We start from the raw sequence: 49,625 nt of genomic DNA on the forward strand, positions 1-49,625 counted from the left end.
CACGGGCCTGCGCATGAACCACGCGTACGTGCGCCCGGGCGGCGTCGCCACGGACGCGCCGGAGGGCTTCACCGACCAGGTGCGGGCCGCGCTGCCGAAGGTCCGCGGGTACCTGGGCCAGCTCGGTGACCTGATGCTCGCCAACCCCATCTTCCGGTCGCGCCTCACGGACGTCGGTGTGCTCAACCTGGCCGGCTGCTTCGCCCTCGGCATCACGGGGCCGGTGCTGCGCTCGGCCGGGCACCCGTACGACGTGCGCAAGACCTTCCCGTACAGCGGCTACGAGACGTACGACTTCGACGTCCCGACCGACACCGCGGCGGACTCGTACTCGCGCGTGGTGCTGCGCCTCGAGGAGTGCTACCAGTCGCTGAAGATCGTCGAGCAGTGCCTGCAGCGCCTGGACGACACGGTGGGAGCGCCGGTGATGGTCGCGGACAAGAAGGTCGCGTGGCCCGCCCAGCTGTCCGTCGGGTCCGACGGCCAGGGCAACTCGCTGGACCACATCCGCCAGATCATGGGCACCTCGATGGAGGCCCTCATCCACCACTTCAAGCTGGTGACCGAGGGGTTCGGGGTCCCGGCCGGGCAGACGTGGCAGACGGTCGAGCACCCCCGCGGCGAGCTCGGCGTGCACCTCGTGTCCGACGGCGGCACGAGACCCTACCGGGCGCACTTCCGCGACCCGTCGTTCAACAATCTCCAGGCCGTGTCGGTGCTGTGCGAGGGCGGCCAGGTGGCCGACGTCGTCGTCGCCGTCGCGTCCCTGGACCCGGTGCTGGGAGGGGTGGACCGATGACGGCCGAACCGGTGGGCGCGCGGTCGCGCACGGGATACGACGCCGAAACCCTGGCCGCGCTGACGGCCGACGCCGAGCAGATCACGGCGCGCTACCCCGACCCCCGCTCCGGGCTGCTGCCGATGCTGCACCTGGTGCAGTCGGTGGACGGCTACGTCAGCCGGGACGGGATCCTGTTCTGCGCCGAGCAGCTGGAGATGACGGCGGCCGAGGTCTCGGCGGTCGCGACGTTCTACACCCAGTACAAGCGGCACCCCAACGGCACGTACACCGTGGGCGTGTGCACCAACACGCTGTGCGCGGTGATGGGCGGCGACGCGATCTTCGACCGCTTGTCGGAGCACCTCGACGTCGGGCACGACGAGACCACGCCGGACGGCTCGATCACGCTGGAGCGCGTCGAGTGCAACGCGGCCTGCGACTACGCCCCCGTGATGATGGTCAACTGGGAGTTCTTCGACAACCAGACCCCGGAGTCGGCCACGGAGATCGCCGACCGGCTGCGCGCGGGCCAGGACGTCACGCCGACCCGCGGGGCGGCGAGCGTGTGCTCGTTCAAGCAGACGAGCCGGGTGCTCGCCGGGTTCCCCGACGGACGTGCCGACGAGGGCACGGGCGCCGGGGGACCCACGCTCGAGGGCCTGCGGATCGCGCGCGAGCGGGGCTGGACGGCCCCGGAGCCGGACGGCGTGGACGCCGCCGGCGAGCCCGCGGCCGAGGTGCCGCCGGAGACGGGCACGGCGCAGTCCAGCGCGGAGCGCAAGCCGACGACGACGCAGGACGAGAAGCCGGGCATGCCGGACGCCTCGGAGCCGGGCGAGCGGACGGAGGGTTCCGATGACTGACATGCTCACGCCGGTCCTCACCGACACCTGGGACGCCCAGCGGTCGTGGACGTTGGAGTCCTACCTGGACCACGGCGGCTACGAGGGCCTGCGGGCCGCGCTCGCCCAGGACCCCGCCGACGTGGTGCAGGCCGTCAAGGACTCCGGCCTGCGCGGCCGGGGCGGCGCCGGGTTCCCCACCGGCATGAAGTGGGGCTTCCTCCCCGCGCCCGACGGCGGACCCCGCTACCTGGTGGTCAACGCCGACGAGTCCGAGCCGGGCACCTGCAAGGACATCCCGCTGATGCTGGCCAGCCCGCAGCACCTGGTCGAGGGCGTCGCGATCACCAGCTACGCCATCGGGTGCCACCACGCGTTCATCTACGTCCGCGGCGAGGTGCTGCACGTCTACCGCCGCCTCCTGGCGGCCGTCCAGGAGGCCTACGACGCGGGGTACCTCGGCACCGACATCCAGGGGTCGGGGTTCGACCTCGAGGTCACCGTGCACGCGGGGGCCGGCGCCTACATCTGCGGCGAGGAGACGGCCCTGCTCGACTCCCTCGAGGGCAAGCGCGGCCAGCCGCGGCTCAAGCCGCCGTTCCCGGCCGTCGCCGGCCTGTACGCGCGGCCCACCGTGGTCAACAACGTCGAGTCGATCGCCTCGGTCCCCGGCATCCTGGCGAAGGGAGCCGAGTGGTTCGCGTCCATGGGCACGGAGAAGTCCCAGGGCCACGGGCTGTTCTCCCTGTCCGGCCACGTGACCCGGCCAGGGCAGTTCGAGGCGCCCCTGGGCATCACCCTGCGCGAGCTCCTGGAGCTCGCCGGCGGTGTCCGTGAGGGCCACGAGCTGAAGTTCTGGACCCCCGGCGGGTCCTCGACGCCGTTGTTCACGGCGGAGCACCTCGACGTGCCCCTCGACTACGAGTCGGTCGGGGCCGCGGGGTCCATGCTCGGCACCAGGGCGCTGCAGATCTTCGACGAGACGACCTGCGTGGTGCGGGCCGTGAGCCGGTGGACCGACTTCTACGCGCACGAGTCCTGCGGCAAGTGCACGCCCTGCCGCGAGGGCACCTACTGGCTCAAGCAGGTGCTGCACCGCATCGAGGCGGGCGAGGGCACCGGACCCGACATCGACCTGCTGCTCGACCTGTGCGACAACATCCTCGGCCGCGCGTTCTGCGCGCTGGGGGACGGGGCGACGTCGCCCATCACCTCGAGCATCCAGTACTTCCGGGACGAGTACGAGGCGCACCTCGACGGGCGGGGCTGCCCGTTCGACCCGGCCCGGTCCACGCTGTTCGACGACACGCCCGAGGCGCCGCCGGCGCTCGCGGGTGCGGGAGGCCACCGATGACCGCCACCACGGACAAGGCGACACCCGGCGGCCCCGCCGGGGAGGCCGTCGAGACGGTGACCTGCACGATCGACGAGGTCGAGGTCACCGTGCCGAAGGGGACGCTGATCATCCGCGCCGCCGAGCAGGTCGGCATCGAGATCCCCCGGTTCTGCGACCACCCGCTGCTGGAGCCGGCCGGTGCGTGCCGGCAGTGCCTCGTCGAGGTCGCCATGCCCGACCGCGAGGGCAACGTGCGGGCGATGCCCAAGCCGCAGGCGTCCTGCACCATGACGGTCACCCCGGGCATGGTCGTCAAGACCCAGCGGACCTCCGCGGTCGCCGACAAGGCGCAGGAGGGTGTCATGGAGCTGCTGCTCATGAACCACCCCCTCGACTGCCCGGTCTGCGACAAGGGCGGCGAGTGCCCGCTGCAGAACCAGGCCATGAAGAACGGCCGGGCGACGTCGCGGTTCGCGGACGTCAAGCGCACCTTCCCCAAGCCCATCCACGTCTCCTCCCAGGTGCTCCTCGACCGGGAACGGTGCGTGCTGTGCCAGCGGTGCACACGCTTCAGCGAGGAGATCGCCGGCGACGAGTTCATCGCGCTGCAGGAGCGCGGGGCGGACCAGCAGATCGGCCGGTTCGACGAGCAGGTGCTCGACTTCGCGCCGCCGTGCGGCGGTCACGGCGAGGGCGCGCCTGGAGCAGGCCCGGCGGGCCGCTCTGCCGGACCGGTCGACGTCCCGCTCGGCATCGCGCAGCCCGACACCTCGGGCCAGCCGTTCGCCTCCTACTTCTCGGGCAACACGGTGCAGATCTGCCCGGTGGGCGCGCTGACCAGCGCCGCGTACCGGTTCCGGTCGCGGCCGTTCGACCTGGTCTCGACCCCGAGCGTCGCCGAGCACGACGCGTGCGGGGCGGCGATCCGCATCGACCACCGCCGCGGCAAGGTGATGCGCCGGCTGGCCGGTGACGACCCGGCCGTCAACGAGGAGTGGCTCACCGACAAGGACCGCTTCGCGTTCACGTGGCAGTCGGCCCCCGACCGGATCGCGACGCCGTTGGTACGCGAGGACGGCGAGCTGCGGCCGGCGTCGTGGGTCGAGGCGCTTGAGATCGCCGCGCAGGGCCTGGCCACGGCGCGCGACGACGGCGGGGTCGGCGTCCTGCCGGGCGGCCGGCTCACGGTCGAGGACGCCTTCGCCTGGTCCCGGTTCGCCCGGACGGTGCTGCGGACGGACGACGTCGACCAGCGCGCCCGCGTGCACTCCGTCGAGGAGACCGCGTTCCTGGCGCACGAGGTGGCAGGCACCGGCGTCGGCGTGACGTTCGCCGACCTGGAGGCTGCTCCCGCGGTCCTGCTCGCCGGTCTGGAGGCCGAGGAGGAGGCGGGCATCACGTTCCTGCGCCTGCGCAAGGCCGTGAAGGCCGGCGCGCGCGTGTTCTCCGTCGCACCGTTCCGCAGCCGCGGACTGGCCCGGCTGGACGGGACGCTGCTCCCGACGGCGCCCGGCACGGAGGCGGACTGGCTCGGCACCCTGGCCACCCAGGCGTCCGGCGGCCTGGTGCCCGCCGGCGCGGACCGCGAGACCCTCGAGGACGTGGCCGGCGCGCTCGGCCAGGAGGGCGCCGTCGTGCTCGTGGGCGAACGCCTCGCCGGCGCACCCGGCGCGTACACCGCGGCGCTGCGGCTCGCGGAGTCGACGGGAGCACGGCTCGCCTGGATCCCGCGGCGCGCCGGTGAGCGCGGCGGGGTCGAGGCCGGTCTGCTGCCGGGCCTGCTGCCCGGTGGTCGCCCGCTCGTCGACGACGACGCCCGGGCCGAGGCGGCCGCGGCCTGGGGGGTCGACGTCGGCACCCTGCCGGACACCCCCGGGCTGGACACCGACGGCATCCTGGACGCCCTGAGCGTCGGGCAGCTCACCGGTGCGCTGGTGGGCGGCCTCGAGCTGGCGGACCTGCCCGACCCGGTGCACGCCCGCCGTGCCCTCGGGGCGGCCCGGTTCGTCGTGGCCCTCGAGGTGCGGCACACCGAGGCCACCGCGCTCGCCGACGTCGTGCTCCCCGTCGCACCGCCCGTCGAGCGGGCGGGCTCCTACTGGAACTGGGAGGGCCGCGTGCGGTCCTTCGGCCAGGCGCTGGAGTCCTCCGCGCTGCCCGACCACCGGGTGCTCGACGCGCTCGCCGCGCAGCTCGACGTGGACCTCGGCGCGGCCGAGCCCCTCGCGGCGCACCGGGCGATCGCGGCGTTCGGCGCCTGGCGGGGACAGCGGGCCGACGCCCCGCAGGCCGGCCCGCCGGAGCCTCCCGCGGTGGCGGCCGGCACCGCCGTCCTCGCGAGCTGGCACCTGCTCCTCGACGACGGCGCCCTGCAGGACGGCGAGGAGCACCTGGCGGGCTCGGCGAAGCGTCCGGTGGCCCGGGTCAGCGCGGTCACGGCGGCCGGGTTCGACGTGTTCGACGGTGACCTGGTGACGGTCTCCACCGACCGCGGCTCGATCACCGTGCCGGTGGCGATCACGGAGATGGTCGACCACGTGGTCTGGCTGCCGACGGCGTCACGCGGGTGCCGGGTCCACGACGACCTGGGTGCCGGGCCGGGCGCGCCGGTGCGGATCGCGCCGGCCGAGAAGGGAGACGACGCATGATCCCCGGGGTCGCCGCCGACTTCAGCGCGGACACGATCGTCACGACGATCGTCAAGGCCGTGCTCATCATCGTGTTCCTGCTCACGAGCGTGCTCTTCGCGATCTGGTTCGAGCGCAAGGTCGTGGCCCGCATGCAGCTGCGCCCCGGCCCGAACTGGCACGGACCGATCGGACTGCTGCAGTCGCTGGCCGACGCGATGAAGCTGCTGCTCAAGGAGGACCTGACGGTGACGCGGGCCGACCGTGTCATGTACCTGCTGGCGCCGATGATCTCGGTGTTCTGCGCGCTGCTCGTCTTCGCCGTCATCCCGTTCGGCCCGAGCGTCACGATCCCCTTCACCGACTACTCCACGCCGGCCCAGCTGACGGACTTCCCCGTGGCGACGCTGTACGTGCTGGCGTGCGCCTCCATCGGCGTCTACGGCATCGTGCTCGGCGGCTGGTCCTCCGGCTCGACCTACCCGCTGCTGGGCGCCGTGCGGTCCACGGCCCAGGTCATCAGCTACGAGCTCGCGATGGGGCTGTCCCTGGTGAGCGTCTTCATCATGGCCGGCTCGATGTCGACCTCGTCGATCGTGGAGTCGCAGACGGCCCTGTGGTGGTTCCTGCCGCTGGCGCCCGCGTTCGTCGTGTACATCATCTCGATGGTGGGCGAGACGAACCGGCTGCCCTTCGACCTGCCCGAGGCGGAGGGCGAGCTGGTCTCCGGCTACATGACCGAGTACTCGTCGATGAAGTTCGCCTGGTTCTTCCTGGCCGAGTACATCGCGATGATCAACGTCTCCGCCGTCGCCACGACGCTGTTCCTCGGCGGGTGGCGCGCCCCGTGGCCGCTGTCGATGATCGGCGACGGGGTCCTCAACACCGGCTGGTGGCCGGTGCTGTGGTTCCTGGCCAAGGTCTGGGTGCTGATGTTCTTCTTCGTGTGGGTGCGCGGCACGCTGCTGCGGCTGCGCTACGACCAGTTCATGGTGTTCGGCTGGAAGGTCCTCATCCCGTTCGCCCTCGTCTGGCTGGTGGCCCTGGCGTCGTTCCGCTGGGCCGGTCTGTCAGGGGTGACCCGCACGCAGATGATCGTGGCGATCCTGGTGGTGTTCGCCCTGGTGATGGTGGTGCTGTGGCTGTGGCCGCAGCGCAAGGCGCCCGACAGAGCGGCGGCCGACGGCGCAGGCCCGGAGGGCGGCGGGTTCGACGCGTTCGCGGGCGGCTATCCCGTCCCGCCGCTGCCCGGACAGGCGCTGCCGGCCTCGCCGCGCGCCCGTCGCACGGTGCCGCCGGCACCGCAGGACCCCCCGGCTTCCCCGGCCGACGTCGACGCGGAGGAGACGCGATGACCGACAAGCCGTACGAGCCGCTGCGCCCGACCAAGGGACCGGTGGGCGAGCTGTTCGCCCCGGTCGCCGGGTTCGGCGTGACGTTCTCGTCGATGTTCCGACCGGCCGTCACCGAGGAGTACCCCCGGAAGAAGACGGCCCCCCAGTCCCGCTACCACGGGCGCCACCAGCTCAACCGGTACGCCGACGGCCTGGAGAAGTGCATCGGCTGCGAGCTGTGCGCCTGGGCGTGCCCGGCCGACGCGATCTACGTCGAAGGTGCGGACAACGCGGACCTGCCGGAGAACGACGGCTCGGCCGAGCCGGTGCACATGTCGCCCGGTGAGCGGTACGGCCGCGTCTACCAGATCAACTACCTGCGCTGCATCTTCTGCGCGCTGTGCATCGAGGCGTGCCCCACGCGGGCGCTCACGATGAGCAACGACTACGAGATCGCCGGCCCCAGCCGGGAGGGAATGATCTACGAGAAGCAGGACATCCTGGCGCCGCTGGCCGAGGGGATGCTCGCCGGTCCGCACCCGATGGTGGAGGGCACCACCGACACGGAGTACTACCGGGGCGAGGTCACGGCACCCACCGCCGCGCAGGTGGACTGGGTGCGTGAGCGCCGCCCGGACGAGCCCACGCTGGACGCGGCAGCCGCCGTCGTCGCCGGTGACGCCCCGCCACCCACGCCCGACCAGCACCGGCTGCGGCCCGACCAGGACCGCGCCGTGGCGACGCGGGCCGCGGCCGAGGAGTCCAACATCGACGGCCGCTCCGCGGCGCGCGAGCGCGAGGCCCGCGGGTCGTCGCGGGTGGGTCAGGGGGGCGCGCGATGAGCGGCGGCGAGGAGGTCCTCTTCTGGACGCTGGCACCGCTGATGGTGATCGCCGCCGCCGGGCTGCTCGTGGTCCGCCGTGCCGTGCACGCCGCCGTCTGCGTGGTGTTCGTGATGATCGGCCTGGCGGTGCTCTACGTGGCGCAGGAGGCGCCGTTCCTCGGGATCGTCCAGGTCGTCGTCTACACCGGCGCCGTGATGATGCTCTTCCTCTTCGTGCTGATGCTCGTGGGGGTCGACGCCGCGGACTCGCTCACGGAGACGATCCGCGGCCAGCGCTGGATCGGGTTGCTGCTCGGTGCCGGTCTGGCCGCGGTGCTGCTCGGCGTCGTCGCCCAGGCGACCTTCCCGCCGTCGGTCGGGCTCGCCCAGGCCAACGCCGTCACCAACCCGGTGGCGCTGGCCCGGGTGCTGATGCAGGACTACGTGGTCGCGATGGAGGTCGTCGGGATCCTGCTGGTCACGGCGGCGCTCGCGGGCCTGGTGCTCACGCACCGGCGCCGGCTCGGCAAGAAGCCGACGCAGCGTGCGCTGGCGGAGGCGAAGGTGGCCCTGCTGCCCACCGGTCGCCAGCTCACGCCGCTGCCCGCGCCGGGCGTCTACGCCCAGAACAACGCGATGGACACCCCGGCGCTCGACCCGGAGGGTCGCCCGCTGGAGCACTCCGTGCCGCGCGTGCTGCGCATCCGCGGCCAGCAGCGCTCCGCGACGGAGCTCCTCACCGCGGAGGAGACGCTGGTGCAACGCATCCAGCTGGACCGGCCCGCGCCGGCCGAGAACGGGGAGGACCGCTGATGGACCTCGTCAACTACCTCTATCTCGCGTCGATCCTGTTCGCGCTCGGTGCCACCACGGTGCTGCTGCGGCGCAACGCGATCGTCGTGTTCATGGGGGTCGAGCTGATGCTGAACGCCACCAACCTGGCGCTCGTGACGTTCGCCCGCCTGCACGGCGACATCACCGGACAGGTCCTCGCCTTCTTCGTCATGGTGGTGGCCGCCGCGGAGGTCGTCGTCGGCCTGGCGATCATCGTGACGATCTTCCGTGCCCGCCGGTCGGCCTCGGTCGACGACGTCAACCTGCTCAAGAGCTAGAGGGGCCGACGACTTCGATGATGCAGACTCTTTCGCTCGCGCCCTGGTTGGTCGCCACGCCGCTCGTCGGAGCGGCGCTGCTGCTCCTGGTCGGCCGGCTCAGCGACCGCTGGGGGCACTGGCTCGGCGTGCTGGCCTCGACGGCGACGTTCGTGATCGGCCTCGTGATCCTGCTCGACATGCTCGGCGTGGCCGCCGAGGACCGGGTGGGCGTCCACACCACGGCGAGCTGGATCGACGTCGGCCCGCTGCAGGTGGACCTCGGGTTCCAGGTGGACCCGCTGTCGATGACGTTCGTCATGCTGATCACCTTCGTCGGCTCGCTGATCCACCTGTACTCCGTGGCGTACATGTCCCACGACCGCGACCGCCGCCGGTTCTTCGCGTACCTCAACCTGTTCGTGGCCGCGATGCTGCTGCTCGTGCTCGCGGACTCCTACCTGCTGCTGTTCGTCGGCTGGGAGGGCGTGGGCCTGGCCTCGTTCCTGCTCATCGGGTTCTGGGACCACCACCTGCCCAACGCGGTGGCGGGCAAGAAGGCGTTCGTCATGAACCGCGTGGGGGACATGGGCCTCATCGCGGCGATGATGCTCATGCTCGCGACGTTCGGCGGGGTGGACTTCGCCACGGTGCTCGGCTCGGCCGACGCGGCGGACCAGGGCACGACGACGGCGATCGGCCTGCTGCTCCTGCTGGCGGCCTGCGGCAAGTCGGCCCAGCTGCCGCTGCAGGCGTGGCTCGGGGACGCGATGGCCGGCCCGACGCCGGTCTCCGCCCTCATCCACGCCGCCACGATGGTGACCGCGGGCGTCTATCTCCTGGTCCGCTCGGGACCGCTGCTGGAGGCGGCGCCGGACGCCCAGCTCGTCATCGCGGTCGTGGGTGCTCTGACCCTGCTGTTCGGCGCGATCGTCGGCTGCGCCAAGGACGACATCAAGAAGGCGCTGGCCGCCTCGACGATGTCCCAGATCGGCTACATGATGCTCGCCGCGGGCCTCGGCCCCGTCGGGTACGCGTTCGCGATCTTCCACCTGCTGACGCACGGCTTCTTCAAGGCGGGCCTGTTCCTCGGGGCGGGCTCGGTCATGCACGCGATGGACGACGACGTGAACATGCGCCGGTTCGGCGGCCTGGCCCGGCTGCTGCCGGTCACCGCGATCACGATGGGCCTCGGCTGGCTGGCGATCCTCGGCGTCCCGCCGTTCTCCGGCTTCTACTCCAAGGACAAGATCATCGAGGTCGCGTTCGTGGGCGAGGGCTGGCGGCCGTGGGTGTTCGGGACGGTCGCCCTGGTGGGCGCCGGGATCACCGCCTACTACATGTCGCGGCTGTTCTTCATGACGTTCATGGGCCGACGGCGGTGGGCCACCGAGCTCGCGGGCGGTGCGGGGCGCGACGGTGCGGACGGCGACGAGGCCCCCGTGCGGCACCCGCACGAGTCCCCGTGGCTCATGACGCTGCCGATGATCGTGCTCGCGATCGGGTCGGTCGGGCTCGGCTTCGTGCTGAACGCCGGCGACCGGTTCGTGCACTGGCTCGAGCCGGTGACGGGGCACGCCGAGCACCACGAGCCGGTCCTGCCGATCTGGCTGATCGTGACCCTGACGCTCGTCCTCGTGGTCCTCGGCGCGGCCCTCGCGTTCGTGCAGTACGCCGTGCGGCGGGTGCCGACGACGCCGCCACCGGCCCCGGCGCTGGTGCGTGCGGCTCGGGTGGACCTGCACCAGGACGACGTCAACGAAGGGCTCGTGATGCTGCCGGGCAGGGTGCTGACGCGGTCGCTGGTCTTCGCGGACCGCACGGCGGTCGACGCCGGGTGGCTGGGTCTGGCCGGGGGCGTGGGACGCCTGGGCGGGCGGCTGCGAAGCATGCAGTCCGGGTACGTCCGGCAGTACGCCGCGATGACCCTGGGTGGTCTGGGCGTGATCGTGCTCGTGATCTGGCTGGTCTCCGGCCAGGGGGCGAGCTGAGGCGTGGAAGGGATGATGATGTCCGGCTTTCCCTGGGTGACTGCCCTCGTGGTGTGGCCGCTGGTCGCGGCGGCGGCGACGGTGCTGACCGGCGTGGGGCGCGGGCGCCCGGCGTCGGGTGCCGCGAGCGGAGGTGGCGCGTTCAGCGCCGGCACGGCCCGCACGGTGGCCCTGGTGGGCGCGCTGGTCGAGGTGGCGCTGCTGGTGGGGGCGTTCCTCGCCTTCGACACCTCGGCGGCGGGCACCCACCAGCTGACCGAGACGTACGCGTGGATCCCGGCGCTGGGGGCGAGCTACGCCGTCGGCGTCGACGGGGTGTCCCTGCTGCTCGTGGCGCTCAGCGTGGGGCTCGTGCCGCTGGTGATCCTCGCCGCCTGGCACGAGCAGGGCGGGGACCACGTCCGGCTGCGGCGCTACCTCGCCACGGTGCTGGTGCTGCTGTCCTTCATGGTCGTGGTGTTCACGGCGCGTGACGTGTTCCTGTTCTACGTGGTCTTCGAGGCCATGCTGATCCCGGCGTACTTCCTCGTGGGCGGGTTCGGGCAGGGGGCGCAGCGCCGGTACGCGGCGGTGAAGTTCCTGCTGTTCTCGCTCGCGGGCGGGCTCGTGATGCTGGCCGCCGTGGTCGCGCTGTACCTCCAGGTGCCGGTCGACCCGGCCACGGGGCTGCGCCCCGAGGACGCGTTCCTCACGGACAACCTCACCGGTCTGGCGCTCGACCCGACCGCCGAGCGGCTCATGTTCTGCGCCTTCTTCCTGGCGTTCGCGATCAAGGCGCCGATGTTCCCCGTGCACACCTGGCTGCCGGACGTGACGCAGAACGCCACCCCGGGCACCTCGACGCTGCTCATCTGCGTGCTCGACAAGGTGGGCACCTTCGGGATGCTGACGCTCTGCCTGCCGATCTTCCCGGCGGCGAGCCGGTGGGCGGCACCGGCGATCATCGTGCTCGCCGTGATCTCGATCCTGTACGGCGCGATCCTCGCTATCGGCCAGACCGACGTGCTGCGGCTGATCGGCTACACCTCGGTGTCGCACTTCGGGTTCATCATCCTGGGGATCTTCACCTTCACGTCGCTCGGGATCGCGGGCTCGAGCTTCATGATGCTCAACCACGGCATCTCCACCGGCGCGCTGTTCCTCCTGGCCGGTTTCGCGATCGCCCGGCACCCGCGGCGCAGCCAGCAGATCGCCGACTACGGCGGGATGCGCAAGGTCGCACCCGTGCTGGGCGGGACGTTCCTCGTGGCAGGCCTCTCGGCGCTCGCCCTGCCGGGGCTGGCCACGTTCGTCTCGGAGATCATGGTCTTCCTCGGCGCGTTCGCCCGGTGGCCCGTCCCGGTGCTGGTGGCCGTCCCTGCCGTCGTGCTCGCCGCCGTCTACGTGCTGCTGACCTACCAGCGCATGTTCACCGGCGAGGTGGGTGCCGACGTCGTCGGGGCGAAGGACCTGGACGTCCGCGAGAAGACGGTCGCCGGTGTGCTGGTGGCCGCGCTGGTGGTGCTGGGGCTGATGCCCGGACCGGCGCTGGACTACGTGCGCGAGCCCGCGGGCGTCTCCGTGGAGCACGTGGGTGAGACCGATCCCGAGCCCGTGCTCGGGGCCCTCGAGGGGAGCGACCAGTGATCGAGTTCGAGGCACCTGTCATCGACTGGGCCGTCCTGACCCCCGTCCTCGTGGTGCTGGCCGCCGGCGTGGTCGGCGTGCTGATCGAGGCGTTCGTGCCCGACCGGGGCCGCCGCACCACGCAGATCGTGCTCACGCTGGCGGCGCTCACCGGCTCGCTCGTGTCGGTGGTGCTGCTGTGGGACCGCGTGACCACCGAGGGGTACGCGTTCGTCGTCGACGGCACGTTCCTGCTGACCCCGTTCACGCTGGGCATCCAGGCCGTGGTGGCCGTGCTCGCCGTGCTCGGCGTGCTGGTGATCGCCGACCGGACGCGCACCGGCCAGGACGCGTTCGCCCCCACGGCCGCGGCCGTGCCCGGCACCACCTACGAGGACGCCGCGCGGGAGGCCGGGCTGCAGCAGACGGAGATCTACCCGCTGGTGCTCTTCGCCACCGGTGGCATGCTGCTCTTCCCCGCCACGGACAACCTCATCGTGCTGTTCATCGCCCTCGAGGTGCTGTCCCTGCCGCTGTACGTGCTGTGCGCCACGGCCCGCCGCCGCCGGCTGCTGAGCCAGGAGGCGGCGTTCAAGTACTTCCTGCTCGGGTCGTTCGCGAGCGCGATCATGCTGTTCGGCATCGCGCTGGTCTACGGGTTCGCGGGCACGGTGAGCCTCGAGGGTGCGCTCTTCGTGCTGGTGCACCCCGAGAGCCAGGTGCTCGAGATGATGCCGTCCCTGGTGATCGCCGGGGTGCTCCTCATCACGGTGGGTCTGCTGTTCAAGATCGGGGCGGCCCCGTTCCACACGTGGACGCCGGACGTCTACCAGGGTGCGCCCACCCCGATCACCGGCTTCATGGCGGCCTGCGTCAAGGCGGCCGCCGTCGGCGCGCTGGTGCGGGTGGTCTTCACCCTGGCGGCCGGGCTGGACGAGCCCCTGCGACGCGACCTCGAGGTCGGGCTGTGGGCCGTGGCGATCCTCACGATGCTGATCGGCACCGTCGCCGGCGCCGTCCAGACCGACGTCAAGCGGATGCTCGCGTACTCGTCGATCGCGCACGCCGGGTTCCTCGCGGTCGCGTTCGTGGGCTTCTCCGAGACCGGCGCCGGCGCGGTGCTCTTCTACGTCCTCGCCTACGGGCTGGCCACGCTCGGAGCCTTCGCGGTGGCGACCCTCGTGCGCGAGCAGGACGCCGACGGCGTGGTCCTCGGGGAGGCGACCCACCTGTCGCAGTGGGCCGGGCTCGCCCGTCGCTCGCCGTGGCTCGCGGCCGCGTTCTCGCTGTTCCTGCTGTCGATGGCCGGCATCCCGCTCACGGCGGGGTTCATCGCGAAGTTCGGCGTGTTCTCGGCGGCCGTGGCGGCCGGCGCCTGGCCGCTGGCCGTGCTCGGCGTGCTCGCCTCGGCCGTCGCGGTGTTCTTCTACGTGCGGCTCATCGTGCTCATGGTGCTCACGCCTCCCACCGAGGAGTCCGAGCACCCGGAGCACGTCGAGGACGGCGCCGAACCTGCTGCCGCCGGGACATCGCGGGCCGACGACGCCGCGCCGGCCGACGACGCCGCGCCGGCCGACGACGCCGCGCCGGCGACGGGCACGCTCACCGCCGCGCGGGCCACCCTCGCCCGGGCCTCCGTGGTGGTGGTCGCCTCCCGCGGGCCGGCGACGGTGGCGATCGTGCTGTGCGCGGTCGGGGTCGTGCTGCTCGGGGTCGTGCCGCAGGTCGCCCTCGACTGGGCGGCTCAGGCGGCGACGTTCCGCCCGCTGCAGCCGTGACTCCCGGTTCGCTGCGGGCCGGTCCGGCCAGATAGGTTCGGACCGTGACCCGTGCTTCTGATGCCTCGGCCGGCGCTTCTGCCACGCTGCCGACCGCCATCCCCGTGAGCGACCCCGAGCTGGCCGACCGGCTCGCGGGTCGGCTCGCACGGGTCGATGCCGTCCTGGCCGAGGCGGTGGCCTCCACGGACCGGCTGGCCGACGACGCGTCGCGGCACCTCATCGCGGCCGGCGGCAAGCGGTTCCGCCCGCTCCTCACGCTGCTCGCCGGCGAGCTGGGCGACGGCGAGGACCCGCGCCTCGTCGACGCGGCCGTCGTCGTCGAGCTGACGCAGGTCGCCTCGCTGTACCACGACGACGTGATGGACTCCGCCCCCGTGCGACGGGGGGCTCCGGCGGCACACACCGTGTGGGGCAACTCGATCGCGATCCTCGTCGGGGACCTGCTGTTCGCCCGTGCGTCGGCGCTCGTCGCCGGGCTCGGGCCGGAGGCCGTGGTGCTGCAGTCGCACACCTTCGAGCGGATGTGCCTCGGCCAGCTCCACGAGACCACCGGGCCGGCCGCCGGGGACGACCCCGTCGACCACTACCTGCAGGTGCTCAGCGACAAGACGGCGTCGTTGCTCGCCACGTCGGCGCGCCTGGGCGCGATGTTCGGGGGATGCCCCGACGAGATCGTCGAGGCGGTCACCGGGTACGGCGAGAAGGTGGGCACCGCCTTCCAGCTCGCGGACGACGTGCTGGACATCGCCTCCTCGGGGACCGAGTCCGGCAAGACGCCCGGGACCGACCTGCGCGAGCACGTGCCCACCATGCCCGTGCTGCTGCTGCGCCGCCGCGTCGAGCGCGGGGAGGCCTCGCCGTCGGACACCGCGCTGCTGGCCCGCCTCGACGGGGACCTGTCCGACGACGCGGCGCTGGCCGCCGTCGTGGCGGACCTGCGCGAGCACAGCGTGCTCGCCGAGACGCGCGAGCTCGCGGTGCGGTGGGCGCGGGAGGCGGCCGCCGAGCTGGCGCCGCTGCCCGACGGACCGGTGAAGCAGGCGTTCGGCGACCTGGCGACCGCACTGGCCGACCGGGCCGCCTGACCCACCGGCGCGGACGCGAGGACGTGCCCCTCGCGCCCGCGCCGTCCCCGGCCGACGGGTCACGTGCGGTCGGGAGCGGGTCCGGGCGTCACGACACCGTGATGCCCGTCGTGTAAGCACCCGAGCCCGAGTAGGCGTGGACCACGACGCGGTAGTAGCCCGACGACGCCGAGTACGTCAGCGAGTCCAGGCTCGACGTCGTGCTGCCCTGCGCCACGGTGGACCAGCTGCTCCCGGTCCAGCGCTGCAGGTAGACGTCGAAGTCGCCGCTCGAGGGACCCTCGACGCACGCGGCGATCTGTGCCGAGCCGCTCTGGTTCCAGTAGCTGCCGTCCGGGTGCACGGCCTGGCCGCCCTGGCTCAGCGAGCCGTCGCTCGAGTAGGAGGTTCCGGTGCAGGACGGGTCCTCGCCGCCGCCCTCGCCACCGCCGTTGGTCACGAGGGTCAGGTCGTACCGGTTGAGGATGGGGTTGACCGGCTGGAAGAAGGTCGTGCCGCCGGAGCTGCAGTTGCCGGACCCCCCGGAGGTGACGCCCTGCGCCTGGTCGCCGGCGAGCAGGGAGCCGCCCGAGTCGCCGGGCTCGGCGCAGACCGTGGTGCGGATCAGCCCGTTCACGCTGCCCTGCGGGTACGTCACGGTCGCGTTGTAGGCCTGGATGGTGCCGCAGTGCCAGCCGGTGGTGGACCCGGAGCGGCACACCTGCGAGCCGACCGGGGCCTGGGCGGAGCCGGCGACCGCGACGACGCCACCGGCGTAGTCGTTCACCGCGCCGACGGGCGTGTTCCCGGCCGCGGTGCGCACGTGCGCCATGTCGCTGCCGGGGAAGACCGACCCGGCGAACGTGCCGCTCGGCTGGGACGTCGTCGCCCCCGTGGAGCCGCAGTGCCCGGCCGTGACGAACCCGGTGGTGACGGCGAAGCCGACGGAGCACCGTGACCCGCCGCCGATGTAGTAGGCGTTGCCGCCGACGACGTCCTGGTAGGTCCGCGGCTCCTCGGTGGTGCGCTCGAAGGTGACCGCCCGCTGGGGGACCCCGGCCGCCCTCGCCGCCTGGCGGGCCTCGCCGCGGGACCCGCGGTGCACCTGGACGACGATCGTGTTCTCCGCGAGGTCGACGTAGGTGCCGGACACGCCGTCGACGTCGGACAGCGGGGCGGTCAGGGACGACTGCCACTGCTCGAGGTCCTCCAGCGAGTACCGCGCGGTGACCGCTCGGGCGCCGGCCCGGCGGACCGTCGGGACCTGGGACGTGTCGGTGACGGCCGCGTAGACGACGTCGTCCTCGGCGTCGATCCACATTCCCGCGAAGTCGTCGCCGAGGGCGGCGTCGAGCTCGTCGAGCGTGTCCGAGGCGTCGGCCTGGAAGTCCAGGCGCTCGACGGCGCGGTCCTCGGTCACGTCGAGGTCGTCCTGCATGGCCTCGAGCAGCTCGACGGGGTACTTCTCCGCCAGGTCCGCCTCGCCGAGCGGTTCCTCGGCGTCGGGGGTCGGGCTCGCGGCCTGGGCGGTGAACGCCGTGGCCGCGAGGGTGAGCGTCGCCGTGGTGGTGGCGAGCGTCCTGAAGGTCGTTCGTCTCATGGAGCTTCCTTCCGTCAGGTGCCGGGCGGAGTACCCGGCAGTCCCACGGTATGCTCCGTACTCAGCATCTGCCCAGATGACATTCAGGTCATACCAAGGCAGTATCCAGAGACGTCATGGTAGCCCCGAGCATCGGTCGGGGTCCGGTCCAGCCTCGCCGCTGCGGGCGGTTTCCGCCCGTCGAACGGTGGGGTCGTCGAACGGTCAGGCGGCAGCGAGCCGAGCTGCCGTGAGCGCCAGCGCCGTCCCCGCCAGCATGCAGGGGCCGAACGCGATGGCCGTCCGGCGGGTCGCCCGCCGGGCGCCGATGAGCACCAGGGCGGCCACGCCCCCGAGCAGGAACGGCAGCACCGCCGCGGCCCACAGCACGGGCCACCCGTACCAGCCGCTCACCAGGCCGAGGAGCACTGCGAGCTTGACGTCCCCGAGGCCGAGCCCGGACGGGCTGGCCAGGTGCAGCAGCAGGTAACCCCCGCCGAGGCAGAGGGCGCCGGCCAGGGCCCGCATCCCGGCGTCCCCGGCGTCCCCGGCCAGCGCGGCACCCGCGAGGAGGAGACCGACGACGGCGGTGGTCGGGTAGGTGACGGCGTCCGGCAGGCGGTGGGTCGCCGCGTCCACGACGCCGAGCGCGACGCCCGCGACCGCTGCCACGGCGAGCGCCGGCGTCGACCAGCCGGGACCGCTCGCCCAGACCGCCCACACCACGGCGAGCACGCCGCCGACGGCGATGCGACGCCGGAACGGCGCCACCTCGAGCGCGGCACGTTCGGCGAGGGTCGGCACGCGAGGATCGTAGGGGAGCCGGGGCGGGCGCCGGGCGGGCCGTCCACAGGTCTGCTCCCGGCGGGAACGCCGCTGCGGTAGTGTCCGTGCCCGTCCTGCCGTCGACGGAGAGGCCCTGACTCGTGAACGCCCGGAACAAGCGCGTCACCTACGTCACCGTCCTGCTGGTGATCGCCGTCGTGTCGGCGCTGCGGCTCGTCCTGGACCTGCGCAGCGGCGACACCGAGGCCGCCACCGTGTGGATCGCGCTGCTCGTCGTCCTGGCCATCGTCGCCGTGACGCTGCTGGTGGTGGTCCGCCGCGTCACCGCGTGCGCCCGCCAGGCCGCGCGGCACCGTCCGGGCAGCCTCGTGGTGCCGGGCTTCACCACAGCGGAGATGCCGGACATCGCGCGCCACCAGGGTGCGACGGCGCGCGGGTGGATGACCATGGGCGGCAGCCCCGTCGCCGTGGTCGTCACCCCGACCGAGCTCGAGGTGTGGGGGCGCCGGGACGACGCACCCCGCTGGGTGGTCCAGCGCACGCCCGACGGCGTCACCGACGGTCCCGCCGTCTACGGCGGGCGCGAGGTCCCCGCGGTGTGGGCGCACGACGGCCTGGCGGCCGTCGTGTTCGTCCCCGCCTACCGGCCGCTGCGTGCGACGGCCGGGACCGTGGGCACGGACATCAGCCGTGCCGTCGCGGAGCTGAGCGGGACGGCCTCGGCGGCCGGGGCGCGCTGAGGGTCGCTGCTCAGCCGGTCACCGCAGCGCCCGCGACGACGATCTGCACCACGCACAGGGCGGCGACGGCCATGCTGAGCAGGAACGGCGCCCGGCTGCGCGGTCGCAGCAGCCCCAGTGCGCCGGCGGCCACGGCGAGCAGGCCTGCGACCGCGGTGAGCCCGACGGTCGCGGCCGAGGGCCCGCCCGGCGGGCCGGCCATCGTCACCAGGCAGCCCGCGGCGAGCACGAGCGGCGCGACCACGCTGGCACCGCGTCGTCCCAGCCGGTGCGGCAGGCCGTGGACCCCGGTGGCGCGGTCGTCCTCGAGGTCGGGCAGGACGTTGGCGACGTGCGCACCCACACCGAGCAGGGCACCGGCGAGCACCATCCACCCGGGCGCGCTCCGCCCGTCGCCGGCCGCCGCCACGACGAACACGGGCAGCAGGCCGAACGCGACGGCGTAGGGCAGCCACGAGAGGGCCGTCCGCTTGAACCACAGGTTGTAGGTCCACCCGCCGAGGAGGACGCCGAGGTTCGCCAGCCCGGCGCCCGCCCCGGCGGCGAAGCCCAGCACCACGCTCACGGCCGCGGCGACGAACGCGCCCGTGCGTAGCGTGGCCGCGGTGACGGCTCCGCGCACGGTCGGCTTGTCGAGGCGACCGACCTGGCGGTCGCGGGCGGCGTCGAGCCAGTCGTTGCTCCAGCCGATGGAGAGCTGACCGGCCCCGACGGTCACCGTGACCAGCAACGCCCGCCCCACCTCCGGCTCGACGCGCAGCGCCAGTGCCAGGGCGAACAGCGTGACCATCGCGGCCGGGGCGGGGTGCGTGGCAGCGAGCATCCCGCGCGCGAGCTTCCCGGCGTCGGACATGACGCGAACCTAGTGCCGCTCGCACCTGGGCACGACCCGAGGCCGGGTGGCAGCATGAGGGCGTCCCTCGACGTCGACCGACCGGAGCCCGCCATGGAGTCGCTGTCCCTGTCCGCCCTGACCGACGAGCTCATGACGACGGCACGGCAGACGAACGGGCGCGCCGCCCGCACCGTCCGCGGCGGCCACGACCACGCGCTCCGCCAGGTGGTGTCGGTCCTGACCGCCGGCCACGACATGAACGAGCACGACTCCCCGGACGAGGCCACGGTGCAGGTCCTGCGCGGCCGCGTGCGGCTGGTCGCCGGGGACGAGTCGTGGGAGGGGACGCCCGGGGACTTCGTCGTCGTGCCGCCGGTACGGCACCGGGTGGAGGCGCTCGAGGACTCGTCGATCCTGCTCACCGCGCTGGCGGCGGGTGCCGTCGGGGACTGAGTCCGGGCCGTCCCCCGCGCGTCGGGGCGTCAGCGGTGCCACGATGCCTGCATGTCCCGTGTGCTGGCCGTCGCCCCCGCGCTTCCCCCGCACGTCTACCCGCAGCAGCAGATCTCCGAGGCGATCGTGCCGCTGCTCGCTCCCGAGGGCGGCCGCCGGAGGCTGGCGCACCGGGTGCACGCCGCCTCGGGCGTGGACACGCGCCACCTGGCGCTGCCGATCGACGAGTACGCGGACCTCACGTCGTTCGGCGACGCCAACGCCCACTTCGTGCGGGTCGGCACCGACCTGGCGGAGCAGGCGGGCCGGGAGGCACTCGCGGCCGCAGGGGTTCGCCCCGACGAGGTCGACCTGGTCTTCTTCACGTCGGTGACGGGGCTCGGCGCACCGTCGATCGACGCGGCCCTGGTGCACCGCCTGGGGTTGCGCCCCGACGTCCGGCGCGTGCCGTCCTTCGGCCTGGGGTGCGCCGGCGGGGCGGCCGGGCTGGCCCACCTGCACGAGTACCTGGCCGGGCACCCGCGGCAGGTCGCCCTCCTGGTCTCCGTCGAGCTGTGCTCGCTGACCTTCCAGCGCGACGACACCTCGACGGCGAACCTCGTCTCGTCGGGCCTGTTCGGCGACGGGGCGACGGCCGTCGTCGTCGGCGGCGACGCCGTCCGCCACGGGACCGGGCCGACGGCCCAGGTGATGGGCAGCCGCAGCCACCTCTACCCCGGCACGGCGGGCGCGCTGGGGTGGGACGTGCGCGACACCGGGTTCGGCATCGTGCTCTCGCCGGAGCTGCCGGAGCTGCTGCGCGCCCACCTGGCGGGGGACGTCAAGGACCTCCTCGCCCCGCACGACCTCACGGCGGACGACGTCGGCACGTGGGTCGTGCACGCCGGGGGCCCGAAGGTGGTGGACGCGGTCCGTGACGCCCTCGCGCTGTCCGAGAGCGACGTCGCGCGCAGCCGGGCGACGCTCGCCGCCGAGGGGAACCTGTCGTCGTCGTCCGTGCTGCACGTCCTCGCCGCGACGCTGGACGACGGCGCGCCCCGGCCGGGGGAGTGGGCCGTCCTCATGGCCTTCGGCCCGGGGGTCGCCGCCGAGCTGGTGCTGCTGAGCGGGCAGGAGCCGGCATGAGCGTCCTGCTGTACGCGGCCCTGGTGCTGGCCACGGGGTTCGAGCGCCTGGCCGAGCTCGTCGTCTCCGCCCGCCACGCCCGCTGGTCCTTCGCGCGCGGCGGCGTCGAGTCCGGGCGCGGGCACTTCGGTCCGATGGTCCTGCTGCACACGGGGCTCCTCGTGGCGTGCGTCGTCGAGGTCGTCGCGCTGGACAGGCCGTTCCTGCCGTGGCTGGGCTGGCCGATGCTCGTCCTGGTCCTGGCGAGCCAGGGGCTGCGCTGGTGGTGCATCGGCACGCTCGGCCCGCAGTGGAACACCCGGGTCATCGTCGTGCCGGGGCTCTCCCTCGTGCGCCGCGGCCCCTACCGGTGGATCCCGCACCCGAACTACGTCGCGGTGGTCCTCGAGGGGATCGCGCTGCCGCTGGTCCACTCGGCGTGGATCACCGCCGTCGGCTTCACCGTGCTGAACGCCTGGCTGCTCCTCGGGTTCCGGATCCCCGCCGAGGAGCGGGCGCTGGAGGCCGCGGTGGAACCGGCGCAGGACCCGGGCCGGCGGTGAGTCCCGACGTCGACGTCCTGGTCGTCGGCGGCGGACCGGTCGGCCTCGCCGCCGCGATCGAGGCGCGCCGCGCCGGGCTGGACGTCGTCGTCCTGGAGCCCCGCCCCGCGCCGGTCGACAAGGCGTGCGGCGAGGGGCTCATGCCGGGCACGCTCGCCGCGGCGCGGCGGCTGGGCGTCGACCCGCCGGGGCGCGACCTGCGGGGGATCTCCTACCGGCAGGACGGGCGGGTGGCCGACCACCTCTTCCGGTCCGGCCCCGGCCGGGGCGTCCGCCGGACGACCCTGCACGCGGCGCTGCAGACGGCGGCGCTCGCGGCGGGTGCCGCCGTCGTGCCGGGCCGGGTCACATCGGTGACCCAGGACGACGACGGCGTCACGGCGGGCGGCGTGCGCGCCGCGTGGCTGCTGGCGTGCGACGGCCTGCACTCGCGGGTGCGCCGCGAGGTCGGGCTGGAGCAGGCCGCGCGGGGCGGCGCACCCGCGCGACCGGGCGTGCCGGGCCGTCGCTTCGGCCTGCGCCGGCACTACCGGGTGGCGCCGTGGTCGGACCTGGTGGAGGTCCACTGGGGACCGCGCGCCGAGGCGTACGTGACGCCCGTGGCGGACGGCCTGGTGGGTGTCGCCCTGCTCGGCCCGCCGGGGGCGGACTTCGACGTCGAGCTCGCGACGATCCCCGAGCTCGCCACGCGCCTCGCCGGGGCGGTGCCGGACGGTCCCGTGCGCGGCGCCGGTCCGCTGCGCGTGCGCACCACGGCGCGCACGGCCGGGCGCGTACGCCTGGTCGGTGACGCGTCGGGGTACGTCGACGCGCTGACGGGCGAGGGTCTGCGCGTCGGGTTCGCCCAGGCGCGGGCCGCCGTCGTCCACCTGGACGACGCGCCCGGGTACGAACGGGCGTGGCGGCGGGCCACGCGGGACTACCGGCTGCTGACGTCGGGCCTGGTGGGGGCCGCGGCGTCGCCGCTGCGTCGGGGCGTGGTGCCGGCGGCCCGGCGGCTGCCGGGGGTCTACGGGGCGGTCGTGGAGCGGCTCGCGCGATAGCGTCCGGGACCTGGATGGGGACAACTACCCATCCCCAGTCCGCGAGATGCGTTGCCCCGGGCGGGTGTCACCTGGCTATTCTGTGCAGGCGATGCCTGTAGAGCGCCGGGACCTGCTCAGGATCTCCGCTCGGTCATCACGAACCAGGGGGAATCTTGAGTCTGCTCACGCGCCTGCGCGGCGACCGACGGACGAGCATCTCGACGGCGGTGGTCGTCGTGCTGTCCGGGGGCGTCGCGGCCGCTGCGTTCCTCTACGACGGCGAGGCGACCGCCGACGTCGACCTCGACGACTCCGGCGTGTGGGTGACGAAGCAGTCGGCCGGGCTCGTGGGCCGGTTCAACACCGAGGCGCAGGCGATCGACGGCACCCTCCTCGCGGGCAGCGCGGACTTCGACGTCGACCAGCAGGCGGGCGACGTCCTCGTCCCGGACGAGGGCAACAGCGCCGCGAGCGTCGTGGACGTCGCCCGGCTCAAGTACCACTCCACCACCGCCGTCCCGGCCGGCGCCGGCGTCGCCTCGGGCGGTGGCCGCGTGGCGGTGACCGACGGCGAGTCGGGCGACCTGTGGGTCACGGCCTTCGACCGGCTGGCCACGCTGGACCTGGAGGAGGCCGACCCCACGGTGGAGCTGGGCGGGCCCGCCGAGGTGGCGGTCGCCCAGGACGGCACCGTGCTCGCGGCGGTCCCGACGACCGACCGGCTGTGGACCCTGGCGCCCGGCGAGGAACCCACCAGCATCGAGCTGGAGCTCCTCGAGGAGTCGCACGACGTCGTCCTGACGGCGGTGGGCGACGACGTCGTCGTCCTCGACCGGACGTCCGGCGCGTTGCGGCTCCCCGGCGGCGACGTCGTCACGGTGGCGGACGCGCAGGGAGCCCGCCTGCAGCAGCCGGGCGCGGCGGCGGAGTCGGTGGCCTACGCGACGTCGACCGGCCTGGTGCAGCAGCCGCTGGACGGTGGCCCGGCGACCGAGCGGCGCGCCTCCGGCGTCCCGGCCGCCCCGGTGCAGCTCGACGGCTGCCTGTACGGGGCGTGGTCGGCCAGCGGTCAGATCGTGCGGGACTGCCCGGGTACGGACCGCGACCTGGACCGCGTGCTCGAGGGCATCGACCCGCAGACGCAGCTCGAGTACCGGGTCAACCGGAACAACGTGGTGCTGAACGACCTGTCGGCCGGCACCGTCTGGATGGCTCTCGACGAGTACGAGAAGGTCGACGACTGGGACGTCCAGCGCCCCGACGAGGGGGACGGCGAGGACGTCAACGCCGACGACGACACCCCGGAGCTGGTCGACAACACGATCGTCGACCGCGAGCGCCAGGACCCGCCGGAGGCGAACGACGACTCGTTCGGCGTGCGGCCCGGCCGGGCGACCGTCCTGGACGTGCTGTCCAACGACCTCGACCCCGACGGCGACGTCATCACCGCCGCCCTGGAGGGCGACCAGCCGGACGGCCTGGAGATCCAGGAGGTGCTGGGGGGCAAGGCGCTGCAGGCGGTGGTCCCCGACGACGCGACCGGCCAGGTCTCCTTCGAGTACACCGTCAGCGACGGACGCGGGGGCACGGACACCGCGACCGTGCGGGTCCGCGTGGTGCCCGACGACGAGAACGCGGCACCGGAGCAGACCGGGGAACCGGTGCTGCGCGTGCAGCAGGGCAAGTCCGCCCAGATCCGGGTGCTGCCGTACTTCCGCGACGCCGACGGCGACGACGTCTACCTGGCCACGGCGTCGTCCACGGTCAAGGGCGACGAGGTGCGCGCCTACCCGGACGGTCTGGTGGAGTTCCAGGACGACGGTTCGGCGACCGGGCGCAAGAAGGTCAACCTCACGGTCGGTGACGGCCGCGGCGAGGTCGTCGAGGGCACCCTGTGGGTGGACGTGCTCGGCGAGTCCCAGGAGCCGCCCGTGGCGGTGGGCGACCACGTCGTGGTGTCGGCCGGGGAGCCCGTGACCATCGAGCCCCTGAAGAACGACTCCGACCCGAACGGCGACGCGCTGCGGCTCGCGTCCGTGAGCGAGGCGGCGCCCGCCGAGATCACCCCCAACTACGACGCCGGCACGTTCACCTTCCTGGCCAACGAGCCGAAGTCCTACGACGTGCTCTACCAGGTCAGCGACGGTCCCGGCTCGACCACGGGCGTGGTGCGCGTGGACGTGCAGGACCCGGACGAGGCAGGTGGCCCGCCCGTCGTCGTGGCGGACACGGCCCTGCTGCCCGCCGGCGGCTCCACGCTGGTGGACGTCCTGGCGAACGACTCCGACCCGGCCGGCCGCGTGCTCGTGGTGCAGTCCGTCGACGTGCCGGACGACGCCGGCGTGACCGTCGCCGTGCTGGGGCACCAGATGCTGCGGGTGACCGAGTCGCGGCGCATCTCCGACGCCGTCACCCTGCGGTACACGGTCTCCAACGGCGAGGAGACGGCGACGGGTCAGGTGCGCATCCTGCCCATCCCGGCGCCCGACCGGCTCCAGCCGCCGCACGCGGCGCCCGACGAGGTCACCGTGCACACGGGCGACTACGTCAACATCCCGGTGCTGGCCAACGACACCCATCCCGACGGTCTCGAGCTGATCCTCGACGACGAGCTGGAGCAGACCGTCGAGCCCGGCCAGGGCGAGATCTTCGCCTCGGAGGGCCGGCTGCGCTTCCGTGCCGGCGCCGAGGCCGGCACGGCGTACGCGATCTACCGGGTCCAGGACCCGAACGGGCAGGAGGACTCCGCCCAGGTCACGATCCACATCCGCGACGGCGAGGAGAACACGGCGCCGGTGCCGCGGGACGTCGAGGCGCGCGTGCTGTCCGGGGGCACGGTCCGGGTCGAGGTGCCGCTCGACGGCATCGACCCCGACGGCGACTCCGTGCGGCTGCTCAACGTCGTCAAGCCGCCCACCCGCGGCATCGCCGAGATCGTCGACGGCCGGTACATCGACTTCCGGGCCACCGACGGCGTCAGCGGCCAGGACACCCTGACGTACGCGGTGCAGGACTCGCGCGGCGAGACGGCGACCGGCACCGTCCGCATCGGCATCTCGCTGCCCGGCGCCAAGAACCACCCGCCGGTCGCCGCCGACGACGTGATGACCGTGCGTCCCGACCGGCAGGTCGCCGTGCCCGCGCTGCGCAACGACTCCGACCCGGACGGCGACCAGATCGGGCTCGTGCCCGGCGGGATCGAGGCCGAGGCCCCGCTCGACCCGGAGGTCGAGCAGGACCGCATCGTGCTGCGGACCCCGCGGGACGAGGGCACCGTCAGCTTCTACTACGCGGTGGAGGACACCTGGGGCGCCCGCGCGATGGGCTCGGTGTCGGTCGAGGTGACCGAGGACGCCCCGCTGCTCGCGCCGGTCGCGCGTGACGACATCGTGCTGCCGGCCGAGGTCACGCCCGACATGACGAGCGTGACGGTCCCGGTCCTCGACAACGACGAGGACCCGGACGGTGCGGCGAGCGAGCTGACCGTGACGCTCGACGCGTCGACCGCCACCGTCGACGAGGACGGCGTGGTGGACGTGGAGCTCACCGCCGAGCGCCAGCTGCTCACCTACACCGTGACGGACCAGGACGGTCTGTCGGCCAAGGCGTTCCTGCAGGTGCCGCCGGCCTACGACGCCCTGGCGGACGACGCCGAGCAGCAGCCCGAGGGGCCCGCGCCACGGCTCAAGCCGGACTTCGTGCCGCTCGAGGTGCTGTCGGGCGAGCCGCTCGACGTCGACCTCCGAGACGCCGTCGTGGTCGCCGAGGGCGGCGCCCCCGAGATCGCGGACGCGGACAGCGCGAGCGCCGTGGCCGGCAGCGTGACCGTCAAGGACGCGCAGCACCTGACGTACACCTCGAACGAGGACTACGTGGGGCCCGCGTCGGTGAGCGTCCAGGTCACCGACGGGCTGGAGGGCGAGCCGGAGGACCGCACCGCCCTGGTCCAGGTGCCGATCACGGTGCTGCCGCCGGAGAACCTGCCGCCGGAGCCCGGCGCGCCTGCTGGTCAGGTGGCCGCGGGCGAGGAGAGCACCGTGGACCTCGGGCGGTACGCCAGCGACCCCGACGGGGACGACCTGACGTTCAGCCTGGGCAGCACGCCGGAGGGGGTCAGCGCCGTGCTGACCGGCAGCGTCGTCGCGCTGCAGGCCGATCCCGACGTGGCCAAGGGCACGTCGGTCACCGTCCCGTTCACGGTGACGGACGGCAACAACCCGTCGGTCGACGGGTCGTTGGCCGTCGACGTCGTCGCCTCCACCCGCCCGCTGGCCAAGGCCAACCCGGACACGGTGGACGGCGCGCACCAGGGTGAGCCGGTGTCCGTCGCGGTGCTCGCCAACGACACGAACCCGTTCCAGGAACGCGGGCCGCTCGAGCTCGTCGGGCAGCCGACCGTCGAGACCGGCGAGGGCGAGGCGACCGTGGACGGCGATCAGGTGGTGGTGGTGCCGAAGGACAGCTTCGTCGGCACCATGGTGATCCGCTATCGGGTGCAGGACGCCACCGAGGATCCCGACCGCGAGGTCGAGGGCAGAATTACCGTCAACGTCCTGGGCGTCCCGGAGGCCCCGGCGACGCCGACGGTGGAGGAGGTGCGCTCCGAGACGGTGGTGCTGTCCTGGACCCCGCCGCTGAACAACGGCGCCGAGATCACCGGCTACACCGTGCGATCCGACCAGGGCGACGAGTTCCAGTGCGCCACGACGACCTGCACGCTCGACGGGCTGACGAACAACGTGACCTACACCTTCCAGGTGGTGGCGACCAACGAGGTCGGTGACTCCGACCCGTCGCCCGCCTCCGCCGAGGCCCGCCCGGACGAGAAGCCGGACCCGCCCGCCGCCCCGAGCCTGGAGTTCGGTGACGAGTCGCTCACGGTGACCTGGGAGAACGCCAACTACACCGACCGTTCGCCGATCCAGTCGGTCAACCTGGAGATCTCCCCGGCACCGGCCTCGGGCCAGACGCAGAAGGTCGGCGTCACAGGCAATCGCATCGTCTGGGAGGGCCTGACCAACGGCACCGCCTACAAGGTGCGCGTGCAGGCCGTGAACCTGGCACCGGACCCGTCTGACTGGGGCGAGTACTCGACGGCGGAGATCCCGGCCGGCCCGCCAGACGCCCCGGGTGCGCCGAGCGCTTCCCGGGTGGACACCCCGCTCGGCGGACAGATCAGGGTGAGCTGGCCCGCGCCCTTCGCGAACGGTGACGCCGTGAAGACGTACCACGTCGACGTGCTCCGCGGCGGGTCGGTGGTCGACACGGTCCAGACCTCGGCGACGTCGCACGACTTCGCCGGGCTGGACACCAAGTCCAGCTACACCTTCGTGGTGACCGCCGAGAACAAGGCCGGCAAGGGCGGCAAGAGCCCGGCGTCGAACGCCGTGACGCCGTTCGGCATACCGACGGTGCCCGGCGCGCCGACGGCGAGCGTGGGCACAGGCATGAGCGGCAGGGCCGACGTCAGGTGGGGTGCCGCGGACGCCAACGGCAACGCGCTGACCTACACCGTGTCGGTCGAGGGCGGGGGCTCCCAGCAGACCACCGCGACCTCGCTGCGGTACGGGGGTCTGTCGAACGGCAGCTCGTACCGGTTCCGGGTCCGCGCGTGCAACGCCGCGGGATGCTCCGCCTGGACCGACTGGTCCAACGCGGTCAAGCCGTTCGGCCCGGTGCCGACACCGAGCGTCTCGGCGAGCGGTGGCGACCAGAAGGTGTCGTTCAGCTGGTCGACCTCGACGAACGGACGGGGGATCTCGGTCCGGGTCAGCGGCGCCGTCTCCAGCACCGCCAAGAGCGGGAGCCAGACGGTGAACGCCGGCTACTCCGACACGAAGCAGATCTGCGTGACCGCGACGGACACCGAGGGGCAGTCGGCGCAGAAGTGCGCCAGCGCCAAGTCCGACCCGAAGCCCCAGCCGAGCGTCACCATCACCAAGGGAGCGCGGGAGTACGGCGACGACCCCTACGGAAACTGCACCCACTCGTCGTGCCGGTACATCAACCTCACGATCCGCAACGCCGACCCCAACACCACGTTCACCTACGAGTGCATGGCCTCGACCGGAAAGTTCTCCACCTCCGGCACGGCGTGGCACTCCCCGGTCCAGAACACCCGGACCGACGGCTCGGGCAACGCCGGGCCGCGGGACCTCTACTGCTACTACGGCCAGCCGGGCAGCCAGGTGTGGGTCACCACACGGTGGGGCAGGAGCAACACGATCACCTGGTAGGCACCGTGTCGACGACGACGGCCGCTGCAGCGCGGCCGAGAGAACAGGAACTCCCATGAGCACCATGACCCCCGAGCAGGCCGCCTGGTTCGCCCAGACGTTCGACCGCATCGTCGGCAACGTCGCGCAGGCCGTCCTCGGCAAGGACGACCAGATCCGCCTCGCGCTGACCTGCATGCTGGCCGACGGCCACCTGCTGCTGGAGGACGCCCCGGGCACCGGCAAGACGATGCTGGCGCGCGCCATGGCGGCGAGCGTCCAGGGCACCAACCACCGGATCCAGTTCACGCCGGACCTGCTGCCCTCGGACGTCACGGGCGTGACGATCTACGACCAGAAGTCGGGCACCTTCGACTTCCACAAGGGCCCGATCTTCGCCAACATCGTCCTGGCGGACGAGATCAACCGCGCCTCGCCCAAGACGCAGTCCGCGCTGCTCGAGGTGATGGAGGAGGGGCAGGTCACCGTCGACGGCGTCGGCCACGACGTCGGCGCGCCGTTCATGGTGATCGCCACCCAGAACCCGATCGAGCAGGCGGGTACCTACCGGCTCCCCGAGGCGCAGCTCGACCGGTTCCTCATGAAGACCTCGATCGGCTACCCGGATCTGACCTCCACGGTCGAGATCCTGGCGGGCTCCGCGGTGCGCGACCGCAGCGCGGCCCTGCAGCCGGTGATCACCGGTCAGGCCGTGGTGGACATGAGCGCGCTGGCCGCGGCCGTCCACGTCGACCCCGCGGTGCTCGAGTACGTCTCGCGGCTGGCCGAGGAGTCCCGGGACGCCGCGGACGTCCACGTGGGCGTCTCGGTGCGTGGTGCCCTCGCGCTCGTGCGCTGCGTCAAGGTGTGGGCGGCGGCCCACGGGCGCAACTACGTGCTGCCCGACGACGTCAAGGACCTGCTGCGTCCGGTGTGGTGCCACCGGATCGTGCTCGACCCGGAGGCGGAGTTCGCCGGCGCGACGGCCGAGGCCGCCATCAGCCGCCTGCTGGCCGACGTCGCCGCGCCGCAGGAACGCCGGACCGCCTGACCGCCTCTCCGACGGCGCGACCCCGCTTGCGCCGGCCCCCACCGTCCCTTCTGCCGTCCCCGGAGCCACGATGACCAGCACCACGACCGCCGAGCCGGAGGTCTCCACCGCGTCGCCCGACGCGCCCTCGGGCGCCGGCGACCCCGGCGCCGCGGCACCGGAACCGCGACGCGGGCGCCGGTGGGGTGGATCCGCCGCCCTGCGGACGCGAGCCGCCTCCGTGGGGCGAGCGGTCGCTGAGGGTGCAGCACTGGTGCGGGCCCGCAGCGCGCCGGTGCTGGGCGTCGTCTCGCCGCTCGGCTGGTGCGTCCTCGCCCTGACCGTCGCGGCCTGGTGGGCCGGTCTCGCCCTGCGCTGGCAGGAGTGGGCCGTCGTCGCCGTCACCGTGACGGTGGCCTTGCTGGGCGCGGTGGTCTTCGTGCTCGGCCGCCTCCGGTACGACGTGACGCTCGACGTGGCCTCGCGCCGCGTCGTCGTCGGCGACCGGGCGGTGGGCCGGCTGGTCGTGCGCAACGGCTCGGCCCGGCCCATGCTGCCCGCGGTCATGGAGCTGCAGGTCGGCCGTGGCATCGCGACGTTCCCCGTGCCGCGGCTGCGCCCCGACGCGGAGCACGAGGAGATCTTCGCCGTGCCCACGCAGCGGCGCGCCGTCATCCCGCTGGGCCCCGTGCGCTCGGTGCGGGCCGACCCGCTCGGGCTGCTGCGCCGCGAGCTGGTCTGGACGGAGCCGGAAGAGCTGTTCGTCCATCCCCGCACGATGCCGCTGTCCGGCTCGTCGACCGGTCTGCTGCACGACCTCGAGGGCCGCGTCACCCCCGACATCTCCGACTCGGACGTGTCGTTCCACGCCCTGCGCGACTACGTGCCCGGGGACGACCGCCGGCACATCCACTGGAAGTCGACCGCGCGCACGGGCCAGCTCATGGTCCGCCAGTTCGAGGAGACCCGGCGGTCGCGCCTGGCGGTCATCCTGTCCACCCGCGCGGAGGACTACGCCGACCCCGACGAGTTCGAGCTCGCGGTCTCGGTGTGCGGCTCCCTGGGTCTCCAGGCCATCCGGGAGGACGGCGGCCTGACCGTGCTGGTGCAGCGTGGCCGCGTGCGCGGCGACCACCGCACGCGCCTGCTGGACGACCTCACCCGTCTCGAGCTCGCCGCCGGCCGCACCAGCCTGGCCGAGGTCGCCCGCGTCGCCTCGAGGACGTCGACCGACGCCTCCGTCGTCGCGGTCGTGGTGGGCAGCACGGTGACGCCCACCGACCTGCGGGCGGCGGCCGTCCGGTTGCCGGTGGACGCCCGGCTCGTCGCGCTGCGCTGCGCGCCCGGCAGCACGGTGAGCCGCGGCCGGGTCGCGGACATGCAGGTGCTGACGCTCGGCGAGCTCTCCGACCTCCCCCTCGCGCTGCGGAGGATGCATGACTGACGAGCGGACCGGGCCCGAGGAGGGCACCGGCAGCACCGGGGGGACGTCGCGCACGCAGGCGCGCGCCGCCACGACCCGGGCCCGTGGCCACGACGGCGCGCGACCGCGCGCGCTGACCGCCGCGGGCGCCGTCGACGGCGTCGCCCTGGCGGCGATGCTCGCCGTGGTCGCGCTGGGGTTCGGGCCCGCCTGGGGGACCGACGGCTACCTCCTGCCCGCGCTCGGTGGTGCCGGCGTCGGGCTGATCGTCGCGTGGGTCGCCGCCTGGCAGCGCTGGCCGGTCGTCCTCACGGCGCTCGCCACGGTGCTGGCGTACTTCCTGCTGGGCGGGGCCCTCGCGCTCCCGGGGAGCACGGTGGCCGGCGTCGTGCCGACCCCTGCCACCTGGCAGGAGCTGGCGCTCGGCGCCGTGCAGGGGTGGAAGGAGTTCGTCACCTCCGTGCCGCCGCTGTCGTCCTTCCCCGAGCTCGCCGTCGTGCCGTTCCTCCTGATGCTCCTCGCCGGGGTCCTGGCCGGGACGATCGCCTGGCGGGCGAGCCACGCGGCGTGGGCGGTCCTCCCCGTGGTCGTGGCGCTGGCCGGTGTGGCCCTGCTCGGCACGATCCTGCCCGCCTACCCCCTGGTGCAGGGGCTGGTCGTCGCCGTGGTCGGTCTGCTGTGGGCCTCGTGGCGTGCCGCGGAGAGCCGCATGGGCGCCAACCGGCTGCTGTCGGACGCGAGCCGGAGCGCGACGCGGCGTCTGCGCGCCCAGCGGCTCCGGGGAGGGGCGGCGATGCTCGTGCTGGGCGGCGTCGCCGCGGTCCTCGTCGCACCCCAGATCTCCGCCGGTGAGCGAACTGCCCTGCGCGAGATCATCACGCCGCCGCTGGACCTGCACCAGTACACGAGCCCGTTGGTCGGGTTCCGCAGCTACACCAAGGAGCTGGCCGACACGGCGCTGTTCACGGTGGACGGGATGCCGGAAGGCGGCCGGGTGCGGCTCGCGACCCTCGACACGTACGCGGGCACCGTCTACGACGTGTCCAGCGGGGGCGAGGCCGGGGTGTTCAGCCGGGCGGGCGAGGTCATCGACACCGTCGCCGACGGCGAGCGGGTCCCCGTCGACGTCACGGTCACGGGCTACTCGGGCGTCTGGCTCCCGGACCTGGGCGAGCTGGCCGGCATCGAGTTCTCCGGCGAGCGGGCCGAGGAGCTGTCCGCCTCGACCTACTACAACGGCACGTCCGGGACGGCGCTGGTCACCGCGGGGCTGCGCCCGGGCGACTCCTACCGGCTCGACGCCGTCGTCACCCCTGTTCCGTCCGAGGACTCGCTCGCCTCGACGCCGATCGTGGACACCGACCTGCCCGACCCCCGGGACGTCGCCGACGCGGTGCCCGCCAAGGCCCAGCAGTTCGCCGCGGACGCGACCGAGCCGTTCGAGCGGCTGACGAACATCCGCGACGCCCTCGTGGCGACGGGCGTCTACTCGAACGGGCTGGAGAACCAGCCGGCCTCGCGCCCCGGGCACTCCGCGGCGCGCATCGACGAGCTGCTCGCCAAGGACGAGATGGTCGGCGACGACGAGCAGTTCGCGACGGCGCTCGCCCTCATGGCGCGCAGCGCCGGCATCCCGGCGCGCGTGGTGATGGGCTTCTACCCGGACGAGAAGACGTGGACGCCCGGCACGCCGTACGTCGTGACCGGCGCGGACGTGCACGCCTGGGTGGAGGTGCCGTTCGAGGGCCACGGCTGGGTCCCGTTCGACGTGATCCCCGACGAGGACAACAAGGTCGAGCCCCTGCCGCGCTCGCGTCAGGTGCCCAAGCCGCCGGTCCTGGAGGCTCCCGAGTCGCCGGAGGAACCGCCGCGGGCCGACGCCGGCGACGTCGAGGACGACGACAACGACGAGGAGGACTCCGAGGGCGTCGACTGGCGCGCGGTCGCCGCCGTCGTCGTGACCGTGGCGATCCCGCTCGCGATCCTCGTGCTGCCGCTGCTGCTCGTGCTGGCGTACAAGGCGCGCCGGCGAGGTCGGCGCCGGTCGGCCCCCGTGCTCGTCGACCGTGTGAGCGGCGGCTGGCGCGAGGTGCTCGACGTCGCGACGGACCTCGGTGCCGGGGTCCCGCCCGCGGCGACGCGGCGGGAGGGGGCCGTGCTGCTCGCCGAGCGCGTCCCGTCCGGCGCCGCGGCCACCACGGGGCTCGCCCACCGCGCCGACCACGTCGTCTTCGGTGCCCAGACACCGACGGACGACGACGTCGACCGGTACTGGGCCGAGGTCGACGCGCTGGTGCACGAGATGCAGCACGCGGTGCCCTGGCGTCGTCGGGTCGCGGGGCGATTCTCCCTCCGCTCGGTACGGGGAGCGGACGCCCCGCCGCTGCGGACCGTCCTGCTGCGAGGCCTGGCGGCCGGCCCGCGGGCGGTCGGACGTGCGGCCGCGGCAGGAGTCCGTTCGGTGCGTGACAGGATGGCCCGCGCGCGCCGGCAGAAGGCACGAGCGCAGCAGCGGGAGGATCGATGACGACGACGTGCACCGCCTGCGGGGCGGCCGAGCAGAGCGGAGCGTTCTGCACGGTGTGCGGGACACCGACCGTGGCGACCCCGCACCGGGCGCCCGGCGCCATGAGCACACGGCTCGAGGCGACGACGGAGCCGGAGCTGCGGGAGAGCACCCGCCACGGCGTGGCGGGCATGCTTCGTGCGGGCGCGGCCGCGCACGCCGGCCCGCCGCTGGCCGGGGTGGGCCGGCGAGCCGGCGCCTACGTGCTCGACGTGACGGCGGTCTCGCTGGTCGCCGGTGTCGTCGCCGTGCTCGTGGCGCTGGCGACGGGCGTGCCGGACCGTTACGCCGCGCTCGGCGCCGCGACGACGGCGCTGGGGCTCGAGGCGGCGACGAGCGAGCTGCTGGCCGCCCTCGGCGTGGTGTACGGGGTCGTCGGTCTGGTCGGTCTCCTCGGCTGGGTCGGCCTCGCGCTGGCCGACGGCCTGACCGGCCGGACCCCCGGCAACGCCCTCCTGGGTGTCCGCACCGTCGCGGTCGACGGGGAGGGCCCCCTCGGCGTCGGTCGCGGCCTGCTGCGCTGGCTCGTCCTGGCACTGTGCGGCGTGCTGCCCCTGGTCGGCACGGTGCTGGTGCTCGTCTCGCCCACCTTCGACGGGAGCGGTCGGCGCCAGGGCTGGCACGACAAGGCCGCCCGTGCGCTGGTGCGGGACGTCCGCGGTGTCCCGCCGCGCAGCTTCGCCCCGGCGACGGCGGCCCCGGCCTCGGAGAGCGCGTCCGCCACCGCTCCGCCGCCGGCCGACCGGCCCGCCGAGCCCTCGCCGACCTCGGCAGCGTCGGCTGCTCCCCGGGGAGCCGTGGGGACCGACCCGTGGTCCTTCCCGGCCGCCGCGCAGCGAGACCTGTCGGGCGGGGTCATCACCGGCGTCCCCGGCGTGTCGCCGACACCTGAGCCGGCACCGCAGCCAGCACCGCAGCAGACGCCGGCGGAGCAGTCACCGGCCCCGGCCCCGGCCCCGGCCCCGGCGCCGGCCCCAGGACCGGCGCCGCACCCGGCGGACGCGGTCGGTCCCGTCGACGCCCCGCTCGACGACGACCTCGAGGCCACCCGGTTCAGCGTCTCGTCGCGGCGCAGCGAGGGATCCGCGACGGTGCCGCCGCGCATGGTCGTGGAGATCGGGCCGGACCGGCGGGTGCACGTGACCACGCGGGCGCTCGTGGGCAGGAACCCGCAGCAGGACGCCGGTCCCGCCGCCACGCTGCTGCGCGTGGAGGACGCCACGCGCTCGGTGTCCAAGACGCACCTGGAGCTGGTCCCGACGACGGACGGGCTGCGGGTCACGGACCTCGCGAGCACCAACGGCAGCGCCGCGATCGCCCCGGACGGGTCGGTGCGCGAGCTCGTCGCCGGCGAGCCCGTGACCGTCACCGCGGGCTGGGTCGTCCAGGCGGGCGAGCGCCGTCTGACGGTGATCGGGTCGGACGGCGGGGCATGAGCGACCTGGCGAGCATCGGGTTGCTGTGGGGCGCCGCGACGCACCGCGGTGCCCGGCGTCGGCTCAACGAGGACTCGTACCTCGCGGGCGGCTCGGTGTTCTTCGTGGCCGACGGCATGGGTGGGCACGAGGCCGGAGAGGTGGCGAGCGCGGCGGCCGTCGAGGCGCTGCGGCCGCTCGTCACCGCGGAGGTCGTGGGGGTCGACGACGTGCGCTGCCGCGTGCGGACCGCCCACGACGCCGTGCGCCGCATCGAGACGGCGCCCGGCCGGGGCGCGGGCACCACCCTGACGGGGGTGGCCCTCACGGCCCAGGGCGGGGAGCCCTACTGGCTGGTCGTCAACCTCGGCGACTCGCGGACCTACCGGTTGGCCGACGGCGAGCTGGAGCAGGTCAGCGTGGACCACTCCGAGGTGCAGGAGCTCGTCGACGCCGGCAGCATCACGCGCGTCGAGGCGCAGACCCACCCGCGCCGGCACGTCGTCACCCGCGCGCTGGGCGCGCCCGAGATCCCGGACGCGGACTTCTGGTTCCTGCCCGTGCACGCCGGGGACCGGCTCCTGGTGTGCTCGGACGGGCTGACCGGCGAGCTCTCCGACGCCCGGATCGCCCTGGTCCTCCTCGTGGAGGCGGACCCGCAGGCTGCGGCCGACAGGCTGGTGCGCGAGGCGCTGGAGGCGGGTGGCCGGGATAACATCACGGTCGTCGTGGTCGACGCGAGCGGGCTGACGGAGGCCCTGGAGAGCACTGCCCCGCGGGACGGGCACGCCGACCACCAGGACGAAGAGGACACGGTGCCCCGGCGGTCGCCGTGGAGAGGGGCACTGACGTGACGGCACGCTACGTGATCGGCCCGGCGTACGCCGTCGTGCGCGGCGGCACCGTGGTGGTGCTCCCCGAGAAGGTGACGCCCGAGCTGGTGGCCGAGCTGTGGGGCGTCCTGGAGCACGGGGGCGGCGTCGTGCCCGTGCTCGAGGTGCTCACCGGCGCCTTCGGTGCGAGCCTGGCCTCCTTGCCGCCGTTCGCCCTCGCCGTGGCGGACGGCCGGCGGGTGCAGGTCGCGGCCCGCGGCGCGGCCTCGGTGACGGTGGCCCGGGCGGACGGCCGTGACCACGTCTCCGGTGACGGCGTGACCACGTGGGCCGAGCGCACGTTCGACGACGTCGTCGACCTCGCGGTGCAGGTGGGTACCACCGAGCCCGACGCCGACCTGGTGGACGTCCGGGCGCTGCCGCTGACCTCCGGGGTGGTCCTCGTCGCGTCGGTGGGCGTCCGGCTCACGCAGGACGCCGTGGCGGCGGCGGCCCCGCGCCGGGCGGAGCCGGCACCCGACCCGTGGGAGCTCGACGACGTCGACCCTGTCCCGGTCACCGATGCCCCGGTCGTCCCGGCCGCAGCCCCGGCCCCGGTCGCCCCGGCCCCGGTCGCCGCAGTCGCCTCAGATGCCTCGGACGCCACGATCGTGCCGGAGGCCACCTTCGCGCCGGTCGGTTTCGCCCCGGGAGCGGGCGCCGAGCCCGAGCCCGTGCCGGAGTCCGATGACACCGGCTCGAGCCCTGCCGAGGAACCCTCGGCCGGGGAACCTCCGGTGGAGGAGACGACGGGCTTCGGGCACCTGTGGGGCTCCACCGTCATGCGTGGCGTGGAGGCCGCAGCCGTCCGCCCCCCTGAGGAGGACGACGAGGACGAGGACGGTCCGGAGGACGCGGCGTCGCCCTCGCCGGGCACCGCCGAGCCGAGCACCGTCGGGACTGGCACCACCGAGACCGGCACCGCCGAGCCGAGCACCGCCGAGCCGAGCACCGCCGAGCCGAGCACCGCCGAGGACGGCAGGCCGGCACCCGAGGACGAGATCGACGGCAGCACCGTGATGTCCTCGGCCATCGCCGATCTCCGGGCGGTCGCCGGCGAGACCCTCGCCGACCCGGTGACCTCGGCCGACCCCGCCGTCGAGCACGTCGTGGCTGCCGGCGTACCGGACCCGGCCGTGCTGCCCGGTCCGTCGTTCGCGTCCGCGCCGCTGCCCGGGCGTCCCGCGATCCTGGCCCGCTCGTGCGGCGCGGGCCACCCCAACCCGCCGCAACGGGACCACTGCGCCACCTGCGGACAGGCCCTCGTGGGCGAGGCGCGGCAGGTGCCTCGGCCCTCGCTGGGCGTCATGGCCGTGTCCGGCGGACCTCGGGTGGCCCTGGACCGGCCGGTCGTGGTCGGACGCCGGCCCCGCTCGCCGCGCGCCGCGAGCGACGACCTGCCCCGGCTCGTGACCGTCCCCAGCCCGCAGCAGGACATCTCCCGGTCCCATCTGGAGGTGCGGCTCGAGGGCTGGCACGTGCTGATCAGCGACATGAGCACCACCAACGGCACCACCCTCCTGCGGTCCGGGCAGCCACCGCTGCGCCTGCACCCCGGCGAGCCGGTCCTGGTCGTCGCGAGCGACGTCGTCGACCTCGGCGACGGGGTCACGCTGACGTTCGAAGGGATCCTCTGAGTGAGCAGCAAGCGCCCGCCCTCCCCGCCGCCCGAGATCGACGGCTTCGACTACGTCTCCCTCATCGGGTCCGGCGGGTTCTCCGACGTCTTCCTCTACCAGCAGCGGCGTCCGCGCCGCCGGGTGGCGATGAAGGTCCTCCTGCACGAGTGGACCGGGGAGGGGCAGCGCGAGGCGTTCGACGCCGAGGCCGACCTCATGGCGACGCTGTCGACGCACCCGTCCATCGTCACGATGTACGAGGCCGACGTCGCGGCGGACGGCCGGCCCTTCCTCGCCATGGAGTACTGCTCGCGGCCCAACCTGGGGGCGCGCTACCGCAGCGAGCGGCTGAGCGTGCCGGACGTGCTGCGGATCGCCGTGCAGATCTCCGGCGCGGTGGAGACGGCGCACCGCGCCGGCATCCTGCACCGCGACATCAAGCCGGCGAACATCCTCGTGACCGAGTACGGGCACCCGGCCCTGACGGACTTCGGCATCTCGTCGACCCTCGACGACGCCGGGCGCGCCGAGGGCATGTCCATCCCGTGGTCGCCGCCGGAGTCGTTCGCGGACCCGCCCGGCACCGGCGTCGGCACGGACGTTTGGGGGCTGGCCGCCACGACCTACTCGCTGCTCGCGTCCCGCACCCCGTTCGAGGTGCCCGGCGGCCCCAACTCCAGCGCGGACCTGGTGGCCCGGATCGAGTCGGCGCCCGTGCGCCCCACCGGACGCACGGACGTGCCGGCCTCCCTGGAGCGGGTGCTCGGCACGGCCATGTCCAAGAGCCCGGGGTCGCGCTACCCGACGGCGCTCGCGTTCGCGCGCGCCCTGCAGGCCGTGCAGACGGAGCTGTCCTTCGCGGTCACCCCGATCGACCTGCTCGACGACCGCGGGGTCGTGCACGAGAACGCCGGCGGGGACGACGCCGACGGCTCGGCGGACGAGGACGACGTCGGCACCCGCCTGCGCGAGGTCGTCTCGGTCGACCCGCGGGGACCGGCCGCGGGCGTCCCGGCGTCGGGGGCTCGCTCGGGATCCTCTCCGGCCTCCCCGGCGACGGCGGCGAGCGCCGGGTCGCCCGCCGTCCACCGCGCAACACCGGGCGGCGCCGAGCTCGCCGACGACTTCGGCGACACCGTCCACCGGTCCATGGCGACGGCGTCGACCCCGGTCCCGGCTCCGGCACCGTCGGACGGGGCACCGTCGGGTCCGGGGGAGCGATCCGGTACGGGGCGCCGCGGGGTCGTGGCGGCCCTGGTGGTCGCGGGCCTCGTGGCCGTGGCGGCCGTCGTCGGTCTCGTCGTCGCGCTCCAGCCGGACGCGTCCGCCGAGGACGACGCGGTGCCGGAGACGGCCGCGACCGAGGCCGTCGACGAGCCCGGTGGTCCCGCCGACAACCTGGGGGGCCTCGTGCCCGGCGTCACCGAGCTGGAGGGCACGGTGGACGGTGACGAGGTGGTGTTCACGTGGACCAACCCCGAGCCGCAGGACGGCGACGTCTACGGCTGGCGCGTGCCCGAGATCGGCGCGGAGACCCGCTACCAGTCGACCGAGGAGACCGAGGTGCGGGTGCCGCGGGTCAAGGGCGGCCAGACGTGCGTCGAGGTGGTCATCAACCGGTCGGGCGCCATGTCGGTGCAGTCGCAGCTGGAGTGCGTCGATGACTGAGCTGGCCGTGGAGTTCGCCGGGGAGTGGTTCCGGCCCGACCCGCAGAGCGCGTTCGAGATCGGTCGCGAGGGTGACATCGAGCTGGACGACAACCCCTACCTGCACCGGCGCTTCCTGCGGATCACCCACACCGGTGGCCTGTGGTGGCTCGGCAACGTCGGGGCGCGGTTGTCGGTGACGGTCTGCGACGCCGCGGGCGGCGTGCAGTCGTGGCTCTCCCCGGGCAACTCCCTGCCCATCGTCTTCCCGTCCACCTCGATCGTCTTCACGGCGGGCCCCACCACCTACGAGCTGCTGGCACGCCTGGAACCCGCCCCGTACGCGGAGATCCGCACCGAGGAGCCCGACGGCGGCGCCACCACCATCGGGATGATCCCCTTCACCACGAGCCAGCGGCAGCTCGTCGTGGCGCTCTGCGAGCCGATGCTGCGGCGGGACGGCACCGGGCTGTCCGAGATCCCGTCGTCGGTGGACGCCGCCGCCCGGCTCGGCTGGACCACGACGCGCTTCAACCGCAAGCTCGACAACGTGTGCGAGAAGCTGGACCGGGTCGGCGTCAAGGGGCTGCGCGGCGGCGCCGGCAACGGGCTGGCCACGAACCGGCGTGCGCGGCTCGTCGAGTACGCGGTGGCCTCCCGCCTCGTGAGCGCCGACGACCTGCCGCTGCTGGACGTCGGGGCGGAGGACGAATGACTCAGCGACGCCGTGCCCGCCCGACGTGGTGGCAGCTCGCCCTCGTCGTCGCGGTGGGTGCCGCCGCGATCGCCTTCGTCGTCATGCTGACCGCCGGGGTCCTCGCCGACGGAGCCGGCACCGGCCGCCCCGCGGACTTCTACCGTGCGCTGGGCCGTGAGCTGACGGACGCGACCAACTGGACGGTCGTCGCGGTCAGCGCCCTGGTCGGCGCGGTCGTGACCGCCGTGGCCGCGCTGCTGACCCGGCGCCCCTGACGCCCTGACCACCCCCGAGACCCGAGGAGAACGATGCGCGTCAAGGTGACGCTCCGGCGCCCCGACACCACGCACGACGATGTCGTCATCACCGCCGACGCGGGCGCGACCATCGGCGAGGTGGCGTCGACCGTGGCCCGGGTCGATCCGGCCGGTGCGCGGGTCGCCGCGTCCGGTGCCCCCGGCGGCACGGACGGCCGGCCCCGCACCCTGGAGGCCCGCCTGCCGGGTCAGGACCGGCCGATGCGCCTGCCCGCCGACGCCGCGCTGGGCGAGGCGTGGATCGGCTCCGGGGCGGAGGTCGCCGTCGTCGACCTGGACCGGCCGGGCTTCGACTACCCGGGTGCGCGCGACGTGCGGGCCTCCCTCGGGTTCGCCGACGGCAGCAGCATCGACCTGCCGGAGGGCAGCTGGGTGCTCGGGCGCGCGGCCGACTGCGACGTCGTCCTGAGCGACCCGCTGGTGTCCAAGCGCCACCTGCGCCTCGACGTCAGCGACGTCGTCGACGTGGTCGACCTCGGGTCGGCCAACGGCGTGCTGGTCGACGGCGACCACGTGCAGCGCCTGCGGGTCGAGGGCAGCCAGCGCGTCGTCGTGGGCGACACGACGATGACGATCGAGCGGCGCCAGCCGCGCACGGTGACCGGGGTCGCGCCGAAGGCCGGGCCGGTGCCCTTCACCCGCTCGCCGCGCGTCGAGGCGCGGTACAAGGGCGAGGAGTTCGAGTCGCCCGAGGTGCCGAAGGAGGCGGAGCCGCGCGACTTCCCATGGCTCGCGATGCTCGCGCCGATGCTCATGGGCGGTGCCATGTACATCGCCACGCAGCGGCTCCTCTCGCTGGTGTTCATCGCGCTGACGCCGATGATGCTGATCGGCAACTACCTCACCCGGGGTCGTCAGGAGCGCCGGCGCCGGGAGCGCGACATCGCCCGCTTCGAGGAGCGGCTGGAAGGCCTGCGCGACGCGCTGGCCGCCGAGGAGGAGACGGAGCGCTCCGTGCGGCTGCGCGAGGCCCCCGCGACGCCGCACGTGTTCGCCGAGGCGATGCGCCACGGTCCGATGCTCTGGACGCGCCGTCCCGAGCACTGGAGCTTTCTCAACGTCCGGTTCGGCATCGGGACGATGCCGTCGCGCAACACCGTCAAGGAGGCCTCGAAGGGCGCCCTGCTCAAGGAGTACCAGGACCGCCTGGACGCCGTGGTCGACCGCTACGAGAACGTCGCGGGCGTCCCGGTGGTGGAGAACCTGTACGACGCCGGTGCGCTCGGCTTCGCCGGTCCGCCCGCCCGCGTGGCGGGCAGCCTCAACGCGGCGCTGATGCAGCTCACCGGGCTGCACTCGCCGTCCGAGCTGGTGGTCACGGCCGTCGTCAGCCCGGTGTGGACCCGGTCCCTGCAGTGGCTCACGTGGATCCCGCACACGTCGTCGCCGCAGAGCCCGGTCGAGGGCCATCACCTCGCCGACTCGGCGAGCGGCGCGGCGCGCCTCGTCGCCGAGCTGGAAGAGCTCGTCACCACCCGTCTCAAGGCTCGACGGGGCGCCCAGCGCCGTGGCGCGATCGACGACGGCGAGGCCGCGCTCGAGCGTGGCGCCGACGTCGGCGAGAAGACGGTCGAGGCGGGGACGAAGTCGCCGGTGCCCGCGGTGGTGGTGGTCATCAGCGACGACATCGACGTCGAGCGTGCCCGGCTCGTGCAGCTCGCCGAGAACGGGCCGGACGCCGGCGTGTTCCCCCTGTGGATCTCGGCCGACGCCGCCGCGATGCCGGCGGCCTGCCGCACGTTCGTCGACCTGGGCGAGGACGGGCCGCGCGTGGGGATGGTGCGGCTCGGCCGGTGGGTCGACGACGTGGAGCTGGAGGAGGTGGACCCCACCACCGCCCTCGAGTACGGCCGGCGCCTGGCGCCGGTGTTCGACGCCGGCGCCATCGTGGAGGACTCGTCCGACCTGCCGCGCTCGGTCACCCTGCCCGGGCTGCTCGGTCACGACCTGTTCGAGGACCCGGGTGCCGTGGTCGAGCGCTGGCGGCAGAACCTGTCGATGTACGACCGCACGCAGGCGCTGCCCCGCAAGCGGGCAGGCTCGCTGCGGGCGATCGTCGGCTCGGCCGGGCTCGACCCGCAGCACCTGGACCTGCGCACCCAGGGTCCCCACGCCCTCGTGGGCGGCACCACCGGTGCGGGCAAGTCGGAGTTCCTCCAGGCGTGGGTGCTCGCGATGGCCGCCGAGTACAGCCCGGACCGGGTCACGTTCCTCTTCGTGGACTACAAGGGCGGGTCGGCGTTCGCCGACTGCGTGCAGCTGCCGCACTGCGTCGGCCTCGTCACCGACCTCAGCCAGCACCTGGTCCTGCGCGCGCTCACGTCGCTGCGGGCGGAGCTGCACCACCGCGAGCACCTCTTCAACCGCAAGAAGGTCAAGGACCTGCTCGAGCTGGAGAAGCGGGGCGACCCCGAGACGCCGCCGGCGCTCGTCATCGTCATCGACGAGTTCGCCGCGCTCGTGGGCGACGTGCCCGAGTTCGTCGACGGCGTCGTCGACGTCGCCCAGCGCGGCCGGTCGCTCGGCATCCACCTCATCATGGCCACGCAGCGGCCGGCCGGCGTCATCAAGGACAACCTGCGCGCGAACACGAACCTGCGGGTGGCCCTGCGGATGGCCGACGAGTCGGACTCCAGCGACGTCGTCGACATCAAGGACGCCGCGCACATCGATCCGGCGATCCCGGGGCGCGGCGTCGTGAAGACCGGCCCCGGCCGCTTGCAGGCGTTCCAGTCCGGCTACGCCGGTGCCTGGAGCACGCGGGAGCCGGAGCGGGCGGCGATCGAGGTGGCGGGGCTGCACTTCGGCCGGGAGGAGCGCTGGGACGAGCCGGTCGACCCGTCGGCGGGCGTGGACGACGACGTCGACCTCGGCCCCAACGACCAGCAGCGGCTCGTCGCACAGATCACCGCGGCGTTCGGCGCGGCACGGCTGCCGCTGCCGCGGCGGCCGTGGCTCGACTCGATGGCCGACGCCTACGACCTCACCAGGCTGCACCAGCGCACCGACACCGAGCTGCTGATCGGTGTCGCCGACATCCCGGAGCAGCAGGCGCAGCGGCCGGTGTACTTCGAGCCCGACTCCGACGGGCATCTCGGCGTGTACGGCACGGGCGGCGCGGGCAAGAGCACCGCGCTGCGCACGATCGCCGCCGCGGCGGGCATCACCCCGCGCGGCGGACCGGTGCACGTGTACGGGTTGGACTTCGCCGCGGGCGCGCTGCGGATGCTGTCGTCCCTGCCGCACGTGGGCGGGATCGCCAAGGGCGACGACGTGGAGCGGGTGGTCGCCGTCCTGCGGATGCTGCGCGGGGAGCTGCAGCGGCGCGGCGAGGAGTTCGCCGCGGTGTCGGCGTCGAGCATCACGGAGTACCGCCAGCTCACCGGGCGGGCCGACGTGCCGCGCATCCTGCTGCTGGTCGACGGGTTCCCCGGATTCCGGGACGACTTCGAGGTCGGCGCCGGCCGGGCGGAGTGGTTCGACGTGTTCCGCGACATCCTCAACGACGGCCGTGCGCTCGGCATGCACGCGGTGTTCACGGCCGACCGCTCCGGCGCGGTGCCGACCTACGTGCGCTCCATGGTCCAGCGCAACCTGCTGCTGCGGATGACGGACGACGGGTACCTGGCGTTCAACGCGCCCCGCGACGTCATCACGACGGACTCCCCGAACGGGCGTGCGCTGCTCGACGGTCTCGAGGTGCAGGTGGCGGTCATCGGTGGGACGACGTCGGTCTCGGCGCAGGCGGCGGCCACGGAACGGCTCGGCCGGTCCATGCTCGAGGCCGGGGTGCGGCCGGCCCCGCAGGTCCGGGTGCTGCCCACCGAGTACGGGGCGGACGAGCTGCCACCCCGGGTGGACGGGCAGCCGGTCCTGGGCCTGGACGGCATCACGCTGGGACCGGTGGGCTTCGAGCCGGCCGGGACGATGGTGGTGGCCGGACCGCCCGGGTCGGGGCGCAGCAACGCGCTCGTCGCGATCGCGCGGTCGGTCCTGCGGGCGAACCCCGATGCGCGGCTGTACCTGTTCGCGCAGGGGCGGTCGGCGATCGCCGACAAGCTGCCCTGGAAGGAGGTGGTGACCGGGGTCGAGAACGTCAAGGCGCTCGCCACGAACCTGCTCGACGCCGTCCGGGACGACGACGTCGAACCGGGCATCGTCGTCGTCATCGAGGGCATCAACGAGTACCTGCAGTCGCCGGCGGACAAGCCGATCCAGGACCTGACCAAGGCGGTGCGCGGCAGCGACCACCTGCTGGTGGCCGAGGCCGAGACCGCCGGCTGGGGCGCCACCTGGCCGCTGCTCGGCGAGGTCAAGAACGGCCGCCGCGGGCTCCTCCTGCAACCCGAGAACCTCGACGGAGACACGATCCTCAAGACCTCGCTGCCCCGTGCGGCCAAGGGCGAGTTCCCGGTGGGGCGCGGTGCCTGGATCGCGCGCGGGAAGCACACCCGGGTCCAGCTGCCGCTGGTGCTGGACGACTGAGGGTCCCGGCCGATGGGGAGGTCTCCCCATCGACCGTGACGGACCCGCTGGGCTAGCGTGCTGCCTGGCGGCAAGACGCCACGTGGGGGCGAGACGAAGGGGGAGGCGTGGCCGGGTACGACCTGTCGATCGACATGGACCAGCTGACGACGCTCAAGGAAGACCTGAAGGCGATCACCGACGAGCTGGAGAACGCCGACGCGAACGCGCGGTCGGCCGCCGACGCGACGGGGCACGACGGCCTGCGCGACCGCGTCAACGACTTCGCCGACAAGTGGGAGATCAAGCGCGGCGAGATGCTCGAGAACGTCAAGAAGCTGTCGGACATCATCACCCAGATCGCGGACACGTTCACCGAGATCGACACGGAGCTGGCGAAGGCCCTCGAAGAGTCGGCCGGGAAGAAGTAGGGGTTGGCACCACGATGAGTGACACGCAGTGGCAGGAGCTCGACGGCGAGGCGACCGTCGTCGAGGCCAAGGGCCGGACGTACACGGAGCTGGCCGAGGCGATCACGCGCTCGGTCGGCACGCTCCAGCAGATCGTCGACGACACCAGCACGACCGCGAAGTCCATGGAGGCGACCCGCAAGCTCGCGGGGGAGGTGCGCGAGGACATCGAGAAGGCCCGTGACCGCTACTCCTTCACCGGGGAGGCGCTGAGCACCTACGGGGCGGCGTTGCGCGGCGCGAAGAACGAGGCCGACCCGGCAGCGGAGAAGCTGCGGACCCTCCGGTCGGAGCTCGAGGACGCCCGCGCCGTCGCGCGGAACGCGGAGAGCCAGATGGACGACCTCCCCGACAGCGCGAGCCAGGCCGACAAGGACGACGCCACCCGCGCGGCCTCGGGCGCGAACGCCACGGTGTCCGGCCTGGAGCAGGACATCGCCGTCCAGGAGTCGTACTGGAACAGCGGCCACGGCGACAAGAACAGCGCGGCCGGCACGGCGATGTCGAAGATCGAGGAGGTCGTGTCGGGCGACAAGGTCCACGGCCTCGAGGACAGCACCTGGGACAAGGTCAAGAACGTCGCCAAGGGCATCTACAAGGTCTTCAAGGTGATCTGCGACATCGCGGGGATCCTGGCGATCTTCCTCTCCTGGGTCCCGGTCCTGGGCCAGATCCTCATGGTGCTCGCGGCGATCGGCGCGATCCTCTCCATCGTCGAGAACATCGTGAAGTTCGCGCGGGGCGAGATCGGCTTCGGGGCGATGCTGCTCGGCGTGGGCCTCGGGGTGATGGGCCTGTTCGGCGGCAAGGCGATCAGCTCGGTCGCGAAGTACGCGAAGGCCCGCTCGGTCGTCCAGACCGCGTCGCGCATGAGCAACGGGGCGGCGAAGGCGAAGTTCGGCACCGCCGTGCTCAAGAGCTCGCGCAAGACCTTCGCGCTGACCAGGGGCCAGCGCGTCACCGAGGTGCTCAAGTCGCCGTTCGTGCGGACGGCGGGGGACAAGGCCGTCGCCGGGATGGTCCGGAACGGGCTGTACAAGAACGCCTTCACGTCGTGGCGGGGCTCGCAGTTCCCGCTGCCGTACAAGGACGGCGCGGCCCGCTTCGCGATGGGCAACGACGACGTCGTGGACATGATCGGCCACTTCAACCAGACCGGGCTGCGCATCGACAGCGTGACGAGCAGCGCGCAGGCCATCGCGACCGTCGGTGCCGTGTTCAACCAGACGGCGAACCTCGCGAACAACGCGGCCAAGCTCGGGAGCGCGATCGGCGGCGGCGACGGCTGGGGCTCGTACGAGGGCGGCAACTCCCTCGCGACCAGCGGCGCCGGGGGCAGCTGGGGCAAGATCACGGGCCTGCCCGTCAACGTCGACAAGGGCGTGACGGCCGTGCAGGACGTGTTCGGCAACGACGGCTACGTAGCGGGCTCCTGGTGAGCCGGCAGATCGCCGGGTTCGAGCTCCGGCTGCCCGACTCGTGGTGGGCGGTGCCGACCGAGGCGCCGGAGTCGGTCCCGGAGTGGGCGCGGTCGACGGCGGCGGCCCTGGTCGCCGACGTCGGCACCTCGGGCGGTCACGACGTCGCGCCCGACGAGCTCGCGGACGAGATCGCCCGGCAGCTGGAGGACGTGGCCCGCGCGGTCGCGGAGACGGGGATCCCCGGCCTGGTGACGGCGGTGCTCGTCCGTCGCCCCGAGCTCGGCGTCGTGGACGCCATGGTGACCGTCACGGCGCAGCAGGACCTGGCCGCGGACGAGTTCACCGCCGGGCTCGCCGCGGCCGTGGAGGAGTCGGACGAGCACGACTACGCGTTCGCGGGCCGGTTCGACGGCACCGTCGCGGCGGGGGACGTCACCGGGCTGCACGCGATGATCACCCACTTCGGTGAGCTCGGCGAGGACGGCAGCGGCACGCTCGAGGAGCGGGTCGTGCTCGGGGTCTTCCCCGCCGGCTCCCGCGACATGGTCGAGGTGACGGCGGTGGCACGCAGCGTGGGGACGTTCGAGGACATGCCGCAGGAGATGCTCGAGCTGCTCGAGGGGCTCTCGGTGGAGACGGAGACGGCATGACGCAGGGCGCATCCCCGGAGCTGAAGGTTCTCGGCGGTGAGGTGCGGGTGATCGTGCCCGGTACATGGGTCAGCATCCCGCTGGACTCCGCCGAGCGGGCGACGGCGTTCATCAAGAAGCTCGTGCGACGGCAGGTCGGCACCGCGGACCAGCTGGCACGCATGCGCCGCCAGGCGGTCGAGGAGCTCATCGCCACGGCCCGCGAGGCCGTGGGTGCCGGTGTGCACACGTACCTGATGTCGCTGGAGATCGCTCCGGGCGTCCCGTTCCCTGCGGCGCTGCTCATGACGGACGACGAGTGGCCCGCCGCGGCGCTCCCGTTCCTCGCGGAGGGCGACGACGAGGGCGCGCTGCGCGCCGCGTACCCGGACGGCGAGGTCGCGGTGCAGCGCAACGGCCGGCCGGCCGCCCGTGTCGTCGAGATGACGCAGGGCCGCGCCGGTGACGGCGACGAGGCCGTCCAGGTGCTCACGATGCGGCTCGAGTACCACATGCCGCACCCGAAGGATCCGTCCCGGATGCTCTTCGTCCGCGTCAACGTCTCCGACATCCCCTCGGCGGAGCCGTTCGCCGTGCTGTTCGACGAGATCGTGGACTCCATCGAGTTCCTGGACGACGACGAGGGCGACCGCGCGTCCGCCTGACGACGGGCCGCGCGGTCCGCGGAGGTCAGGCTCCTGTGGGTCAGGCCCCGGTGCTGGAGTCGTCCTCCATGCGGGCCACGTTCTGGTTCGTCCGCCGGACCATCGACAGGCCGGCCCAGACGGACACGAGGAGCAGGACCACGACGACCGTGACCCAGCCGCCGACCGCCGCGAAGGCGCTCGGTGCGGCGACGTTGGCGACGACCCCGAGCACGCAGATCACCACGGCAGCGCCGAGAGCGTAGCTCGCCGGCCGCATGGCCTGGCCGGCCCGGGCATCGGTGTCCTTCTTGTTCGCCATCCGTCTGCTCCTGTGTCGAGGCCTGCAGGTCAACATCTTGCGTCGTCCGCCCGCCCGGCGGCTCCTTGGCCGTGGGCGCGGACCTACGCCATCGTGCCACGTGGTGGGACGACGTCGGTGCGTTCCCGTGGTCTAGGGTTCCGGCAGGCGTCGAGGGCGCCACGACCATGGCCCGAGCGTGCGGACGGGGACGAACATGCCGGAGAGCAGCAACGGCGCGGCGGGGACGGCGGCCGTCGGTGGTGCGGAACCACCCGGCCGGGCGGCCCTGGTGCTGCGGCCGCTGGGGTACCTGCTGGTGGGGCTCGTCTGGACGACGATCTGGCTGCTCGCCGTCCTGCTCCTGGTGGGGTCGGTCCCGTACCTGGCCTTCGTCGACTCCGAAGGGCTCGTGGCGGGGGTCGAGGACCGCCTGTCGACGCCGCTCGGAGTCCTCGGGCTGGTGATCGTCGGCCTGCCGGTCCTCGCCCTGGCGATCGGTGCGGGCGGCTGGTACGTCCTGACGGCGTCGTGGCCGCTCGCGGTGCTGTCCTTCACCTATGCGGTGCGTGCGCTGCGGAGCGACTACCGCGGCGAACGGTTGTCGCGCACGTCCACCGCGGTATGGGGCAGCAGCGTGGGCCCACCCACCGTGGGTCGGGTCGCCCTCTCCCTGCAGCCGGTGCGCGCCACCCCGTTCACGGACGCCGTCATGCGGTTCTACGCCGCCGGCTGGAGCGTGGACGGCCGGACCGTCCTGGCGATGCTCCCGGCCGGGTTGGCCTGGCCGGCGGCGATCACCGCCCTGGTCCCGGGGGTGTCCGGCGCCGTGCACCTGGTGGCGGGTCTCCTCGCCGTCGTGCTGCTGGCGACGTCGGCGGTGCTGGGCGTCCGGGCGTTCCGCGCGCGTCTCTCCGGACCGGTGGGGCCCCTGCCGGACGGCGGGGTCGGTGAGCTGACCGCCGAGCAGCGGTCGCGGCGCCTGACGGAGCTGCGCAGGCAGCGTGAGCGCCGGCTCGGCGAGGGCGTGGAGGACGCGGGCTGAGGGGTCGGCATGGGGAGGTCTGCCCATCGACCGTTGCTCGCGGCGGCGGATAGGGTCGTGCTCGACGACGGGCGGCCGGCAAGGGGGCCGGCCGAGGCGACGAACGAGGAGTTTTGTCATGGCGAACATGAACGTGACGTACGACGAGCTGCGGTCCCAGGCGGGGCAGCTGCGCAACGGTCAGCAGCAGATGACCGACATCCTGCACAACCTGCAGACCCAGGTGAACAACCTGGTGTCGTCGGGCTTCGTGACGGACCAGGCCTCGGGGGCGTTCCAGACGTCGTACGAGGAGTTCACGACGGGGACCACGCAGGCCATCGAGGGTCTCGAGGGCATGGCGTCGTTCCTGGAGCAGGCGGCGCAGACGCTGTCGGACGCGGACGCGCAGCTGGCGCAGGGTATCCGCGGCTGACGTCGTTCAGCTCGGTCGGCCCGGTGGGTCGGCTTCTCGAGGGGTGGTCCGGTGCGTCCGGGCCGCCCCTCTGCG

The 49,625-nt window shown here is 73.6% G+C and carries 38 protein-coding genes and 1 pseudogene (1 of these 39 only partly in view); 35 read left to right on the forward strand and 4 right to left on the reverse strand.

The genetic code is table 11. The features are described from left to right. The 12 genes in view from BCL65_RS03175 to BCL65_RS03230 are tightly spaced (at most 44 nt apart) and all read left to right on the forward strand, a layout consistent with a single transcriptional unit that may run on beyond the window. Nucleotides 1-799 carry the 3' portion of an NADH-quinone oxidoreductase subunit D gene (locus BCL65_RS03175; RefSeq protein ID WP_106265013.1) on the forward strand. The gene continues 572 nt to the left of window position 1, outside the view, so 799 of the gene's 1,371 nt are visible here — the last part of the coding sequence; the start codon falls outside the window, past its left edge; the stop codon is at nucleotides 797-799. Beyond that, a complete protein-coding gene (nuoE, locus tag BCL65_RS03180; protein WP_106265015.1) occupies nucleotides 796-1,644 on the forward strand; it encodes an NADH-quinone oxidoreductase subunit NuoE in 849 nt (282 codons plus the stop codon). The genes BCL65_RS03175 and nuoE overlap by 4 nt, the downstream gene beginning before the upstream one ends. Beyond that, nucleotides 1,637-2,977, forward strand: coding sequence for an NADH-quinone oxidoreductase subunit NuoF (nuoF, locus tag BCL65_RS03185; RefSeq protein ID WP_106265017.1), 1,341 nt, complete (start codon nucleotides 1,637-1,639; stop codon nucleotides 2,975-2,977). Before nuoE ends, nuoF begins: the two co-directional genes overlap by 8 nt. Continuing rightward, nucleotides 2,974-5,607 (forward strand): NADH-quinone oxidoreductase subunit G, encoded by a 2,634-nt coding sequence (locus BCL65_RS03190; protein ID WP_106265019.1) that lies wholly within the window; start codon nucleotides 2,974-2,976, stop codon nucleotides 5,605-5,607. Before nuoF ends, BCL65_RS03190 begins: the two co-directional genes overlap by 4 nt. Then, the gene (gene nuoH, locus BCL65_RS03195) at nucleotides 5,604-6,941 is read left to right on the forward strand and encodes an NADH-quinone oxidoreductase subunit NuoH (protein WP_106265021.1); all 1,338 of its coding nucleotides are present in this window, start codon (nucleotides 5,604-5,606) and stop codon (nucleotides 6,939-6,941) included. The genes BCL65_RS03190 and nuoH overlap by 4 nt, the downstream gene beginning before the upstream one ends. Next, entirely contained in the window at nucleotides 6,938-7,762 is an 825-nt protein-coding gene (gene nuoI, locus BCL65_RS03200) for an NADH-quinone oxidoreductase subunit NuoI (protein ID WP_106265023.1), read from the forward strand. Before nuoH ends, nuoI begins: the two co-directional genes overlap by 4 nt. Continuing rightward, nucleotides 7,759-8,556, forward strand: coding sequence for an NADH-quinone oxidoreductase subunit J (locus tag BCL65_RS03205; RefSeq protein WP_106265025.1), 798 nt, complete (start codon nucleotides 7,759-7,761; stop codon nucleotides 8,554-8,556). The genes nuoI and BCL65_RS03205 overlap by 4 nt, the downstream gene beginning before the upstream one ends. Next, nucleotides 8,556-8,855: an NADH-quinone oxidoreductase subunit NuoK gene (gene nuoK, locus BCL65_RS03210; protein ID WP_106265027.1), complete on the forward strand. Its 300-nt coding sequence runs from the start codon at nucleotides 8,556-8,558 to the stop codon at nucleotides 8,853-8,855. The genes BCL65_RS03205 and nuoK overlap by 1 nt, the downstream gene beginning before the upstream one ends. A gap of 20 nt (nucleotides 8,856-8,875) precedes the next feature. Next, complete coding sequence (nuoL, locus tag BCL65_RS03215; protein WP_106265231.1) at nucleotides 8,876-10,825, forward strand: NADH-quinone oxidoreductase subunit L; 1,950 nt, start codon at nucleotides 8,876-8,878, stop codon at nucleotides 10,823-10,825. 15 nt (nucleotides 10,826-10,840) lie between these two features. Then, nucleotides 10,841-12,451, forward strand: coding sequence for an NADH-quinone oxidoreductase subunit M (locus tag BCL65_RS03220; protein ID WP_106265233.1), 1,611 nt, complete (start codon nucleotides 10,841-10,843; stop codon nucleotides 12,449-12,451). Then, on the forward strand, nucleotides 12,448-14,208 hold the full coding sequence (nuoN, locus tag BCL65_RS03225) for an NADH-quinone oxidoreductase subunit NuoN (protein WP_106265029.1): 1,761 nt from the start codon (nucleotides 12,448-12,450) through the stop codon (nucleotides 14,206-14,208). Before BCL65_RS03220 ends, nuoN begins: the two co-directional genes overlap by 4 nt. Before the next feature lie 44 nt (nucleotides 14,209-14,252). Next, the gene (locus BCL65_RS03230) at nucleotides 14,253-15,296 is read left to right on the forward strand and encodes a polyprenyl synthetase family protein (protein ID WP_106265031.1); all 1,044 of its coding nucleotides are present in this window, start codon (nucleotides 14,253-14,255) and stop codon (nucleotides 15,294-15,296) included. An 88-nt stretch (nucleotides 15,297-15,384) separates the two neighbouring features. Here the strand turns inward: BCL65_RS03230 and BCL65_RS03235 are convergent, their stop codons facing one another. Together BCL65_RS03235 and BCL65_RS03240 are read right to left on the reverse strand one after the other, a co-directional pair. Next, on the reverse strand, nucleotides 15,385-16,875 hold the full coding sequence (locus tag BCL65_RS03235) for a S1 family peptidase (protein ID WP_106265033.1): 1,491 nt from the start codon (nucleotides 16,873-16,875) through the stop codon (nucleotides 15,385-15,387). 204 nt (nucleotides 16,876-17,079) lie between these two features. Continuing rightward, nucleotides 17,080-17,658 carry a prepilin peptidase gene (locus tag BCL65_RS03240; protein ID WP_106265035.1) on the reverse strand — a complete coding sequence of 193 codons (579 nt, stop codon included), beginning with the start codon at nucleotides 17,656-17,658 and terminating at the stop codon, nucleotides 17,080-17,082. Between the two features lie 122 nt (nucleotides 17,659-17,780). Between BCL65_RS03240 and BCL65_RS03245 the strand changes: the two genes are divergently transcribed. Continuing rightward, entirely contained in the window at nucleotides 17,781-18,380 is a 600-nt protein-coding gene (locus BCL65_RS03245; RefSeq protein WP_106265036.1) for a hypothetical protein, read from the forward strand. A gap of 10 nt (nucleotides 18,381-18,390) precedes the next feature. Here the strand turns inward: BCL65_RS03245 and BCL65_RS03250 are convergent, their stop codons facing one another. Continuing rightward, nucleotides 18,391-19,233 carry a UbiA family prenyltransferase gene (locus BCL65_RS03250; protein WP_106265038.1) on the reverse strand — a complete coding sequence of 281 codons (843 nt, stop codon included), beginning with the start codon at nucleotides 19,231-19,233 and terminating at the stop codon, nucleotides 18,391-18,393. A 54-nt stretch (nucleotides 19,234-19,287) separates the two neighbouring features. On the opposite strand from BCL65_RS03250, the gene BCL65_RS03255 reads away from it, so the two are divergent. From BCL65_RS03255 to BCL65_RS03345, 20 genes and pseudogenes are all read left to right on the forward strand, one after another. Continuing rightward, nucleotides 19,288-19,668, forward strand: coding sequence for a cupin domain-containing protein (locus tag BCL65_RS03255; RefSeq protein WP_243400813.1), 381 nt, complete (start codon nucleotides 19,288-19,290; stop codon nucleotides 19,666-19,668). 42 nt (nucleotides 19,669-19,710) lie between these two features. Continuing rightward, a pseudogene (locus BCL65_RS18430) lies at nucleotides 19,711-20,310 on the forward strand (type III polyketide synthase); the annotation flags it as partial. 48 nt (nucleotides 20,311-20,358) lie between these two features. Further along, nucleotides 20,359-20,793: a 3-oxoacyl-[acyl-carrier-protein] synthase III C-terminal domain-containing protein gene (locus BCL65_RS18435; RefSeq protein WP_308701006.1), complete on the forward strand. Its 435-nt coding sequence runs from the start codon at nucleotides 20,359-20,361 to the stop codon at nucleotides 20,791-20,793. Beyond that, nucleotides 20,790-21,335, forward strand: a complete 546-nt coding sequence (locus BCL65_RS03265) for an isoprenylcysteine carboxyl methyltransferase family protein (protein ID WP_106265042.1) — start codon at nucleotides 20,790-20,792, stop codon at nucleotides 21,333-21,335. Before BCL65_RS18435 ends, BCL65_RS03265 begins: the two co-directional genes overlap by 4 nt. Then, nucleotides 21,332-22,378, forward strand: coding sequence for an NAD(P)/FAD-dependent oxidoreductase (locus tag BCL65_RS03270; protein ID WP_106265044.1), 1,047 nt, complete (start codon nucleotides 21,332-21,334; stop codon nucleotides 22,376-22,378). Before BCL65_RS03265 ends, BCL65_RS03270 begins: the two co-directional genes overlap by 4 nt. A 155-nt stretch (nucleotides 22,379-22,533) precedes the next feature. After that, the gene (locus BCL65_RS03275) at nucleotides 22,534-28,596 is read left to right on the forward strand and encodes an Ig-like domain-containing protein (protein WP_243400814.1); all 6,063 of its coding nucleotides are present in this window, start codon (nucleotides 22,534-22,536) and stop codon (nucleotides 28,594-28,596) included. Nucleotides 28,597-28,651: 55 nt separating this feature from the next. Next, nucleotides 28,652-29,626, forward strand: coding sequence for an AAA family ATPase (locus BCL65_RS03280; RefSeq protein ID WP_106265046.1), 975 nt, complete (start codon nucleotides 28,652-28,654; stop codon nucleotides 29,624-29,626). A 70-nt stretch (nucleotides 29,627-29,696) separates the two neighbouring features. Further along, nucleotides 29,697-31,049, forward strand: a complete 1,353-nt coding sequence (locus BCL65_RS03285; RefSeq protein WP_106265047.1) for a DUF58 domain-containing protein — start codon at nucleotides 29,697-29,699, stop codon at nucleotides 31,047-31,049. Next, on the forward strand, nucleotides 31,042-33,555 hold the full coding sequence (locus BCL65_RS03290; protein WP_106265049.1) for a transglutaminase-like domain-containing protein: 2,514 nt from the start codon (nucleotides 31,042-31,044) through the stop codon (nucleotides 33,553-33,555). The genes BCL65_RS03285 and BCL65_RS03290 overlap by 8 nt, the downstream gene beginning before the upstream one ends. Next, the gene (locus BCL65_RS03295; RefSeq protein ID WP_106265051.1) at nucleotides 33,552-35,030 is read left to right on the forward strand and encodes an RDD family protein; all 1,479 of its coding nucleotides are present in this window, start codon (nucleotides 33,552-33,554) and stop codon (nucleotides 35,028-35,030) included. The genes BCL65_RS03290 and BCL65_RS03295 overlap by 4 nt, the downstream gene beginning before the upstream one ends. Beyond that, complete coding sequence (locus BCL65_RS03300) at nucleotides 35,027-35,863, forward strand: PP2C family protein-serine/threonine phosphatase (protein ID WP_106265053.1); 837 nt, start codon at nucleotides 35,027-35,029, stop codon at nucleotides 35,861-35,863. The genes BCL65_RS03295 and BCL65_RS03300 overlap by 4 nt, the downstream gene beginning before the upstream one ends. Beyond that, nucleotides 35,860-37,518 carry an FHA domain-containing protein gene (locus BCL65_RS03305; RefSeq protein ID WP_106265055.1) on the forward strand — a complete coding sequence of 553 codons (1,659 nt, stop codon included), beginning with the start codon at nucleotides 35,860-35,862 and terminating at the stop codon, nucleotides 37,516-37,518. Before BCL65_RS03300 ends, BCL65_RS03305 begins: the two co-directional genes overlap by 4 nt. Further along, nucleotides 37,519-39,168, forward strand: coding sequence for a serine/threonine-protein kinase (locus tag BCL65_RS03310; protein ID WP_106265057.1), 1,650 nt, complete (start codon nucleotides 37,519-37,521; stop codon nucleotides 39,166-39,168). After that, nucleotides 39,161-39,862 carry a hypothetical protein gene (locus BCL65_RS03315; RefSeq protein ID WP_106265059.1) on the forward strand — a complete coding sequence of 234 codons (702 nt, stop codon included), beginning with the start codon at nucleotides 39,161-39,163 and terminating at the stop codon, nucleotides 39,860-39,862. Before BCL65_RS03310 ends, BCL65_RS03315 begins: the two co-directional genes overlap by 8 nt. Then, nucleotides 39,859-40,119, forward strand: a complete 261-nt coding sequence (locus BCL65_RS03320) for a hypothetical protein (protein ID WP_106265061.1) — start codon at nucleotides 39,859-39,861, stop codon at nucleotides 40,117-40,119. Before BCL65_RS03315 ends, BCL65_RS03320 begins: the two co-directional genes overlap by 4 nt. A gap of 33 nt (nucleotides 40,120-40,152) precedes the next feature. Further along, a complete protein-coding gene (locus BCL65_RS03325) occupies nucleotides 40,153-44,646 on the forward strand; it encodes an FtsK/SpoIIIE domain-containing protein (RefSeq protein ID WP_106265063.1) in 4,494 nt (1,497 codons plus the stop codon). Between the two features lie 107 nt (nucleotides 44,647-44,753). Further along, nucleotides 44,754-45,056, forward strand: a complete 303-nt coding sequence (locus BCL65_RS03330) for a hypothetical protein (RefSeq protein WP_106265065.1) — start codon at nucleotides 44,754-44,756, stop codon at nucleotides 45,054-45,056. Between the two features lie 14 nt (nucleotides 45,057-45,070). After that, nucleotides 45,071-46,534, forward strand: coding sequence for a hypothetical protein (locus BCL65_RS03335; protein WP_106265067.1), 1,464 nt, complete (start codon nucleotides 45,071-45,073; stop codon nucleotides 46,532-46,534). Continuing rightward, nucleotides 46,531-47,166, forward strand: a complete 636-nt coding sequence (locus BCL65_RS03340; protein WP_106265069.1) for a hypothetical protein — start codon at nucleotides 46,531-46,533, stop codon at nucleotides 47,164-47,166. The genes BCL65_RS03335 and BCL65_RS03340 overlap by 4 nt, the downstream gene beginning before the upstream one ends. Beyond that, the gene (locus BCL65_RS03345; RefSeq protein WP_106265071.1) at nucleotides 47,163-47,810 is read left to right on the forward strand and encodes a hypothetical protein; all 648 of its coding nucleotides are present in this window, start codon (nucleotides 47,163-47,165) and stop codon (nucleotides 47,808-47,810) included. Before BCL65_RS03340 ends, BCL65_RS03345 begins: the two co-directional genes overlap by 4 nt. A gap of 40 nt (nucleotides 47,811-47,850) precedes the next feature. Here BCL65_RS03345 and BCL65_RS03350 read toward each other — a convergent pair whose 3' ends face one another. Then, nucleotides 47,851-48,111: a hypothetical protein gene (locus BCL65_RS03350; RefSeq protein ID WP_106265073.1), complete on the reverse strand. Its 261-nt coding sequence runs from the start codon at nucleotides 48,109-48,111 to the stop codon at nucleotides 47,851-47,853. Nucleotides 48,112-48,307: 196 nt separating this feature from the next. Between BCL65_RS03350 and BCL65_RS03355 the strand changes: the two genes are divergently transcribed. Together BCL65_RS03355 and BCL65_RS03360 are read left to right on the forward strand one after the other, a co-directional pair. After that, nucleotides 48,308-49,135: a hypothetical protein gene (locus tag BCL65_RS03355; RefSeq protein ID WP_106265075.1), complete on the forward strand. Its 828-nt coding sequence runs from the start codon at nucleotides 48,308-48,310 to the stop codon at nucleotides 49,133-49,135. Nucleotides 49,136-49,253: 118 nt separating this feature from the next. Then, on the forward strand, nucleotides 49,254-49,550 hold the full coding sequence (locus BCL65_RS03360; protein ID WP_106265076.1) for a WXG100 family type VII secretion target: 297 nt from the start codon (nucleotides 49,254-49,256) through the stop codon (nucleotides 49,548-49,550). Nucleotides 49,551-49,625: the final 75 nt, after the last annotated feature.

The sequence above is a fragment of the Isoptericola halotolerans genome, from assembly GCF_003003075.1.
Taxonomy (GTDB): Bacteria; Actinomycetota; Actinomycetes; order Actinomycetales; family Cellulomonadaceae; genus Isoptericola; species Isoptericola halotolerans_A.

Bases quoted from the DNA above. Each gene is read 5' to 3' on its own strand.
- BCL65_RS18435 (WP_308701006.1), top strand. From the start codon at position 20,359: ATGGGCAGCCGCAGCCACCTCTACCCCGGCACGGCGGGCGCGCTGGGG.
- BCL65_RS03325 (WP_106265063.1), top strand. From the start codon at position 40,153: ATGCGCGTCAAGGTGACGCTCCGGCGCCCCGACACCACGCACGACGAT.
- BCL65_RS03320 (WP_106265061.1), top strand. From the start codon at position 39,859: ATGACTCAGCGACGCCGTGCCCGCCCGACGTGGTGGCAGCTCGCCCTC.
- nuoF (WP_106265017.1), top strand. From the start codon at position 1,637: ATGACTGACATGCTCACGCCGGTCCTCACCGACACCTGGGACGCCCAG.
- BCL65_RS03350 (WP_106265073.1), bottom strand. From the start codon at position 48,111: ATGGCGAACAAGAAGGACACCGATGCCCGGGCCGGCCAGGCCATGCGG.
- BCL65_RS03220 (WP_106265233.1), top strand. From the start codon at position 10,841: ATGATGTCCGGCTTTCCCTGGGTGACTGCCCTCGTGGTGTGGCCGCTG.
- BCL65_RS03335 (WP_106265067.1), top strand. From the start codon at position 45,071: ATGAGTGACACGCAGTGGCAGGAGCTCGACGGCGAGGCGACCGTCGTC.
- nuoH (WP_106265021.1), top strand. From the start codon at position 5,604: ATGATCCCCGGGGTCGCCGCCGACTTCAGCGCGGACACGATCGTCACG.
- nuoL (WP_106265231.1), top strand. From the start codon at position 8,876: ATGCAGACTCTTTCGCTCGCGCCCTGGTTGGTCGCCACGCCGCTCGTC.
- BCL65_RS03360 (WP_106265076.1), top strand. From the start codon at position 49,254: ATGGCGAACATGAACGTGACGTACGACGAGCTGCGGTCCCAGGCGGGG.
- BCL65_RS03285 (WP_106265047.1), top strand. From the start codon at position 29,697: ATGACCAGCACCACGACCGCCGAGCCGGAGGTCTCCACCGCGTCGCCC.
- nuoE (WP_106265015.1), top strand. From the start codon at position 796: ATGACGGCCGAACCGGTGGGCGCGCGGTCGCGCACGGGATACGACGCC.
- BCL65_RS03315 (WP_106265059.1), top strand. From the start codon at position 39,161: ATGACTGAGCTGGCCGTGGAGTTCGCCGGGGAGTGGTTCCGGCCCGAC.
- BCL65_RS03295 (WP_106265051.1), top strand. From the start codon at position 33,552: ATGACGACGACGTGCACCGCCTGCGGGGCGGCCGAGCAGAGCGGAGCG.
- nuoI (WP_106265023.1), top strand. From the start codon at position 6,938: ATGACCGACAAGCCGTACGAGCCGCTGCGCCCGACCAAGGGACCGGTG.
- BCL65_RS03250 (WP_106265038.1), bottom strand. From the start codon at position 19,233: ATGTCCGACGCCGGGAAGCTCGCGCGCGGGATGCTCGCTGCCACGCAC.
- nuoK (WP_106265027.1), top strand. From the start codon at position 8,556: ATGGACCTCGTCAACTACCTCTATCTCGCGTCGATCCTGTTCGCGCTC.
- BCL65_RS03355 (WP_106265075.1), top strand. From the start codon at position 48,308: ATGCCGGAGAGCAGCAACGGCGCGGCGGGGACGGCGGCCGTCGGTGGT.
- BCL65_RS03300 (WP_106265053.1), top strand. From the start codon at position 35,027: ATGAGCGACCTGGCGAGCATCGGGTTGCTGTGGGGCGCCGCGACGCAC.
- BCL65_RS03290 (WP_106265049.1), top strand. From the start codon at position 31,042: ATGACTGACGAGCGGACCGGGCCCGAGGAGGGCACCGGCAGCACCGGG.
- BCL65_RS03205 (WP_106265025.1), top strand. From the start codon at position 7,759: ATGAGCGGCGGCGAGGAGGTCCTCTTCTGGACGCTGGCACCGCTGATG.
- BCL65_RS03190 (WP_106265019.1), top strand. From the start codon at position 2,974: ATGACCGCCACCACGGACAAGGCGACACCCGGCGGCCCCGCCGGGGAG.
- BCL65_RS03280 (WP_106265046.1), top strand. From the start codon at position 28,652: ATGAGCACCATGACCCCCGAGCAGGCCGCCTGGTTCGCCCAGACGTTC.
- BCL65_RS03345 (WP_106265071.1), top strand. From the start codon at position 47,163: ATGACGCAGGGCGCATCCCCGGAGCTGAAGGTTCTCGGCGGTGAGGTG.
- BCL65_RS03255 (WP_243400813.1), top strand. From the start codon at position 19,288: ATGAGGGCGTCCCTCGACGTCGACCGACCGGAGCCCGCCATGGAGTCG.
- BCL65_RS03235 (WP_106265033.1), bottom strand. From the start codon at position 16,875: ATGAGACGAACGACCTTCAGGACGCTCGCCACCACCACGGCGACGCTC.
- BCL65_RS03265 (WP_106265042.1), top strand. From the start codon at position 20,790: ATGAGCGTCCTGCTGTACGCGGCCCTGGTGCTGGCCACGGGGTTCGAG.